Genomic DNA, 56660 nt, shown 5'->3' on the forward strand with positions numbered 1-56660 from the left:
CCGATTTCCCCTCTAACTTTTCACCTTTGACACAAAACTATTGACATACCCTTGCAGAATTTATTCCAACTCTCCTCGTGATAGTGACCGTCTAATGGATTGTTTGTCTCAACGTAGATTTGCTTTTGTACACTAAATCCAAATTGTTCACCACTAAATTTCACCCACAACTGATCAATAGTGCGGAGGTCTTCACAGGGAAACTTCTGCATGTCTTCTTCATTCAGGTGTCCTTTTTCTTGTTGCTCCGCAACTTCCAGCATTACATTAAATGTTTCTTGATCGGCTTCCTGCCAGCGTCCGTTTGAGAGATAGTTTTGTAGCGATCGATATCGATCATGAAGCACAGTCCGCACTACTCGCAAGGCGTTACTGGAGCGGTCGAGCGAGTCAGTGTAAGTGATGAAGCTGTTGAGATCGGGCGATACTTGCAATTCTTCAACAGTGGGTAATCGATAGTCATACACGACACGTTTAGATTGCAGATGCACCTGTGTTGATAACCATGCACAAAACCAACGCGCATCTTGCCAACTGATATCCATTACGGGTTGATTTTCTTGTCCTACTGGAGTTTGCACGATCGCTGCTTGAGAATGAAACTGTCCGGTGGTTTGTGCTGTGAGAAATAGTTGATATTCACTCCAGGTAATGTAGTGTTCGGTGATCGTAGTCTTTGGGTCGATCGAGATCAAATCTTCGTGAAATCGTTGCTCCAATTGTACTTTTGCTTTAAGTTCGTCTGTCAAGTTTGCCGCTGTGAGTGCTTGAGACAATTGGTTTCGCAGTTTCGCATCGACTTTGCTGTTTTCTTCGATTGTCATTCGTCGTGCCAAAGTTAAGGCATATTCAGTGCGACTCTCTAAAGCAAGCTCAACGAATTTTGTCGCACCCTGCAACGCTGCATAAAAGCAAATTACTTCTTTCCAATCGGGGTTGTGAAACTGCTCGATCAATACTGCTTCCTGATTTTGTTCGCTTAGTTCGACGGCAGCTAGATACTCCTGAAAAGTTTTGTGCGTGAACTGATAGAGATTGCTTTCGCCACCCGCCAACAGCCCCGCAATGTCTTGAATTTCTTGCAAAAACTTCTTAGTCGTGAGCGTCCCATCCGGCCCTAGCTCAGACAACTTGACTTGAATCCACTGCGCGGCTTGAGTTGGGGTAAACTGCGTCACATTCTGCTGGGTCAGATTTACCGCCAAAATTTGCAGCACCGCTTGATTGTCTTCAGCAGATTTGAGGGTTAGCTGAGTTTCCCGTCGGTTGGGACGAATCTCTAACAGCGTTTTGAAAATCTCTTGATAAAGCGTGACTCGACGAGTTGGAAGCGCGATCGACACCTGATGCGTAATCGCAATGATCGTCACCAAAAGCGGATTGTTAGCCAACTCATTGAGCGCTGGGTTTTGGGCGAGTTGATTGATCAGCGCGATCGCACTTTCTTGAGCATCTGAATCGGTTTGCGCCTCGACCTGATCGCGATCTAGTCGTTTCGAGTCTACTTGCGTTTGACTTCGCTCCAGTGCAGGTTGCCAATAGTCTTCCTCACGAGCGCGATACCACTTGTGAATAAAATCCGACTTTTGTTCTCGATTAAAGTCACGGATGCCAACTTGCTGCATATTCTCAAACAATGTGCTGTCATAGCCATGCGATCGAGATGTGAGAATCAACGGTGTCGGGTAGTTTTGCATTTGCCAATTTGCCCATCGGCTCACCTTCTCGCGCTGTCCATCGGGCACCTCATCCAAGCCATCCAGCATGATCAGACACTTCCCCTGCTGCAATTGCTCTTTGAACCATTGACTCGACGCTTTCAACTCCTCACACAGCGGCAACCGTCGAACTTGATCGGTGATCAAATCAGGTAATGTGGGCGATCGCTCATCCTGAATCTGAGTGTAAATTGACCGCAGCAACAACAACACCGGAATCAGCCTTTGGGCACGATGTTCTCGATACGATTCATTTGCATAGTTGAGAGTTAGAAATCGCGTCAGTGTGGTTTTGCCATATCCTGGATCAGCGACGATCGCCAATCGACAAACCTGACTTTCTAGACGATCCACGTTTGGCAACAGATCCCAAATGCTTTTGATGCGGTCAACCTGAAACGCTCTTGTTGGATCAGAATCTAATCGAACGGGCACAAAAACTTTCTCTAACGGCAAAGGCTTTAAGTAGCCCTTCACCCCTTCAATCTTTAACTTGTCGCAGTAGGCTTTGAGCGCTTCAAGATACTTTTTCTCAAATCCAGACGCTTGACTAAAAACGCTTTCGCCTTTCTTGACGGCTGCATTGCCCATCTGATCCAACCCTTCTTCAGCCCGCTTGTGGACAGGTTGCATCAGCTTCACCACATACCCCGCCCCTAACGCAAAAGCCGCCGAAATCATCGCCTTGGGCAGATCGCTCTCTCTAAAAAACGACCACAGCGCATTCGCGCCACCCCCCGCTACGATCGCCTTGAGAATAATATCTGCAACCTGCTCTGATCGATTGGGGGACTTTGACTCAGACGACGTTTTTGCTGAGGGCGATTCTTCAGACACGGCGTTTTCTACCGAAGGCGATCTCCTTGAGATACCCGCAAGGGGTCGCTTCTCATACTAACCTGTGTCTTTTTATATTGTGGCGAAAGAAGGATTTAAGGGATCACACGCTAATTTGATGTTCAGTCTCTCCCATTCGATTGTGAGCGTATCCAACTCAATTGGCAGCCCGTCCGATTCGATTGTCAGCCGCGCTTATTCGATTGGCAGTCCGTCTTATTCGATTGGCAGTCCGTCCTATTCGATTGGCAGTCCGTCTTATTCGATTGGCAGTCCGTCCTATTCGATTGGCAGACGCTCACTTTGAATTCACCCGATCGCACAAGCTTTGTCAAGAGAGCTTATTGACTCCGCAATGCATCTCGAAAAGCCATCACCCCATCGTGTTGATCAGGAATCATTGCACATCGTACCAACAGATCCAAATCTAACTCTGGAAGAAACTCACTTTGAGAAATCTGCTCATACTGATCCGCTCGCAAGCGGTAAATCACAAGGTTACCTTTGCGCCATACCCAGACTTCAGGCACTTCTAGCCCACGATAAATCTCTAGTTTATTCAGCAACCCACTGGTGACGATCACCTCGATCGCAATATCAGGAACTTCCTTTATAGAACCAATGCAGTAACATTCATCAGGTTCTAGCCCTCGTTCTTTTGCTTGTTTACGATAGGTTGTAGACCCTAGACCATAGACTCGAAGATTGACCTCTAATACATAAAGCTCTAGCAATCGAGCAAGCGTTTTTTTGACCCCTTCATGTTCATCAGACGGCATAAATAGTTCAAGATTTCCCTGCAAATAAAACATGTGTAAGCCAGAATGACTCTCATCAAGGAGCGATCGCAGCGTTTCGTACTGCTCCCATGTCACATTAGACAGGAGGAATCGTTGCTCTTTAACTGCTTGCGCCTGCTCTAGTTCTAGATTCACTTTGGCCTCCGACCTAACATCATAATTAAGACAATAGAACTTCTTCAGCAACGGGTAACTCTAGCGGAGCAACGGGTAACTCTAGAGGAATGTTTTCTGCTTGCTCAGGTTCACTCACTAACTTGGCACCCAATTGCAATGGTTCTTCTTGTGGTTTGGGTAAAGCATCAAATTGTTGTACAGGGGCAGGAGGTTGCGTTGGTGTAGAAGGTTTAAGTCGATCGACCGCCTGTTTGACAAACATCTGTAAGAATGAAATTCTCTGATTTTGCTGAAAGACCGTTTCTAGGATTTGTTGGAGTCGGTCGCGCTTCACAGGTTCCCCCGCCGCTTCGCCCTCAAAGTATTCAATCAGCGTCAAGCCAGCCAGCCGAGTCAGATAAGCCGCACTCACCCCTTGCATCAAGCCCCCCGCCACATAAGTCACCATATTGGTTTTGAGAATGGCGGCGATCGCCTGCGTCGAAACTTCCACCAGTCCCAATTTCATCATCAGGCCCGCCATTGTACTCGCCACGGTTTTTGCCTGAGAGAGGGAGAATTTTTGTTGATATAAACTGCCTAAATCCATCACCATTTGCACATTGATTGCCGCTGTCGCCAGCAGATCCAATGCGGGAAAAGGATTCGCAAACGTGGTCGTCGCTACTATCCATTGGGACTGATCAATCACAGGTAAAGCCCGATCGCGCCGTACCTGATTCAAGGCTTTTTTGGCTTCAGTTCTCAACTCTTTTGCATTGCCAAGCGAACTCGCTAATACAAGCTGTTGACCTTCGTGTAATAGAATCTCGTTAAGCCGATCGACCAGAGGTGCGATTTGAAATCCGCGCTGCTCAAGCCATTCATTAATCGTGCCATCTGATTCGTGTCGTCGGACTTTGACAGGTTGTGGGCAAGTTGCGATCGCGACTACATCTAAATCACTCAACATTCCCTGCGATCGCTGTCTGAGCTGATGCAAAATTGCCTGCTGTTCTTCGGGCAAATACTGATCTTGTTTATTAAAAACTAGAATGATGCGCTTGTGAGCGGCTGCCAGTTTTTGCATTGCCTGAAACTCAGTTGCTGTTAAATCGCCATTGGTGATGAATAAGATCAGGTCAGTCGATCGGGCCCGCTTCCAGGCAGTCTGTTCGGCAATGATGCCCTCTGCGGAAAACAGTTCCGGTGTGTCTTCGAGCGTCAGTTGCGAAAGGTTAGCCGCCCAGTGCGCTTTTAATAGCTGGGTCAGCGTGGTTTTGCCCACCGACTTACCGCCCATTACCGCCAACCGAATCTGATCGCGATGCAAATCAGCCGCAATTTGATGAATCTGCGATCGCAACTCTGACAATTGTTGGGCGCTACCGTCGATCGTCAAATCCTGCACTTCAGAGGCTAGTTGATTGATCACCCCTTCGGCTTCTGATAGGGCCGTTTTTACCGTTGTCAAATTCATGGGAACTGCTGCTTTAGAAACAGTCGTCAAACTAGACTGAAACTTGAGAAACAACCAGGCAATTCCACTGCCCAACACGATCGCAGGTGTCCAGTCGCCCACGCTACTCAGGATTTCTAGCAACCAGGTCAACAGAGCCAAACCGACACCACCTAAAATCAGCGATCGCTGCAACTGAACCGTCATATCAGACACACTTTCAGACTACTGACTTCCAGGATAGAACAAACTTTCGCCCCTGAACCAAACCTGGCACGCAGGCCCTTCAGGAGGATGAGGGAAAACGTCGATGATCTGTTCCCCCTTTGGGGGTAATCCGCTGCGCGAGGAGGGATGAAAGAATTGCTTCTCTGGGTTCAGGGTAATTATAGATAGCAAAAAGATAGCAAAAAGCCCTGGAACTTTGTAGAACCAAGGCTTTTCGTTTTATTTGGTGGCGGGGCATGGATTTGAACCATGGACCTTCGGGTTATGAGCCCGACGAGCTACCAGACTGCTCTACCCCGCGTTATTTCCAACTCATCTAATGTAGCAGCTATTGTTGTGATTTGACAAACTTATTTTCTAAATTGGATGAATCCCCATTAGCAAGGCAGTATGAAGGAGGCTCAAATGCCAGCCTGAAGCCGTCATCTCAAACAGCTTGCTCGATCTCTACCCCTGATAACCCGACCTTTGATAACCCGCATGGATATTCTGATTGTTGAAGATGAAGCCGAAATCGCCCAACTGATTCAGCTTTATCTCGAAAAAGAAGGCTTCTCTTGTCGCACCTGCCGCGATGGACTGACGGCCCTTCAGATCTTTCAAGACCAAAAGCCCGATCTGATTATTCTCGATTTGATGATTCCTGCGTTAGACGGTCTAGAAGTTTGCGCTCGAATTCGGCAAAAACCGGGCAGCAAAGATCCCTATATCCTAATGTTGACCGCACGAGGCGAAGAACTCGATCGCATCATTGGGCTTTCGACTGGGGCAGACGACTATATGGTCAAACCCTTTAGTCCCAAAGAGTTGGTGGCCCGCGTCCGGGCGCTTCTCAGAAGAACGCTGCGTCAGGGCGGACAAACCCAAAACTATCGCACCGCCAGCTTTATGGTTGACTTGGATCAGCGATCGGCCACCCGCCACCTCAACGACCAATCAGAACCCCTCGATCTGACCACCCTCGAATTTGATCTGCTGTCCACGTTTATGAGCTACCCCGGCCGCGTGTGGAATCGGACGCAACTAATCGACAAGCTGTGGGGCGACAATTTTTTTGGAGATGAGCGCGTTGTCGATACCCACGTTGCCCGCCTACGAAAAAAAATCGAACCCGATCCCGCCAATCCCACCTTTGTCAAAACCGTGATCGGGGTCGGCTACAAATTCGAGGATTTAGCTCTCAACGGCTCTCCCTAAAAGACCTTCATCCCTCATCCCTCATCCCTCCCGTATGGCAAAACTCGGACTACGAGCCAGACTGTTTCTTTCACATACGATCGTCATGGTTGTGGGACTGTTCACCCTACTGGCGATCGGCAAGTTTTACTCGCCCTGGCTGTTTGTGCTGCATCTAGAAAAGTTGCAAGAACGGGGGTTGGATGTTCGCTATTTTCGGCGGCAGCTTGTCGATGGGTTTGATTCGGCGTGGAGTCGGGGGGCGTTTTGGTCAGTGATTGTCGGCGGGACGACAGCCGGAGGATTGAGCTATCTCGTTTCAAAACGTATTGTCAAACCGCTGATCCAAATGGAACATATCACCCGTCGATTTGCATCCGGCAATCTAGAAGAACGAGTGCCCCCCCATGAAATTCCAGAGTTAAATCGGCTGGCAGAAAGCTTTAACTACATGGCAGAAGAGTTGAAGGGAGTCGAACAACGCCGTCGTGATTTGGTGGGTGACCTGACCCACGAGTTGAGAACGCCGCTCACCGTTCTGGAAGGCTACCTTGAAGGGCTGGCAGACGGCACGATCGACGCTTCCCCGGACATCTATCAACGCCTCGCCAAAGAAACCACTCGTCTCAATCGGCTCGTCAACGACCTACAAGAACTGTCTAAAGCTGAGGCAGGCTACCTCCCTATCCACGCAAAACCGCTGTATTTGCGTCCTTTGATGGCGGCACTCGTCCTGAGATTTTCTGACCAACTGTTAGAAGGGGGCACGATCTTACGATTGGACTGTCCGACCAATTTACCGATGGCGATCGCCGACCCCGAACGAGTCGAACAAATTCTCATCAACCTGATTGGCAATGCGTTGCGCTATACGCCCGATGGCAGGGTTACTCTGCGGGCCTGGAGTCAGTCAGACAAAATTTGGATTGCGGTCGTCGATACCGGGCAAGGCATTTCAGCCGAAGATTTGCCCCATGTGTTTGAGCGATTTTGGCGATCGGATCGATCCCGCGATCGCTCATCTGGCGGCACTGGGATTGGGTTAGCCATCTCTCGCCGCTTAGTTGAATTGCAAAAAGGCACTATCACTGCCGACAGCGAATTAGGTAAAGGGAGTACGTTTCGATTTTCGCTGCCGATCGCGCGTGAAATGTAGATTCTTGGACGTTAGACCGATTCTTTGTGCCGCTTCACAGAGCCGTGAATTCGATGGGAGTTTTTCGCTTCGGTCTTCAGCGCTTCTGCCCCCCAACCCCCCAATCTGGGGTAGGGCTGATTCATTCTGATTAAGGGAAAATCAAGGAAACCCAAAACCCTGATTCTTTCATTTGGATGGTTCTTAGCAACTAATGAGGGAATCGGCTGTTCGCTTTTCTCTCCCTAGAATAAATCAACCCTACCCAATCTGGGGGACTATTAGATACTATTCTTCGTTCAAAGTCCCTCACTCGTGGGAGATTTAGGGGGCTGCCCGGATTTGTAACGGCAGCGAAGGATTTCATCGAATTCACGTCAGAGAGAGTTGGTATTAGACGCAGATGCGGAACTGAGGGAGAGGAGTGTTTGAAATCGGGAGTCTTGGCGCAGACTGTCCAGGTTACGATCGCCCCTAGCAATCTCTCGATAGCGAGGCGCTAAACTAATGGCTCGTCTTAGATGCTCTAGTGCCCAATCCGAATTATTTTGCAAGGCGTAACAGCAAGCCTCTTGATAAAACGCGATCGGGTCGTTGGGGACGATTCCTAATGCTTTGTCGTAGCTGATGATCGCCTCAGTGTAGTGACCTGCGTGTTGGAGCGCCAGCCCCAGAGAAAGCCATCCTTGCTGATTGTAAGGTTCTAGCATCAAGGCGCGAATGTAGCTGCCGATCGCTTCTTCATATCGTCTCACGCTGTCCAACAGGTTGCCGCGATATTGCCAGATTTTGGCGTGGTTGGATTGGAGCACCAAGGCCCGATCGAGACTTTTGAGGGCTACTTCAATTTGATCGAGTTGCCAGAACGCCAATCCGCGCATGACCCAGGCTTTAACGTTTTGAGGATGGGCGACAACGGCTCGATCAAAGCACTCAGTCGCGGTTTGCAATAGCCCCAGTCTTCTCAGCACAATGCCCAGGTTACACAGCAGATAAGGGTCGTCAGGCTGAAGCTTAAGTGCTCGTTCAAAGCTCGATCGCGATTCTTCTAACCGACCCAGCGATCCTAAAACAACGCCTCGCATTCCCCACGTATGAGGATGATCAAGTTTGGCGCTGATGGCGGTCTCAAGGCTTTCCAGGGCATCAGAGAAGCGTTCTAATTTCCACAAACTGTAGGCGCGAATATTCCAGAGTTTGATCGCTTGCGGGTTGAGATGCAGTGCCCAATCGATGCTCTCGATCGCCTGCCGATGCGCGCCAAGTTGACCCAAAATTCGACCTCGATGTCCCCATGCTTTGGGAAACTCTGGCTGAAGGGCGATCGCTTGCTCTAAACTGGCAAGTGCCTCCTGGGGACGGTTGAGCAAAGCTAGAATTTTGCCGCGCTGATACCAAAATTTTGGGCGGTCGGGGGCGAGTTCGATCGCTTTGTTAAAGTGAGTGAGAGCAGATTCGTAGCGTCCCAGTTTGACTAGCGCACGTCCGCAGTTGTATCGGGCTTTGGGGTCGTCAGATTTGAGCGTAAAAGTTTGTTCGTAGCTGGCGATCGCAGCTTCATAGCGCCCCAACTTGCCCAACACATACCCTCGGTAGTTCCAGGTGTGCGATTTATCTGAATGGGTTACCAACGCTTTGTCAAGGCAGTCGATCGCGGCTTCATGCCAGCCCAACTCGCTCAAAACAATGCCTTTGGAATACCATCCTCCCGACTCCGTTGAGTCAATGTCTAACGGAACTGTGTCTGAGACACTGGCGCGATTTTTACAGCTTAAATTGACCAAAGTACACCTCCAAATGCTCGGCACCCAACCATCACTAAGGGATGATTCAACACCGAAGTCTCTATTTACGTTGAAGGTGATGCAACCTGATTGAAAAGCTTACTCTATGACTCTGACAAGACCCATTCCCAGAGGGTCAACCGTCTGACTTGACTTTGCTCTGTTTGACTCAGTGGTATTTCTGACAAAACTGCTCGCCGCAGGTAATTTTGATCAGCACTGGTGATGTATCCGGTGGATAAGATGCGATCGATGACCTGTGTAAGGGTAGGGGAGGAGGCAGATTGATCGTCAACCGTCATCATACGAAAATCGTTAGGAGGGCAATCCGAACCGCTTCTGTGATGGATATCAACCAGAGTAGCGAGGTGTCAGGTCAGTCATAAAGCGGTGAGCTGGCAACCCTGACCTATTTGAGGGTGGCTACGTGGAGATAGAACTTTTTTAACTCGACTTAAGTGATTTTGCGTATATCGCTCGGCGATCGTCAACTTCGTTCACAAAGTTTTTACTTAGTTGAAAAATTTCTGCTGTTCTGCCTCACACTCACTTTATGAAAATTCCGAAAAAGTGTGCTTTGAGACGGCTTCAAGTTTCTTTGGGCAAGTCCTAACCAAGTCCTAACATTAGGTATAGAGCGGGTTTAAGAAATGCAAGGTATGGTACTGAAGGGAAAAACTGTCACCAAACCCTCTAATGCCCCTTCATCACAGTTCAGGACGCTGGCAACTTGGTTTAGGGCTATCGCTGACGACGACACTTCTTTGGGGTGTTTTGCCCATCGCGCTCACGATCGCCCTTCAGTCGTTGGATGCTTACACGCTTACGTGGTTTCGCTTTGTCGTTTCCTTTAGCTTGTTGGCGATTTATCTAACGGCGGTTCGTCGGTTGCCAAATCTACGAAGTCTACCCGTTCAGGTGTGGAAATTATTGGCGATCGCGACTGGATTCCTCGCGCTCAATTATCTGCTATTTTTGCAGGGCTTAATCCGAACTTCACCAGCGACGGGAGGCGTTTTTAATCAGCTTTCTTCAACGTTGATGGGGCTGGGCGCTCTGGTCATTTTTAAGGAGCGATACACCCTATGGCAATGGCTGGGATTGACGGTTCTTTGTGCAGGAATGGCACTGTTTTTTCAGGAGCAGTTGCGGGTTTTGGTGAGTCAAGTCGATCGCTACATCCTGGGCGGTGGGCTGCTAGTAATCGCTTCAATCTTGTGGGCTATCTATGCGCTGGCCCAAAAACAGCTATTACAGCGACTTCCCTCTTCAGCCATCATGCTGGTGATTTATGGAGGTTCGGCATTGTTGTTTACACCGATCGCAGTTCCTCAAAAAATTCTGACCCTCACCGCATTCCAGTGGGCGATTCTTTTGTTTTGCAGTCTCAACACGTTAGTTGCTTACGGGGCATTCGCAGAAGCATTAGAGCATCTGGATGCGTCACGAGTCAGCGCTGTGATCTCCTTAACGCCGATTGTTACGATCGTCTCGGTCTTCACCTTATCGCTGCTGTTTCCAGGGCTAAAGTTTCCTCATCAACTTAGCGTTCTTGCTGTCATTGGTGCCATATTTGTGGTTGTGGGATCAATGACGATCGCAGTTTCAAAAACGCAGCGTTCCTCATCTGATTAACGTGAATTTAAGAAACCGCTTTACTTCGATTACAAGTAGGGATTTTATCGAATTTAGATCAACCCAAGAACTTTCAACTGAAAATCTTACTTCAAGCCTCGCAAAGTAAGAGCTTGGGGCAGAAATGCCAACATCGAGAAAACCTGAAGTAACTCCACAACTGACTAATTGACCACAGATACAGGCGTACCCAAACCTACTTGATAGTACAAATCTTCCACATCGCGGGCGTACATCCGAATGCAGCCATGAGACGCAGCCTTGCCCACGGATTTTGTGTCAGGCGTTCCGTGAAAGCCAATCCAGTTGGTGCCATCTGTCCAAAAGCCAATCCAATAATTTCCTAAAGGATTGTTTGGGTCACCCGTTGGCACCACTTTGCCATTCATCGGATTAATCCAAGTCGGACTCTGCATCATCTGCTTGACTTGAAACTGACCCGTCGGAGTCTCCCAACCCTCACGCCCAATCGCGATCGGATAAGTTTTGAGCCGCTTTTTGCCCGAATAAACGCCCACCTCACGCCGATTTAGAGAAATTACCAGACGAATGGGTTCGTTTGCCGTCTCAGCGGGTGCTTCAGACTTTTGAGGGCTGGGAGTCGAGATAGGTTGTGAAGGCGGCGGTACACTTTCAGAATTGACTCTTGGCTGACATGAAACCGCAGTTTGCAAAAGGCAACTCAGTGCGAGTAATCGAAGCGACTCCCTGCAAGTAACTCGAAGAGATCGCTGCCACAAAAATTTTCCCATCTTCTTCCCAAAGAGATCAGAATTAGCTTTTCAAAAAATTCTACTCCACCCTGAGAATGCAGAATGATGAATCTGATGATTATCTTTTGTTCACCATTCTGCAAAATCGACGGCTGTTAACACGACCGGAAGCGATCGCTTAACTTCCTACCAAAGGGCCCGAACGCCACCTGACGCGCCTCCATTTGTGGTACTTGGAGTGGTTGAGGTGCCCGTGTTAGGCGTGGTGTCAGTCGAACCGTCCGTGCTGGGGGTTGTCGTCGTATCCGTTGTCCCGCCAGGAGTGATGGTGCTATCGGGCGTTGTGGTGGTGCCTGCTCCAGGAGTTGTTGTATCCGTAGGGCCTGCTCCAGGAGTTGTCGTGTCTGTGGTGCCTGTACCAGGAGTCGTTGTATCCGTAGTGCCTGTACCAGGAGTTGTTGTGTCTGTGGTGCCTGTACCAGGAGTCGTTGTATCCGTAGTGCCAGGAGTCGTTGTATCCGTCCCACTTGTGCCGCCTGGAGTCGCACTACCTGGGGTTGCACTACCTGGGGTTGCACTACCTGGGGTTGCACTACCCGGAGTTGCGCTGCCTGGGGTCGCTTGAGATTGGAGGAGTTGAGACTGACCGACTTGACTTTGAGCGGCCCCGTTATTGGAAGGTTGGCGCAAAGCAAACGACGGCAAACTCAGTAGAGCGCTGACACCAGCAACTCCGATAATGCCAGCAAGAATCTGAGTATTTTTTGAATTCATAGCTATCTCCTCAACAGTAGTGATGGTAGGCAGGTAAAGCGGTTCTCAAATCTATCAGCTTGCAGATTTGTCTAGAATACCTTGGGGTGAATCAACCTCAAAACCGCTCTAGACAAGAGGGTAAATGATTGAAAGGGCTTAATAGATCGTTACAGTAGCGTCTCTGTTTGCCGCCCTTGGAGACTAACGCCGTTTGTTTTGAAAGAGCATCTACCAAAAGTTAGGGATCATCCAATCAGCCAACGTGTAAGTTGACAGGGGTGAACCTGAAAGTCTGTTGGCCTTTGCGCTTCGGAAATCGGGACTAGAGGAGGCGGGTTTACCGACGCACGATCGCGCTTCAGTCCGTTAGCCTAAGTAAAGTGATATTACAGAACGCTGGATCGATCCTCAATTCTGTATTCATCCAAAATTTTTCCAAGTCTGCTGCCCCAATTTGCGATCGCGTGTGAAAAAACTGATCTTCGCGGCGGGACTTTCGTTCCTGGCTTTTATCATGGTGTTTGCAACAACTTCAATGCACAAGTCTTCTGACAAAATCAATCAACTGTATGTGTTTGGCGACAGCCTCTCTGACGTGGGGGTAGTGTTTCGGGCGACAGGGGGGCAATATCCGCCCAATCCTCCCTATTTTGAAGGGCGCTACTCAAATGGTCAGGTCTGGGTCGAGCACCTCGCCGCTCAATTGGCGCTGACTCCCGATCGCAATACCAATTTTGCCTGCGGTGGAGCAACCACGGGAACCAGCAGTCTCAACGGCATTCCAGGACTGGGAGGACAAATTCAAAACTTTGTCAAAGCCAACCAAAAATTAGATCCAACCGGGCTGTATGTGGTTTGGGCAGGCGCAAACGACTATCTCTATGGGGCAACCAACCCAACGATCGTGCTAGAAAATCTGTCTCAAGCGATTACAGCGATCGCCAACAAGGGGGCAAAGAAAATTCTGGTAGCCAATTTACCGGACTTGGGGCAGCTTCCAGCGACACGCAACAATGCGAATGCTGGGGCCTTGAGTGCTCTTACTAAAACCCACAATTCAGGGTTGTCTGACAGGCTAAATCAGTTGAGTCAAAAATTGCAGCCTGATACAACGCTGATTCAAATGGATGCTTACGCGCTGTACCGGGAGGCGATCGAGAATCCAGCTAAGTTTGGTTTTACAAATGTCACGAGTGCTTGTTTAGACGGTTCTTGTCTTCAGCCCGATCGGTTTCTCTTTTGGGATGGCATTCACCCGACTACCGCGGCCCATCGTGTCTTGGCAGAAAGAGCCACTTCTGCGCTAAAAACCAAACTCTCATTCAATCTTCCTTCTGGGAAGATCTAGTAAACCAAGAGATTACGTCGATAATAATTTTGTTCAAGATCCTTGGGCTTACGATCGTTCCATTTCAAAGGATTTGTGAACAAAAACAATCCCACAATAATAGGGGGCGTATCTCTTGTACACGTCCCCCTAAAACCAGCTATGCGTTTTGAAATCTATAAAGTCATAACCAGCCCAGGAATAAATCTGCCACTTTCAGAAAAAATTACCCTGGCGTGCAGCGTTCTCAATACTACTTGGCGGTGTAGCTGACAAAGTGCAACACATCACGCAGGACGCTGTAGCCAGCCAAGTCCCACAGCAGATATGCGAGAAAACCAATCATTGCAAACCGACCGTTCCAGATTTCTGCTTGAGGATTAAAGCCAAACAGGAAAGCGTTGCGATCGACACCGTTGTACTCAGTTGCGATAGGGGGCAAATCAGTGGTGGCGCGGGTTTCTTTGCTTTGCATTTTTTTAGTCCTTTAACAACAACTCGTTATATTTCTTATAGTATGGGTCAAGCTTGGTTTTGCTCTCCCTCTATGGGGTCAATATAGGAGTCGTTCTAAAGGAAGACTGTTGAATGGATCGTCTGAGTGGGGCAATTGTTTTCTACAAGTGGGGACGATCGTGCTGCCCCATCCCGTCTATCTTGCTTGCAAAACGCCATCTTCTAGGTAGGCTACGCTGTCAGCTACATCAATGATGCGGGGATCGTGGGTGACGATTAGAACAGTCCGGCTTTTTTCTTTAGCCAGGTTGCGAAGTAAGTCAATCACCGCATGACCGTTGTGAGAATCGAGGGCGGCAGTTGGTTCGTCGGCCATGATTAGTTGAGGATTTCCCGCTAGGGCGCGGGCGATCGCGACTCGTTGTTTTTGCCCTCCTGAGAGATCTTGAGGGTGTTGCTTGGCTTTATCGACGAGACCAACCTGTTCGAGCAGATCCAGCGCTTGCTTACGGGCTGTGGCTCCCCGGATTCCCTTGAGCTTGAGGGCGACTTCTATGTTTTCTAAAGCAGTCAAAGCGGGAAACAAGTTGAAGCCTTGAAAAATAAAACCAATATTTTCGAGGCGAAATTGGGCCAGCTTGGCGCTAGACAGACGAGTGATTTCTTCTCCCAACAGGCGTACACTGCCTTGAGTCGGTGTGAGAATGCCAGCCAAAATTGAAAGAAGCGTCGTTTTACCAGACCCAGATGGCCCCATCAAAAGTTGGACATCGCCAAATTTTACATCCAGATCCACACCCTTGAGTGCCTGAAACTGCTCCCTCCCCGATCGGTAGACCATTTCTACGCCCCGTGCCGCGATCGCCGTACAGGCTTCTGAAGAAATTGCGTCACAGCTTCCGGGCGAAACCGTCGTCACCTCAATCTTGCCTTTGCGGGGTGTGAGGGTAGAGGTTGCCTGACTCCCGGCACGTTGCAGTAGATCAATTTGGGTAGCAGTCATTCTTTAAAAAGTTTGATAGGTGATCGGTTAGACGGCGGTGTGTGGGGAGTCGTTGGGAAGCGTTGGTCTCAGAGTAAGTTCATCGTAGGTTGACTCAAATCCAGATGAGGATCAAAATCAACCTTATGATCTAGTCTACAGATTGCGCCCAGATTTCCTTCGGGGTAACAATTGAACTTCAAGATTGAACCCAGTAACTTTGATAAATATTACGGATCATTACAATCCATTATCACGCCTTGAAGACGATCGCTGGGTCAACACGGGTCACTTTTTGAACTGCAAACAGGGCCGACCCGACACACATGACGATCGTGAGGACAAAAACGCCCCCGGCAGTCGCTGGAGTGATGAGAATCATAATGCCTTTTGCGGCTTGCGTCCAAGCGCCCAGTCCGAGACAGAGTGCCATACTGGGCAGATACCCCAAAACCGCCATCCACAGCGCTTGTTCGAGAATGACGCTGTAGATTACCCAATTTGACGCGCCCATTGCTTTGAGTGTTCCAAACTCGCGCAGGTGGTCGGAGACGGAGGAGTAGAGGATCTGACCAACAATCACCATGCCGACAATAAAGCCAACCGTCGCCCCTAGTCCGAGAATAAATCCGACACCCGTGCGTTCTGTCCAATATTCGCGAGTTTGGCTGGCGATTTCGGCCTGGGTGTAGACGCGCGTGTTGGGTAAGGTGGCTTCGAGGCGTTGTCTTAGCTGAGATAAGTTTTCGCCCGATTTGGCTCGAATCAGGACATAAGAGATGGGGTCAGCCACGTTGAGGTTTCTGGGGGTGGGTGGCGTGACAGGCGTGGCATTGAGAGGCGCATTCTCAAAAGCGTTGGTGCAGGCGAGACTGCCTTCGGGATCGCGAGTGCAGTTGACTGAAGTGTTGAGTCCCGCAGTGGAGTAAGCGTTGGCGTTTTCTAATGAAGTGAAGATAAACACGCTGGACGCATTTGACTGCGTATTTGATGACATGCCCACCAATCGCGCCGGAAGCGGCCCTATCTTACCTTGATCTCCTAGCTTCTGAAGTCCGGCATTTCGCAAACTGCCCTGATCGACCATAACGGTGTAGGGCTGGTTGAGATCCTTCAGATTGCCCTGGGAGACGTTCCATCCCGCAAACAGACGACTATTAGGATTAAAGCCAAAAATTCTAATGGGGGTGATTTGCCCTGCACTGTTGCGCCAGATGCTAGAGCGAATCATCAGCGCCTCTGCCCGATCGACCCCCGGAACTTTTTGCGCCCGTACCACTTGCTCGGCCACGATCGCAGAAGTTAGTTCCAGATGCACCATTTCTTTGGAGGCGACCCACAGATCAGCGCTGGAGTGATCAATCAAGAGAGCGGTTGAGCGGGTAAAGCCTTTGAGAACACCAAGTTGAATCGTCACCAGACTCACCGCGAACATAATGCCCGCCTGGGCAACCATGAATCGAGGAATGTCTTCAAAGAGATTTTTGCGAGCGATCGAAGCCATAAGGAGAGGGATGAGGGAGGAGGGAGGAGGGATGAAGGGCAAGGGGGTTTCCTTCTTCCTGCATCTCTCTCTAGTTTATTCAGGACGAAGGATGTATTTTCTGCGTTCCTGATCACAAGACGCAAGATCTCAGCCTTTTTCATCTCTCCTCGCGAACGCGGGGCAAAGCCCTCCCTCCTCCTTCATCCCTAACTTGCCGTTACCAGGGCTGCACTCGTGAGGTTTTCGGGGAGAGACTGACGCAGGCGATCGCCATATAGATCCAGCGCGTTACCAGAGAAGAGCAGGGCGAGGTGATCGCGATCATACTCAGCAGTTTCAGCCACTGACTTGACGCAATCTTTGAGAACGCCATCCCAGTGACCGTAGTCGCCAGAGAAGCAGGCCAGGTGTTTGCCGACTTCACCCATCGCGGCAGGAAGATAGGCGGGCGCGGGATCGTCAGACTCAAAGGAGGTAAAGATCTGTCCGCGTGAGAAGTATTCCAGCGGGTCGCGGTGGCGCAAATCGTAGTGTTCGTAGAGGCTGGAGTCGGTGATCTTGGTGGGATCGTGCTGCTTGTTCCACATCAGGTCAAACAGGTTTTTGGCCTGACTGATGATGTTGCTGTTGTTGTGAACCCCGCGCTCCTGAATCATCAGTTTGGTGAATTCCATCAGCGAAGGGCGATAGGGTTGGGTGGGGTCAAAGTCCCGAATCCGCTTTTCCCAATGCTCGTGGAAGGAGTGAGCCAGATCCGGGAGCCAGCCACAGCCGCCTTCAAGGAAGCCTACTCTCAAAGTCGGAAAGCGCTCAAAGGCTCCGTCAAAAACCATTCTGGCTAACGCTAACTGCTGCTGGTTACGCTGCACAAAAACGTGGCTCAACACAAACGTATCGGTGTGGTCAGAAATGCCGCCGACCATGTAGGAACCCGGCCCGCCATGAATACTCAGCGCGATATCGAGGTCAACCGCCGCTTGCAGAATCGGGGCAAAATCAGGGTGACTCATCGTTTTACAAGTGCGGATCTCTGGGAAAGCATCGGGCGCTTTGGGATGCGGGATCGCCAGATTAGGGGGCACCATCACGCCGACCATGCCCAACTCATTGACGCAACGGTGCATTTCTTTGACCGATTCGGCTACGTCTTGAATGGGAAGAACGCCGATCGGCTTCAGTCGTCCACCATATCCGCGACAGTCTTCAGCCATGTAGTTGTTGTAGGCGCGACAGAGGGCGATCGCCATATCCTTATCGAGATAGCTGCCAAAGCTGAGATTCCACGTTCCAAAGATCACATGAATGTCAACGCCTTCTTCGTCCATGTGTTGGATGCGCGTTTGATTAAACATTGCGCCAAGGGTCGTTTCGGGATGGAGATTGCGAAAGCCGCCTTTCCCTAATCCTTGAGGTTGGGGAAACAGCCGAACGAGATCGTTTTCTCCGGTCGCAGGATTAAAGTCTACGACGCGCATTCTTTGGTCGCCCAGATTATCAACAATTAAGCCAACACGATCGCGATATTCTGGCTCAATATAATCCCGAATCACGAGGGGATTTTCTAGCTTGTGGGCATCAGCATCAATGACCAGTAAACCTTCGTACATTAGAGTCTCCGTGGCGTGAATATTTTAGCGGATAGCTGTTAGCTTTTAGGCTGAAACTTTGTGGCGAAAATGTTGCCAGAGTTGACGAATTCCGAACCAATGCTCGAATGACCAGGAAAGAGAAGCCAAAATCGTAATGCCGGGATATTTGACAAAAGCGGGTTCATTTTTCTCAAAAAAAGCGTGTCCACCGAGGGCAAATATCTGAGTCAACACGAGACAGAAAACGGTAACTCGCCAGTCGTAAAACAGATAGATCACAGCGGCGATCGCCAGAACATTGGTCAGATGATGGAGCGCCTGATTGATCGGATTTTGATGAGATTGAATGAAGTGCGCTTTTGCATCTTGGAAGTAGCTCAAGGTGCCTCCTCCCCGTTGTCTTATGGGTTCTTGGAACGATATCACAGAGTTTTTGGAGAGGACAGAGAGCGATCGAAATTCTTCGGAATTGGGTGCGATCACTTGGATTTGTGAGGTATCAGTTTTGATTTCTCAATATTTCCTCAATTTAATACTCAAAACTTTACCTGAGAGACGCACAATTCTCCAAACGTTTCAATTATCTAGTGGGGACTGATCCAGAAACGAAATGAGGAATGTTGGATGCTCAAAATCAATTGATGCCATCCCTCATCCCTCATCCCTCATCCCTCATCCCTCATCCCTTTAAACGAAGTTCTCCCTCATCCCTTTAATTGGCCTTTAATTGGGTGGATCAAATCGATTGACATAGTAGGCGATCGCAATCATCGGCAAACTGGCTCCAAAACAAACCAGCCACTGATCTAAAGACATCGGAGCCGTCTTGAAAATTTGATTGATAAAGGTAGAGTTGCTAAAGATAATTTGCAGAATAATCGCTAGACCAATCCCAACCGCAAGCGCTGGGGCACCACTAACTTTTTCTTTAGCACCGCTCCATTTAGCCAGCAGAGAAGGGATTAGTTGACTAATACTTAAGAGGTAAAAGATGCGCCCCATGACTAATGCTTGAATCGCCATTGTCCGAGCAAGTTCGATACTGCCCCAGGGAGCCTGACGTACCCATTCAAAGATGCCAAAGATCAGCGTCCAATTGTAGAGCGACACGGCGAGAATGCGCTTAATCCGATTGGTGGTGAGAAAGGGTTCGTTAACGGGGCGGGGTGCCTGTTTCATCACGCCAGCCGACTTTGGCTCAAAGGAGAGTGGCACCGTCATCGTGATTGAGTTGAGCATATTAAGCCAGAGAATTTGTAGCGACAAAATAGGCAATTCGCGACCCAACAATGTGCTGATCAAAATGGTCATCGACTCGCCCCCATTGACCGGAAGAATGAAGCAAATAGCTTTGATCAAGTTTTTGTAGACCGATCGCCCTTCCTCGACGGCCGCCGCGATCGACGCAAAGTTATCGTCTGTAAGCAGCATATCCGCCGCTTCTTTAGAGACTTCGGTGCCGCTGCCCATCGCGATTCCAATGTCGGCTTGTTTGAGAGCGGGTGCATCGTTGACTCCATCTCCCGTCATTGCCACCACTTCGCCTCTAGACTGCAACGCCTCTACCAATCGCAGCTTTTGTTCTGGAGCGACTCGCGCAAAGACGACCCCTTCTTCGACGGCGTTGGCCAACTCTGACGGATTCATCTCAGCTAGAGCAGCCCCGGTAAACGCCTTAACTTTGCGATCTTTGCGAAAGCCCATACGACGGGCGATCGCGGTTGCCGTCCCGATATGATCCCCGGTGATCATCTTCACCTGAATTCCGGCAGACTGGCAGGCGTGAACGGCGGCGATCGCTTCTGGTCGAGGCGGATCGATCATGCCTTGCAGTCCCAAAAAGACCAGCCCGGTTTCGAGGTCAGAATGGTCAACGGTGGTTTGGCGATCGCTCACTTGTTTCTTGGCGAAGGCCAGCACCCGCAATCCTTGTTTTGCCATCGCGTCTACTTGCTGCTCGATCAGGGTGCGATCGAGGGCAACGGTCTGTCCTTCTGCATTGAGCGCCACTTGACAGCGCGACAGCATCGACTCAACAGAGCCTTTGACATAGAGCAAATTTTCGCCTTTACCCTGATGTAGCGTAGCCATGTATTGAAACTGAGACTCAAAAGGAATGGAATCGAGACGAGGGAGCGATCGCAGCAAATTTGCTTGATCCAATCCCGCTTTGCTCCCCGATGTCAAGAGCGCCCCCTCAGTTGGATCGCCCACCACCATCCAGCGAGCCGCCTCATGTTCTAGGTGAGAATCATTACACACGACCCCTGCGACCAAACATTCCTGCAAGACGGGTGGAATTTGAGGCAGCGATCGTTCTTCTAGCAAAATTTCGCCATCAGGACTATAACCGCCGCCTGTGACTGTATAAGACTCGCCGCCCACATAGATTTCCTGCACTGTCATCTGATTTTCGGTCAGCGTCCCCGTTTTGTCAGAACAGATCACCGTCGCGCCGCCCAACGTTTCGACCGCAGGCAATTTGCGAATAATGGCGTGTCGTTTTGCCATGCGAGAAACCCCCACCGCCAGCGTCACCGTGATCACCGCAGGCAACCCTTCAGGAATCGCCCCAACGACTAAAGCAACGGCGGCCTCGATCGCATCACTAAAACTGCGCTGCCCCAGACCAACCGCAAAAGTAAGGGTCGCCATCCCCAACACAAAAAACAACCAGTTTTGGCTAAATTGATTGAACTTGCGCGTCAATGGCGTGGTTAGATCGACTCGCTGTTCTAGGAGTTGGGAAATTTTGCCCGTTTCAGTCTCATTGCCGATCGCCGTGACCAATCCAGTGCCCTGCCCAAACGTGACAAATCCGCCAGCGTAAGCCATGTTGCCGCGTTCTGCGAGGGGCGTTTCGGGTTCTAAAATCGGCGGTTCTCCAGTGTTTTCGGCTTCTTTTTCGATCGCCACTGATTCCCCGGTCAGGGCTGATTCATCGATTTGCAAATCCCGCACTTTGATCAGTCGTAAATCGGCTGGCACCTTATCGCCCGATGTCAACAGCACCAGATCTCCGGGCACCAATTCTTTTGAAGAAATTCTGAGCTTTTTGCCCTCGCGAATTACAGTCGCTTCGGTACTCATGGACTCGGCAAGCGCGGCGATCGCTCCTTCGGCCTTGGCTTCTTGCAAAAAACTAATAGTGGCGTTGGTTGTCGTAACTCCCCAAATGACGCTGGCATTTAACCATTCACCAATCAGGGCTTTGATAATCCCTGCACCGACCAAAATAATAATTAAAGGCTGATTAAATTGCAGAATAAACTTCAACCAACCTGGCTTTGATTTTTTGCCTGTTAACTCATTTGCACCATGCTTTTTTTGCCGATCTAAAACTTCTTGAATGGTTAATCCTGTTTGTAAATTGCTACCCAAGGTTTGAGTCACCTGAGATGCAGAAAGGTGGTGCCATAGAGGAGATGACACAGAAGAAACTGTTTGAGAGGTCATATCATTTTTGTGAGAAGGAACAACTGCAATGACAGTCAGCTTGTTACAGTGATGGGCTTTGAGAGATTGTTTGATCCTCCCAAGTAGGAGAGGGTTTCAAGGTTCTTTATTCCTCTGGGCAAGTGAGAAGTGCCCCTGCAAGGAGAACTGAAATTGTCAAACAACTCTTGAACTTTGATCACGGGTAATGGGGCGATCGACAAAACAAAGCGTTTGGCGATCGGCTGAATCATCGCTCATAAATTTAAATTAATTCAACTTAGTTAAGAATTTAAGCTTTGTGTAGAAATACTCACAGCAATTCGTCAGGCTACTTGTGTGTGTAGCCTCAATTTCAGCTTAAAATAGAACTCACAAATGTGTATGATCTGACTACACAATAGTGATAAAACAATGGCATAAATTGAGCGAAGTCTATTTCATTAATTAGCGCAGCTAACTGCTGAATTGATATCAATAATCAGGAATCTATCGTATGAATCAGCAAAAGTTAATTGACCGATTTAATCGCCTCTCATCTCGACAGCGACAGGTTTTGATCAAGGTTTTGGCTGGGGAAAGCAATCGGGCGATCGCTCAGTCATTACACATTGTAGAAGCGACCGTTAGAAAGCATATTGAGAAAATTTGCGAGGTTTTTGAATTAGCTAACCAAAGCGGAGAAAGATTTTCAAAACGTCCTGATTTGATTGCGCTGTTTGCTCGCTATAAACCTGAATTAGTAATGCAAGTTTCAGACACAGCAACTTCTTCAGAAGAAGAGCCACACACTCAATCAGAGGTTCGATCGAACAATTTGCTACAGTTTCCCTCACTAATTAATTCATCTGAATCGGTCACAAAATCAGTTAAAGAAGGCAAATTTGAAACGATCTACGATCGCGATGTTTTTATTCTGATTGATCAAAGTGGCTCAATGGTGCGAAAAGACGCAGATACCGGAAATCAAACACGCTACAGCTATTTACAAGAGATTATCGAAGGCCACGTATTTGCCATTCTTTCGGCTCAAAACAAACCCTGTCGCAGAACAGCCCAAAAGATTTGCGATCGTATCTCAGTCTACTTTTTTAATCGTAATCAAGCCCCCGCCACTCCAACGATCGTCACTGATGCTGGACAGATTCAAACCCTGTTTACCCAAAATCCCCCTCGAAATAATACTGTCATTAGTCCCACACTTCAAACCTGCTTAGACACCTGGGTAGCAGAAGGAAAAAGAAACGATCGAGGTGCTTTTTTTCTCATTTATACTGATGGTTTATTTAATGACGAAACTCAGTTTATTGACTGTATTGCTAAAGCTTGTACTCAGATCGAACACCATAAAATGATCAAAATTTTTGTATTAGGGGTTGGCAAAGATTTAGATATCGAACACTTTTTAGAACTAGATTTTAATACTTACGATCGAATGCCCTTTGACATTTTTGTCTTTGATTTAGTCAACGAGTTAGACGATATTACAGAACTTCTCAAGCGCCAACTCATTGAGCATCCGCACACCGCACTCCCCAACTGGGTCAAACAGCGCTATCCCAACTTTGCCGAACGATTTACCCCACTACACCATCAACAAAACTGTCGGTAGGCAATAGCAAAACCTTGACCTTTTGACCTTGCGATCGCAAAAATTCCTACTGCAATCGTCAATTAAATCAACTCCCCAACCCATCACAAATCAGCACTACCGCAAGCGATCGTCCCAGTAAGTAAGCCGCTTGGAGATGAATGCTGGACAACCAAATGGGAGAACCTTTCATATGGCGGGAAGAGGGAGAAAACTGGACAACTGAACATCAATCGTCTATTGCCCATACTTTTGCCCTGTTTTGGCATCACGCACCAAAAACTTTGCCTGAAGGTTCCCCAAAATTAAGGAGTTGAGGTGCCAATCCACAAAGCAAAAAAACTGAATTCAATTTACGTCACCTTAGCGGATTGAGTGCGATCGCTCCGGTCTCCCAACACTCATCTCATCTCTCACCTCTGCTTCCTTTCTTTCGGCACCCTGCGGAAACAAATAGCGGATTGTTGCAAACCCAGAAGCGACGACGAACCCAACAACGAGAACCGCGACAGGAAAAGGGAACATGGCAGGTTGTAAAAACGTCCAGTGTTATTACTGTATGAGTCTCATTTGACAGCGTTGTGACTGACTCATCTCAAAGCGTTGACAGAAACGGGAAGAACTTAAGACTCTCGATATAGGATTTTGGCCTTTGAACGATGACTATTTGAGTTGTAAGAATTTGGTTGTAACGAAGTTCTCCCTCCTCGCTCTCCAACAACGATTTAGCGCGTAAGTTCGTTCTTCAGCTAGAGGTTCACGCACTGAAGATGGTCTTCTATTTTAAGCAACAGACCTCAGATTCAGAAACCGCCTCAGAAATGATAGGTAAATTTTTCGCGATCGCCCTTGCTATCTTCTGTATGCTCCCTTTACAAAGCTGCTCTCCAGCACAAGCGCAAGCGGGGTTAGACTCTCGTGTGTCGCGCCTGGAAACTGATTTTTTTGGGCTACAAAGTCGCTTGAGTCAGATTGAGTCTCGCATTCCTCGATCGAGCGTTGCTCCCTCACTTCCTTCAAACCCAGTGCCACAAAGCCGTCCACGGGTTGCTTCTGCTGATCCCCAGTTTGACCGACTCGCCACACTTGTCATCGAACTTAAAGAGCGCGTTACTCAGTTAGAAAAACGACTTGCCAAAATCGATCGACAGTAATAAATTGCTCTCTAAGCATGAGTCATGAAAGGCTCCTTTTGCGATCGCCCCTCTCCGAATGAACCCTACTGGCATGAAAAAACCGTTACAAACTCTCATCATCCTGGCGTTGAGCGTAATTGCGATCGTTCTGGGAGCCTACTCTGGTCATACCGAAGTGGTCGAAGGAATCAAAATTCGCCTTTCTACCCCCCCTGCTCTCAGCCAGCCCTCACAATCCTTTGACGGTTCTACACTCTCTAGTGCCTGTGCCCTCAAACCCATCGCCAAAAAGAACAAATTGACAAAAGTGCCCCCGGCGATTCGAGAACAAATTCCCCTGAGTCGATTTAGACAAGACTCTAGCGCGATCGTTCCCACTAAAGACGACTTGCCCAAAACTCAGCCGATCTACACACCCAGAGAAGTGGTCGCACTGGCACACCCCACCAACTTTGGGCGGCGTTTTTTGCAAGACCTCGCTGGCAACCCCGTTAACCAGGAGCCGATCGTCGTTCTCCACGAAACCGTTGGCTCTGGTCAGGGCACAATCAGCTTCTTTCAAACGCCCCATCCCAACGATAACGATCAGGTCAGCTATCACACCTTAATTAGAGAGGATGGAACCGTGACTTATCTGGTGCCGCCCGATCGTCGCGCCTTTGGAGCCGGAAATTCTGTATTTGAAAGCGCAATCGGCATTGAGGCAGTCAGAACTAATCCTGACTTTCCGCCCTCTGTGAATAACTTTGCCTATCACATTTCTCTCGTCACCCCTCCCGACGGGCGCGACAATGCGACTCGACACAGTGGCTACACAAGAGCACAATATCAATCTCTAGCGTGGCTCGTCGCCAAAACAGGAGTGCCACAATCCCGAATTACGACTCATCGATTGGTGGATCGATCACGCCAACGGATAGATCCCCGCAGCTTTGACAGTGAGTATTTTCTGCGGCTCCTGAGCACCTATCCCAAAACCAACGACATCTCAACCCAATGCTCGACCCCCGCTGTCGAAGTCGAGTAGCCACAAAAAAGGGGCACACCTTTGCACCCCTGGCGACAAATAGAATCAAAACAGCTTAGACACCCAAATCAACCGTGATCGCACTCGATGTCAGGTTATTGGTGGGATCTGACTCAGGAATACCATTTGTGTTAACCACCATAATGATGTAGAACTGTTGTGTTCCCGTCAGGTTCTGCCAAACTCCATCCCCTTTGGGTGGTAATGCTAAATTGATTTGAGCAGGAGATAGGTCAGTTCTAGCAGGAATTGCGTTCGGAATCTCATTGAGATCTCGATCGCCGTCGCCAAAAACGTTGTCCTTTGAGAGATAGAACTTAGTAAGTATCGTCTCACTGTCAAGAATTGCCTTATTGCCAGCGTTGCCGATCGCATAGGTCGCTGATAGAGTGCTGCTACTTGATGAGGTAATTGGAATCGAGGTCGATGGGGTTACGCTCAAGCTGATGGCTCTAGGATCAGCCGTGATTGTTCTTGTTACATTAACTTCGAACTTGTCCTTGGCGATCGCGACATTAAAGTTATCGGTTTCGCTGGTCTCCGTGAAGGCATTGTCTGGGTCAACGATCACGCCGATGTAATAGTTTTTGTCTACTGTCCAGAAAGTGTCTTCGATATTAGGCAGGGTCACTTGGCTGGTTCGGACTGTGGAGGGGCTGCCTGCTGCGATCGTCTGTTGTACGAGGTCTGTTCCGATCAGGCGATCGCTGGCATCAATCACGCTATCTCTGGAGATGACAAAGTTCACCTTGACCCCGCTCACAGAGACAGTTCCACCATTTCTGATGCTGTAGCTGACATTGACCTTTGTTGCGGGATTTGGCGTAGCCGTTGAGGGTTCGTCTAGCGGAATCTGAACCGGAGCCGTAAAGCTTTCACCCAAGAGATTGACAATTTGAGGTGTCCCCAACAGAGTCAAGCTGTAAGCAGTGGAGGTATTTGCAGTCGTATTAACTTTGACAAAGTAGGTGCCGACTCCTAAATCCATTCCTGCTGTGTAAGCAACTAAAGTCGATGGAGTGCCCGCCGCTCCCTGTCTAAATAGTTGCAGTGTTACGCTGCCCGTCGGAGTCATCGTAAAATTCGACTGGGTAGCAATATTGAACTTAAAGAAGTCAGGAGCTGTCGCCGTCACAGCATCTCGATAGACTCCTGGTGTAGCAGGACTGACATTCGTCCCGGTGTTGAGAGTGCCAACATCAAAAGCAGTGGCTTCGGAAGGGCCGCTAATGCTCTGGGGCTTGTTGGTGAGATTGCGCTTGAGAATTCCATCCATTTTCCAATCTAGTGGAACTTTAGAGGGAGCGATCGCAAAGTCAGCAAGGGCTTTTCCTTCGGTCAGTTTTGTACCTGTGGTGTCTATCAGCCACACGCCGACCGTTCCATCTGAGTTGCGCCACAGCATGTCGTCTTTGCCGTCACCGTTAAAGTCAGTAATCGCTTCAATCTTCCAGCTAACCTCATTAGTCAACAAGAAACCAAAACTGGTGAGTTTTTGACCCATGCCCAGATTGCCGTCCAGGTTCCAAATGCCGTTGGTGCCAGACCCTGACGTGACCCCGTTGCGAGTAAAGGAGTCGCGCCAGAATATATCAGTAATTCCGTCGCCATTAAAGTCCCCTGTTTGAGGAGTCCAGGAGGTCAAAGCTGGAGAACTAAACAAGGAGTCAAACGATTGGCGGTCTTTGCCTGTCATGAGCCAAACAACGTTGTCGCCTGTGGAGGTGTTGCGCCAGAGCAGGTCTGCACCTCCGTCTCCAGTCAAGTCAACTGCTGTGGGCACCCATTCGCGAGGAACGCCAGAAAAGTAGCTAAAACTCGTCGGTGTGTCCAAGTTTCTGCCTTTCATGATCCAGATGGCTAACTCTCCAGTTGGGGCGTTTCGCCAGAGGATGTCGTCGTTGCCATTGCCGTCAAAGTCAGCGATTTCAGGTGCCCAAGTTGACCGTGCGGGAAATGCAGGCGTGAGGTTAGCATCGGCAATCTTAATGCCATCCATCAGCCAGACAGCGGTCACTCCGGTGGACTGGTTGTGCCAGAAGATGTCTGACTTGCCGTTTCCATCAAAATCACCGACATAGGATTTCCAGGGTGCATCCAAAAAGAGAGACTGGTTGTTGAATTTGGGCGTTCCAACCTCTAGCACGCTTTTGCCCTGCATTAGCCAGATTTCGAGCGACCCATCCGTTGTGTTTTGCCAAAAGACATCATCTTCTCCATCTCCATTAAAGTCACCAACCGTCGGTCGCCAGTTGCTCGTTTTTTGTGGAGTAAAGCCAACCTCACTGTAATCTTTACCATTCATCAACCACACCCCATTTGTGCCGTCGGCTGCGCGCCATAGGATGCTGCTGGAGTTGAGGCTGGTGTTGGCACCCACTTTAAGTGAGTAGTCAGCAGAGGTCGCCGTCGAATCGGTGGAGTCTAGATCAACTTTGACGTAGTAAGTTCCGGGCTGGACGTTGTTGAGAATGATGGACTCTGAGAGACGTTGGGGATTGCTGGTGCCTGATGGGGTAATTTCACTCGCTTCGTTGGGTGCAGAAAAAGCTCTCAGGCGTGCATTTCCAGTTAATCCGGTTAGCGAAAGACTGATGCTGCTGCTGCCTGTAAGGGTGAATTTAAAGTAGTCGGTCAGGTCTCCCCCCGTAGCGCTACTAAGTGAACCTAATTCTTCTTTGGTGGAAAGGGCGGGCGAGAGAATTTCTTTAGCGGTCTCGAACGAGTTATTACCAAGGATGGGAGGCATAGCGTTACTCTGTTATGAGCTGACAATTTTCGATTGATTCTGGGAGTAGTGTTCCCTACTTACTGAAGTTTTGACTAAAGCTTGTCTGGGAAGCTGGAATCCTTGCTGAACTAAGATTTCAGCTTATGCTAGAAAATGCCAGCATGAAACCGTCAAACTCTTCGCTAGAGAGGATTTGATGACTTTTTAGAAAGCATTAGCCAAAAATTCAGTATTTAAAGATTAGAAGTGAAGTCAAAGCAGCATTTTACACGAATCCGCAACGATTCCTTGTGAGATTCACTGCAACTAAAAGTGATGGTTTTGAATAAAATTTTATACATTGTTCAACGAAGTATCGTCCGCATTACCACCAGAGTCGTCTTTTAGAACGGTCAAGCCACGGTTGTGCCTTACATCGAGAAGAAAAGTTTGCGATCGCTCTTCAAATCCCTCAAACTCGCCGCCCCTGCTGCATTTCACAGTCAAACTCAGTCCTGTGAATCTGAAAATACGCAGGTTGCCTCTAAATATCAAATCCATGCGGCTCAATGTAGCAATTCAGACCTCTGACAAACCTCAGTTCTATAAACAGAACAGCAGTTAAAATTCGATTCCAGGCTGGGCCTTGATGCCTTGTTCTCGAAATGGATGTTTGATTAATGTCATTTCTGTAACTAGGTCGGCGCGATCGATCAGGGCCGCAGGGGCACCTCGACCCGTCAGAATGACGTGAGACGCTTCTGGCTTTTCTGCCAATCCTGAGAGCACCGTTTCTACGCCTAGATAGCCCAACTTGAGCGCGATGTTAATTTCGTCAAGCAGTACCAGCCGATAGTCAGGGTTGTGGATGAAGGATAAAGCCGTCTCCCAGGCTTCGGTTGCTTTGAGAATATCGCGATCGCGATCCTGCGTCTCCCAGGTGAACCCTTCTCCCAAGGCGTGAAACTGAAGCTGGTCGCCCCAATGGGCAAAGGCCGCTTTTTCGGCAGGCTCCCAGGCTCCTTTAATAAACTGAACGATTGCCACCTTGTAACCGTGACCGAGCGATCGCAGCACCATTCCTAAAGCCGCCGTGGTCTTGCCTTTGCCATTGCCTGTATTGACAATGACCAACCCTTTTTCGGCAGCCATATCAGACAGTCGCTGATCCTGCACTTCTTTGCGTCGCTGCATTTTTTGGCGGTGCTTTTCGGAATCCGCGATCGGGGAATTGATGTCGGGCTGAGAGTCAATCATGGACGAGACGCTTTCTAGAAACATTCTAAGTATTGCTCCTAGCCTATCAGGAGACAGTCCGCTCTTGGGTCGCCCTTGAGAAAATCTCAGTATTTCAGATGAGTGACATTCTGGGAAGGAGTGATAGGATGAAATCGTCTGTGTTTACACAAGGTTGCGTAAAAAGCATTGAAACTTTTCTCGTTTACTGGATACCCCTGGAGACCTCTCTGGTATCTGGACATGAAGTTAAAGCGCAAGCGGCAGTGTGATCCAGCTCTCTCGCTGGTTGACCGCTGTGAAGCGCCCAGTATGAACTGACCGATCTGTAACTTAAGGTTCGCACTGCGTTTGTTGTAAAGTCCTATCGCTTTCAACGCCTTCGCGAACTGGATCGGTCAAGTTCTCTTTTAGGAGAATTTTCAAAACTTATTGCCGAAGTGGTTAGCGAGTTCTGGGGCTGTAAGAACTAAGCCGCATTTGACCACAAGAGGCATTGCTGCGTTGATCGCGGTTGCTTTGATTTGCGCTGAGTTTTAAGAAAAAAGCGCATATCCCAGTAGCCTGGCGATTTAACGTGGACTGTTATTCACTGTCTAGCCCTTTCTTTATGCGTTTGATTCTTTCTGGAGTAGAAAAATGTCCAAACTTCTCAGTCACAAAATTGCGCCCTCCCCCATGCCTGCCGAAATCAGCGTAGTAGATCTGATTGACGGCTACTTTACGGCATACAATTCGGCTCGCCTACGAGAAATTTGTCATCTGCTGACGCGCGAAGTCATGCAAGAAGGCGTAACGGTCGGCCTTAGCCTCTCAGGAGCGATGACCCCAGCCGGATTGGGGACTTCTGTGATTGCACCCTTGATGCGAAACGGATTCGTCGATTGGATCATCAGTACCGGAGCCAATCTTTACCACGATATGCACTATGGTTTGGGACTGGATCTCTATGCCAGCAATCCCTTTGTCGATGATGTGAAGCTGCGTCAAGAAGGTCGAATTCGCATTTATGACATCATTTTTGACTACGACGTGCTGTTGGGAACCGATGCGTTTATCCGCCAGATTCTGAAAGCCGAACCGTTTCAAAAACGCATGGGAACAGCAGAATTTCACCATCTGCTAGGCAAGTATGTCTATGAGGTCGAGCGGCAGTTAGGGGTCAAGCATTCCTCTCTGCTGGCGACGGCTTATGAGTGTGGCGTTCCGATTTACACGTCTTCACCGGGTGATAGCTCGATCGGCATGAACATTGCAGCGATGGCCCTCGAAGGTTCCAGACTGATGATCGACCCAATGCTGGATGTCAATGAAACAGCGGCGATCGCTTACTCAGCGCGTGAATCTGGCATCCCTGATGTCGAAGGCAAGAGTGCGGCTCTAATCATTGGTGGCGGCAGTCCCAAAAATTTCCTGCTGCAAACTCAACCTCAGCTACATGAAGTGTTGGGATTGGAAGAGCGGGGACACGATTACTTTATTCAGGTGACGGATGCTCGTCCTGATACGGGTGGGTTGTCTGGCGCAACGCCCAACGAAGCCGTAAGCTGGGGCAAAGTTGACCCCGATGAGTTGCCTAATACGATCGTTTGCTATACCGACAGTACGATCGCGTTGCCCATTCTCACCGCCTATGTGACCAATCAATGTGCGCCTCGTCCGCTCAAGCGACTGTACGATCGCCGCGATGAGATGCTGGCAAAACTCAAGGCAGACTACGAAGCTGCGAAGCTGCAACCTGATCACCCTGTCACAGAGCCGATTTCTGTAACTTCCTCAATGCGTGAACCTGTGGCAACTTATCCCTGTGGCACGCCGATTCGTCGTCACTAGCTAGAACAGTTGAGATCCTGACCTTTTAAAAAATCAGGGATCTGTAAGGGGCGGTTTGCTTCATAAGTGGAGCGATCGTCCCTTTTTTAATCTGATTCTTGCTGGTAACGCAGGGCAAGTTTCTTCCCTTTGTGTCGAAAATCTTCCTGATTAGATATCAACCGTAAGTTTACGGGTTGTTCTGGAGCGATCCCTCACGACCTTGCGTAAAACGCAACTTATTCCAGTAAAAACACAGATGAACTTCATGAAACACTTTGAGATGATTCTCACATAAGTCATTTCATTAGAGAGTATCAACTTTCACAGCTACCAAGCTCAGTGGTGTCGCGCTACTGGGCTTTTGTTTTTTAAATTTCTTGAAGCATTTAGGTAATTAACTTGGGTGATCGATTGCAAACTGGGTAACGCCATCCCTTACTAATGCGATCGACCTGCACCTCCGAGATTCTTTTACCTGTTGTCTTTGTGATGAAAAATCTAGTTAACTCATCGCTGGTTGACTGACAAAAGCCCTGAAACTCTGCGATTGTTAACGCTGGCGAATCGAATTTAGGGAGTTTTTATACACAGCAAATTTTATTCTGGTCGCTACAATCCCGTTTCCGAAAGAACTTGCGGAACCAATCACCAGACAGAAAGTTTTGTCAGTCAGCAACCCAACGTCAAAACCCCGATTAGATGCGCCGCCAATTTCTAGAAGGTAAAGCTCGTCGGCGTAAGCTTGCACTCAGAGATTTCATCAAATCCACAGCTCTTTTACCACCAGCGCAACTGTAGATAAGAGCGATCGGGTTGACTCAATTCAGTTTCATCGACCCACTCAACCAGCTTGTACGTCCCAAAAACGTGATCCCACCAATCGACTGCAAGCCCAAAATTGTGGTGCCACATTCCATACTTGTGATGGACATAGTGGACGGGCATCTTCATCCAAAAGCACTTTGATGGATTTTCGTGCTGGAGTTGATGAGCATAAGAGGAAAACGCTGCGTAGACCATGCCGCCAAGAAACCAGCCCATTCCTGCTGCAAATGAGTGAAAAAACATTAGACAGAGAATAATTACCGTGCTTTTTACATAGTCGCGAAACTCCCACAAAACGCCCTGACCCTCATTGCGCCGATGGTGATCTCGATGCCGCTCTCCAATTTTGGGCGAAACATGCATCAGGCGATGCATCCAATACTCCACCAGACTGGCCAAGACAAACGCGATCGCAAAACAAATCGCCCCCACTCCAAGTTGCACTAGCACAGAGCAAACCCCTCTTCTGACAACACTTTGATATTCTGCCATTCTCTTTTGTTATTGTCTCAAAAGAATGAGTGTTGGCGAAGATATGTCAGGATCAGGAATACAAATGGGTAAATAAAATGCTGAAGCGATTTCTAACGATCGGTCTGGTTGGGTTCATTTTAGGAATTGTGTTGCTGACTCCGCCGACGCTGGCCGCCAACCTTAAGAACGGGTCACAGGTTTTTGCAGCCAACTGTGCAGGCTGTCACGCTAACGGAGGCAACATCGTGCGACGCAACAAAACCCTGAAACTGAAGGCACTCCAGCAAAATGGCTATGCAACCGTAGCGGCGATCGGTCAACTCGTCCTCAACGGCAAAAACAACATGCCTGCCTACAAAACAAAGTTAACGAAGTCTCAGGTTGAAGACGTTTCTGCTTACGTGTTGGAGCAAGCGCGCAAAGGCTGGAAGTAAGAATCGAGAACCTAACAAATTTGTCCTTTCTCTCATCCCCGCATCCTTCATTCTGGGTGTATCTTTGGAGATTAAGCAGTGGAATTTAAGCGGGTTGAGAGGGATCGAGCATGTCTGATCAGGTGGTTCAATGGCTCAACGAAATCAAAGAGCTTAAGCAACGGTTGCAAGAAGCCCAGGACGCACAAAACGCTGCCAATGCAAGTGCAGACAACTGGCGCAAACGATACGAAACCGAAGCCCAACAGCGTCGAACGGAAGCCATGCTCACCCGTCAAACGATCGCTGCCCTCACCGCAGAAGTCAATCACCTCAAAAGCCTGCCCCAGCCCTCAGCCGATACTCCGATTTTGTCCTCCAGCATTGAGCGATCGATTGATGCCCTGCAAACCATTGAAGAACTCAAACTAAAGCTATTGGAAGTCTGGAGTGAGCGCGATCGGTTGGCCCAAGATTTGAAGATTGAGCAAGCGAATCATGTTCAGACCCGCAAAAATCTAACGACGGCGCTGGGAGACACGGTGGACATGTTGACGAAGCAGAGGATGAGGGATGAGGGATGAGGGATGTATTAAACTTTGAGTCTTTGGGTGAGGTGATTGTCTGTGAAGGTGAAGCCAGGATTGAATCCAAGTTTTTGAGTCAGCGCCTCAACCGCTCTACCAAACCGTTTCATCCCTCATCCCTTCTTCAGAACCCCATCACCTTCGCAACGGTCTCCAGGTTTGGCTCAACTCCTTGTCTGAAGTTGTTTTCGCTAAATTTGATGGCAGAATCGGGATCTTTTAAGCCATTGCCTGTAAGCACACAGACGATCGTTGCCCCTGTAGGAACTTGATCCTTAACTTTGAGCAGACCTGCAACCGACGCAGCGCTGGCGGGTTCACAAAAAATTCCTTCATCGCCTGCCAGCATTCGATAGGCGACCAAAATCTCTTCATCCGTGACAGCATTAAAGCTGCCCTGACTGGAGTCTTGGACGGCGATCGCTTTTCCCCAGTTGGCGGGGTTGCCGATGCGAATAGCAGTGGCCAGGGTTTCGGGTTGACTCACAGCATGACCTGTCACTAACGGGGCCGCCCCTGCCGCTTGAAAGCCCATCATCTGAGGTAGTTTGGTCGATCGTCCTTCTTGATGATATTGACAAAACCCCATCCAATACGCGCTAATATTGCCCGCGTTACCTACCGGAATGCACAACCAGTCAGGCGCGTCACCCAACACATCCACCACTTCAAAAGCTGCGGTTTTTTGCCCTTCTAGACGATAGGGGTTGACCGAGTTGACCAACGTCACCGGGTAGCATTCTGACATCTCTCGTACGATTTCTAGGGCGCGATCGAAGTTACCCTTAATTGCCAGAACTTCTGCCCCATAAAGTAGCGCCTGAGCCAGCTTACCCAATGCCACATAGCCATCAGGAATTAACACAAACGCCCGCATCCCACCTCGTCTTGCATAGGCAGCCGCTGCGGCTGACGTATTGCCCGTACTGGCACAAATTACGGCTTTGGCTCCCGCTTCCTTAGCTTTGGAGATTGCCATCGTCATGCCCCGATCTTTAAAGCTCCCCGTCGGATTTAACCCATCATATTTGACAAACACCTGTACCTGTCGGCCAATCTGCGCGGCGATCGTCGGCACCGGAATCAAAGGAGTATTGCCTTCATGAAGGGTCACAATAGGAGTCGTCTCAGAAACAGGCAAATAGCGACGGTAGCCCTCAATCAAGCCACGCCAGTTTTGAACTTTGGGCATTGCCTCACGAAGGGATTTATCGGAAGTAGACAGGCTTAGGGTCACAGGAGTCAATTCTTGAATGCAACAAGTGTAGATCCTAGTCTACCGTGAGGGCTTTCTTTGACGGTGATTTGTGTCGAAGCATGTCGAGCCAGGGGCTAGGAAACTAAAAGAATTTTCGATCCGTCCACAAAAGTGAGCCTCTTTATCTGATCTCGTGTAAAGTTTAGGTTAAGATAAACGACGGTGTGAGTAAGTACAAATTCCTAATCACTATGACATCCCGAAATTCAAACGCTCAATTCAGTGGTGTAGCGGTCTGTGAGCCTCAAAGCGATTGTTTGCGTTCTCTCGAAAAAATGAAAGCAATTTATCAGGCCGATCAGCAAGCAAAGTTTCTCAATCTTCATGCAGAAACCGAGTCATTGCTACAACAGCTTCAAAGCCTCAAACAGCAGCGCGCTCAGGTGATTGACTAAAGAACCGAGTTGGGGTGTGGGAGAGATAAAATTCTCTGAATCTGCTGTTAGTCACCACTTCGACTCAGGGAGCCTTTTTCATCTCCTACGCCCACCGCTTCAGATCCCACTCACCTCTACAATGATGGTGGGATTAACGCGAGTGTGACTTATGCGTGCTTTCTGGTCTGATCCGTATTTGTGGATTCATGCGGCTGGCTTGGCTGCGGTGCCACTTTGCTTGATGTTGTGCTTGCTGGGGTTGGCTGGTGATCCGATTTTGCCTGTGAGCGTGGAGTTGGGGCTGGTTGCTCTGGTTGGCATTGCTCCGATCGCTTGGATGCAGTGGAAAAAACCTTTTTACATCTTTAGTTTGGTGCCCGTCGCTATCAAGCCAGAAAAGCTTACAGAAGATCAGCGTCGCTTGCTTACCCTCTTTAAGGCGCGTGCGAACCCCATTTGGATTGGATTGGGAGCGCTGCTGCTAGTTATATTGTTGCGTCAGATTTATTTTGTCGCGCCGATCGCGGCTGACTTATCGCCATTTTTAGCATGGCGGGGCTTGGGGTTGTTAGTCGCGGCGATCGGATTTCTAGCGAGTAATTTGTTTTTGCAGGTGCCTTTGAGTGTGGCACAAGTCTTGCTGACCAGCGATGCTCAATTTGATGCGACTGCCCCCTTTGCGCTGGCCCATATTCCACAAAGTTTTTCGATCTTTGGGCTGCGAGTCAATCAAATCGTGCCGCCTCTGATTGCAGACAGCTTGACACAGCCCTCTACGGATATTCCCGTGCCTCAGCCTTCCCCGTTAACGGAGCCAACTGATACTGAAGCCAGTACTGACTAGTCGAAGTGTACAGAGTGCAATTTATCGAAACGTAGCCAAATTTAGCGTCTTGGTGGCTGTAAAGTGTTGTCCACATCACAGATGCAAAAATATCTTAAGTTATTCTAGAGATAGAAACCGGGCAACCAATGGATGCCTGAAATTGCGCTTCGTAAAAGCTTAGTATTGTTCAAGTCGCGACTCCTTAACTGTCAGGTGAACTATGGTAAATCCTTCTGCTTCTTCGCCGTCCGAAAGTGATGCTCAAGTGCGTCCGCTAATGGCCGAACTTCAAGTTTGGGATAGTCTAAAGCGAGCGATCGCAGACAGTTCTGGCTTCAAGAGTTGGCGAATTGAACGTGACACAGACAAGCAGATTCAGGATCTTAGCTTAGACACGCTGGTTCACAATTATTTACGCGAAACGTTAGAAACTCTGGCGTACTAACTCTGGCGTACTGAAGATTCAAATTCCATAAGCTAAAAAAAGCTGCCCAGGGGATTTTGCAGGCGATCGGCAAGTTCGCTCAACCGTTTGTAGGCATCGGTGAGTCGATCGCCATCCAGCATAACTTCTTGAGTTGGGTACTTTTGCAGGACTTCTAGAATAGAAAGCTTGCTGTCTCCAGTTGCAGAGAGAATCAGGGCAGACCGCAATGCCTGACGATCGGCTCCTCCTTTAGGTGTGCGAATGGCTTGACTCAGCGGATCGAGTAGCCTATTTCCAATTGGACTGTTAAGGATGCGATCTAGAAGTGTGGGATCAAGGGTGACGGTTTGGGTGAGCGATCGGCGCACCGCGGCGGGATCTTGTTTTGAAAGTCGCAAATGGGCTTGAAGGGCGGGAGAAACATCACCTTTATCAGCAAAGGCGGTGAGTTCGCTGACCGAAATTGACTCCCGCAAAACGCCATACTTCAAAATCACTTGCTCCGCTGCCAGCGCAGAACTCGACAAGGTGGCTGTGCTAATAGAGACTACCCAAAAATAATTCCATAACCTCTGAACTTTCATTACGGTAACTTTGCAAAGGTTTCCACTTCAGGACGATTTTATGAGTGAAAAGTTCTGCATCGGGTGAAAAAGTCATGGGTGAAAAAGTCAGACGATGCAAAAAAAGAGCCTCCTAAGAGACCCCTAACATCATCAGAAAAGATAACTTAGACGCAAATTGATGAGTTTCTTAGCTTTACTGGCTTCAGTAGAAACACGCCTCAATTCTCCAAAAACTTTGGATTGAAGCTCCTCAAAACTGAGCATCAAAAACCAAAACAAGTTAAGTTGAAAAAACTGAATCAAATTGACGCTAAGTTGAGACACAAAGAAACGGCTACTTGATAGAAACCTTGCCGCCTGCTTCTTCGAGTTGCTTCTTGATATCTTCAGCTTCTCCCTTGGCAGCCCCTTCTTTAACTGCTTTAGGAGCAGCCTCTACCAAGTCTTTTGCTTCCTTCAGACCCAGACCCGTGATTGTCCGCACGACCTTGAGAATTGCGATCTTCTTATCAGCAGGGACTTCTTCCAACACAACATCAAACTCGGTCTTTTCTTCGACTTCTTCAGCGGGAGCCGCAGCCGCGCCAGGAGCCATCATCATCATGCCGCCAGCCGGAGCCGCAGCACTCACGCCAAACGCTTCCTCGATTTGCTTAACCAGTTCAGAGGCTTCAAGCAGGGTCAGACCCTTCAATTTCTCAACGATTTCGTCGGTAACAGCAGACATAGTTGATCTCCTAAGTGAAAAAAGTTTTGGGTTGTCGAACTTTGAGCTTCGAGTTCAAAATTGACCAATCAATTCATCCCTCTTGGCGAAGCGGATTACCCCCCAAGGGGAAACAGATCATCGAAGTTCTCGCTCATCCTTTCTAAGCAGCTACGTCTTCTTCCGCTGCATTGTCTTTGTCTGCAATCTGCTGAATCGCACGCGCCAAACCAGAAGGTACTGCATTGATACCCACGGCTAGTTGAGTTGCCACACCGTTGATTGCGCCTGCAATTTGAGCGATGAGTTGCTCCTTGGAGGGGAGGTCAGCGATCGCTTTCAAATCCGCCTCATTCAGCACTCGACCATCCATCACGCCGCCGCGAATTTCGGTCTTCTTGCTGGCTTTCTGGAATTCCTGGTAAGCCTTGATTGCGCCACCCAGGTCATCTTTGACCATCACAAAAGCAGAGTCGCCTTTGAGAATTTCGCCGACTGATTGCCACCGCTCATCGTCTTGAGTCGCGATTCCCATAAAGGTGTTTTTGGTCACCTTACACACCGCGCCCTTGGGACGCAGACGGTTTCGCAAATCGCCAATTTCGGAAACGGTCAAGCCACTGTAGTTGATGATAAACATCAGTTGAGAGTCATTCAGCGTTTCTTTGAGTTCGGCAACGATTTGTCGCTTATTTTCTGGCGTTCTACCCATTCGTAATCACCTCCTTAAGTTGAGATTGGTATCTGATGGTTGTCTCTAAAAGCCAAGCCAAAAAGAAACCCCAGCGATTGACCGGGGTGACATGACATCTGACTCAGATGCTGAAGGACATCGTGAGAGTCAAAAATCAAACCTAGGCAGGACATTAAGCATAAAGCCCCTGCTGTCTCCGGCTTGGCTATTTAGTTCAGACAAAATTTTGGATGTGCTTCTCCTGAAACAAGATACAGGTTTGTGCTAATTCAAAGTTGCTCAGAACTCGATTAAGCAGCGTCTCCTATCTTAAGGTCACGCAGGGCACTAATGTCAACTTCGATCGATGGCCCCATCGTAGAAGAGACGTAAACACTGCGCCAATAGCGACCCTTTGCGCCAGAAGGCCGGTTGCGATCGACCGTTTCTTGAAGCGCTTTCAGATTCGCCAACAGATCCTCAGCCGAGAAAGTCGCTTTTCCAAACAAAACGTGAACGATTCCTGTCTTGTCTGCTCGAAACTCTAGCTTCCCTGCTTTGAATTCGGCGATCGCTGGCCCCAAATCAAACGTCACCGTTCCCCCTTTGGGAGAAGGCATCAACCCGCGTGGCCCCAACAGTCGTCCCAATTTTGCGACCTGCGGCATCATGTCCGGCGTGGCAATCAGCAAATCAAAGTCCATCATCCCTTTTTGGATGTCTTCGATCAGCTCCTCAGAACCCGCCAAGTCAGCACCCGCAACAGTGGCTTCGTTGACCTTTTCGCCACGTGCAATCACCGCCACTCTGACCGTTTGCCCCGTCCCTTTAGGTAAGGAAACCGTCGTTCTTAACTGCTGGTCGGTGTACTTGGGATCGATGCCGAGACGCAGGTGCGCTTCCGCCGATTCGGGGAACTTTGCGGTTGCAGTCTCTTTGAGAAGGTTGAGCGCCTCAAGTGGCTCGTAAGGCCGCTCCTCGACCTTCTTTTGTAACTCTTGTAGTCGTCGCGATACTTTTCTAGTCATGTCACTCTCCTGGGGTATTGGCGAGAATCTTCTCTCCCCCGTAATGTTTGCGTTGCTTATTCGCTGATTGTGATGCCCATGTTTTTAGCGGTGCCTTCGATGATTTTCATCGCCGCATCAATGTCATTGGCGTTCAGATCAGGCATTTTGGTTTTGGCAATGTCTTCTAACTGGGTGCGGGAGATCGACCCTACTTTTTTACGGTTTGGCTCACCCGAACCTGTCTCAATTCCAGCCGCTTTGGCAATTAGCTTGGAGGCAGGGGGGGTTTTGAGAATGAATGTAAAACTGCGGTCTTCGTAAACTGAAATTTCTACCGGAACCACCATCCCTGCTTGGTCAGCAGTTCTCGCGTTGTATTCCTTGCAGAACATCATAATGTTTACCCCATGTTGACCCAATGCAGGACCAATCGGAGGGGCTGGGTTTGCTTTTCCGGCGTTGATTGCCAACTTAATGACCGCCGTGATTTTTTTTGCCATCGATCGTAATCTCTTCGACTCCGAATTAAACTTTCTGAACCTGGTTCACTTCCAATTCCACAGGGGTTTCCCGCCCAAAGATTGAAAGCAGAGCCTTGAGTTTGTTGCGCTCGGCGCTGACTTCGATCACTTCGCCTTCAAAGTCCTTAAACGGCCCTGAGAGAACGACAATCTTGTCACCTGCTGCCATGTCAATTTTTCTGACTGGCTCCTGCTCCTGGGACTGCTTGAAGATGCGTTCAACTTCTGAGTGACCCAGGGGCATTGGTTTAACGTGACCGCGCCCCCGTCCATAACGGCGCTTTTGCTCTGCTCCCACAAAGTTGATCACGTTGGGCGTGTTTTTGATCACCTGCCACACTTCGTCATCCATTAGCATTCTCACCAAGACGTAGCCTGGAAAGACTTTTTCTGAGCCTTCTTTAGGTTTGCCGTCTTTTTGAGGTCTGAGGATGGGTGTTTCAGGGATCTGTACGTCCAAAATTCTGTTGGTGACATCTAGCGTCTGAATGCGCTGCTCCAGGTTCGCTTTGACGCGCTTTTCACACCCAGAGGCAACCTGCACCGCATACCAACGAGCTTTTTCCAGCGCCAGATTTTCTTCTGAGTCCTCGGCTGGGTTGCGTTGTGCTAATTCTTGCGATTCGTCTGAAGTAAAAGTCATCCGAACACCTTTATCTGTGCCCACTGAAAGAACTGATCGACCAGGTAGATGAGAGTTGCCGAGAGCGTCACCATTAAAATAACAGCCACTGACTCACTAATCAGCTGTTGACGACTGGGCCAGACTACTTTGTCCAGTTCCTCTTTCGTTTCTTGAACAAAGGAATTTGGGTTAAATCCGGCTTCTTTTGTCTCCGGCAGGGTTGCTTCGTCTTTTTTTGCCACAGTTCTCAAGCGCTCCCGTCTGTCTAATAACGAGTGTGTCCGAATCTACAGTCTAACGAATCTGTAAATTCTTGAAGTTCAAAGTCTGTCACTCAACAACAGAACCTGGCTGATCCAACCCCGCACAGATTCGGAAGCAAGGGTTATTTCAATATTTCATGGCCGACATCAAAAATGTCCATCAACTGTTTAACCAATTTGTCTAGCTCAGAGCAATCCAGCGCGCCCTGGAGGACTTGAACCCCCGACATCAGGTTTTGGAGACCTGCGTTCTACCAACTGAACTAAGAGCGCACGAGCCGAATGACCCTGACTTATTGCCTTATCTAGTCTAACAGTTAATGGACAGTTCGCTGTAGCTTTTAGCGATTAGCAGAAAGTGAGTTTATCAAGGGCTAACCGCCAGCCGCTTACAAAGGGCGATCGAAGCGTTGTTTGAGACGAGTTGCCTTACCCGTGCGCTCACGCAAGAAGTAGAGTTTGGCGCGACGGACTTTACCGCGACGTAGCACTTTGATGCTCTCAATTCGAGGAGAGTGGATTAGAAAAACCCGCTCAACCCCAACTCCTTGAAAGACGCGGCGGACGGTGATGTTTTGGCTAATGCCAGCACTGCCCTTGGCAATCACGACTCCTTCGTAGGGCTGGGTACGCTCTTTGTCGCCCTCTCTAATTTTCACGCCCACGCGAACCGTGTCACCGATATGAACGATGGGAAGATCTGACTTTAGCTGCTCCGCTTCGATCGAGCGGATTAGTTCTTGCGCTTTCATAGGACTTCAAAAAACTCACAATTGCTTACTTTAACTTAAAAGACGGCATTTAGTCTAGGAAAAACTTTCTAGAAAATTCAGCCTGTTTGATAGGATTCCTCTCTTTGTAACAATCCTGAATTCCTGCTTAAGTTTACCGCCCAATGCCCCCGGAGAGGATTGAATTCTCTAGAGTACGCAAGTTTACTGAAACTCGAAGACGTTTTTACTCATTACAAAATGACTATGGCTGATCTACCGTCTGTTTTATCTGGTTCCCTGCTCCAGTGGGCGGCTCCTCAATTGGCGCTGCATATCCCGGATGGGTTCCTGAATTTGCCCGTGATGGGGGTGACCTGGGTGATGGCGATCGCTCTGATTGTGGTCTCGCTCCAAAAAGCTCAGGCGGAGTACCAGGAACGAACGGTTCCGCTGATGGGAGTTTGTGCGGCCTTTATTTTTGCTGCACAGATGATTAATTTTCCGATTCCAGGAGGAACTTCGGGACACTTGCTGGGGGGGACTTTGGCAGGCGCTTTGTTGGGGCCGTGGGCAGGTTCGCTGGTGATGGCTTGTGTCTTTATGGTGCAGGGCTTCATCTTTCAAGACGGCGGCATTACGGTGATGGGAGCCAACATCTTCAACATGGGACTGATTGGCACGTTTTTGGGATATTACTTGTTTCGAGGAATTCGACGGGCGATCGGGCAGGACAAACTCGCAGGCATGGTGGCAGGGTCGGCGATCGCGTCCTGGGTCAGTGTGGTAGTGGCCTCGGTCTCAACGGCGCTTCAACTGGCGATTTCTGGCACTGTTCCGCTTCAGGTGGCGATGGTGGCGATGATCGGCTGGCACATCCTGATCGGCATCGGTGAAGCTCTGATTACGGTGGCAACGGTAAGCTTTGTGTGGCGGACTCGACCTGATTTGTTTTACCGTCCACCTCATAGAGCAACGTCGTCAATTCCACGATCGCTCTCGACTCGCTAATCCAAGAATTCTTCACCCCCCAACTCGAACAAACTATGAACACGAACGCAACCAGAACGCGCAACCGAGCCATGATCTTCGCGGGTTTAGGAATCGCCTTACTAATTGCCGTCTTTTTGTCTCCATTCGCCAGTCAAGATCCAGACGGGCTAGACCGGGTATCTGAAGATTTGAAATTTGGTGATAAAGAGGCCGCCGAAAAGCCTGCCGAAAAGCTGCCGTTTTACAAAGTGTTTGATGAATATGCGCTGAGAGGCGTTCCGGAACAGGTGGCTACGCCGATCGCGGGTTTGGTCGGCACATTGGCAACCTTTGGACTAGCCTGGGGCATCGGCAAACTGGTCGTTAAAGGCAATTCTGATCGCAGCGATTCACAAACGGATTCACGCATTGATTAGTTAAGAGGATTTGAAGATTAGTTGAGAGGATTTGAATGCTGCTATTGCACATTGGCGCAATTCATCTAGATGTGGACAGTCAGCGAAAAACGCCCTGGCACGCGCTCACGCCCAAAACTCGGATTCTCTGTGTGTTGCTGTTATTACTGGCGATCGTGCTGACTCCGAATGGGCGCTGGTGGACTTGGGCAATTTATGGGAGTGCGGTAGCGATCGCCCTATTGGTCAGTCAAATCACGTTTTCGGTTTTGCTCAAGCGAGTGGCGGTGGAATCAGCCTTTGTTAGTGTCGTTTTGCTGGGCACGTTGTTTCGCGAAGGCGGCACGATCCTCTGGCAGTGGGGATTTCTCAAAATTACGACCACGGGATTGATGATTTTGGGCAGTGTGGTGACAAAAGCGCTGTTATCGTTGCTGCTGTTAAATATTTTGACGCTGACGACTTCGGTGCCTGCGCTGCTTCAAGCCCTTACTGAGTTAAAAACTCCACCGCTTTTGGTTGCCATTCTCGAATCGATGTATCGCTATATCGCCGTGCTGATTGACGAATTTAACGCGATGCGACGGGCAGCCCTATCTCGCAATCTCATGAATAGTCGGCGCTGGCAAAGACTTGTAGTGGGCAACATGATTGGTTCTCTCTTTATCCGCACCTATGAACGAGGAGAGCGGGTGCATCAAGCAATGCTGTCTCGTGGATATGCCGGGTCGCCTCCCCTGAGAGAAATGCCCAAACCGGGACGGCGCGACATTTTGGCTCTAAATTTGACGGCAATGTTGGCTCTAGCAGGCCAGGCTATTTATTTGTTTCTCTAATCTTCCCTTTTCTCCGCTTTTAAGGAGTTGGTTTCATGAGTTGAATGAGCAAAACTAAGTTAAGTAAGTTGCTCTGTCGAGTCCAATAGTCTGAGCGGAGGTTTGAAAAGGGATTGATCGGAGACTAAAGTTTTGGAGATCCCCCCTAGCTCCCTTTAAGAACAAGGGAAAATTAGAGCGGGAGATTTAGAGCAGTTGAAGGCTGTCATATTAGAAAAGTATCTTTCCAAATATTCTCGCCCAAATATTCTCGAAAGTTGATGCCTCAACCCGGATCTACGGTGAGTCAAGAGCGAAAGGGATTAGGCAAAACTTCTATATTGTTTTAGGTAAGCGCGATCGCTCATGCACCACAATCCGATTGTTATCGAAAATCTCAGCTACACCTACCCAGATGGTACACAAGCACTCAGACACGTTAATATCTCCATCCGGGCGACTGAGCGGGTGGCATTAGTGGGGGCAAATGGCTCCGGAAAATCAACACTGCTGCTGCACTTTAATGGTCTGCTGGCTCCCCAAACGGGACAGGTGATTGTCGGTGAATTGGAGATGCGGCCCGAAAACTTTAAGCAGATTCGCAACTTTGTCGGATTGGTATTTCAGAATCCAGATGACCAGCTATTTATGCCAACGGTTTGGGAAGATGTCACCTTTGGCCCGTTAAATCAAGACATTCGCGGCGAAGCGTTGAACCATCGAGCCATCCATGCGCTGCGCTGTGTAGGACTTGATCCTGATCATTACGCTTCTCGCAATGCCAGTGGGTTGTCGGGTGGTGAAAAGAAACGAGTCGCGATGGCGGGCGTGTTGGCCATGCAGCCTCAAGTCTTGGTATTAGACGAACCCTCGGCCCAGCTTGACCCGCGATCGCGCCGTCAGTTAATCGATTTATTAGCGACCCTTCCCTTAACCCAACTGATCGCAACTCATGATTTAGATCTGGCGTTAGAACTGTGCGATCGTACGATCGTTCTCGGTCGAGGAGAAGTCGTTTACGACGGAGAAACTGAGCGAGTTTTGAGCGACCCCGACCTACTAGCCCAACATGCGCTAGAATCGCCTCTCAGCTACAGTCGCCCCTATTGTCAACTCGAACACGCCCCTGAGTCACAGTTATCACATCCTCCTCTATCACATCCTCCTCAAAAGCCTTTCCACCTTCACTAAAAAGCGCAAAGAAACTCAAAATCCAGCCTCGGCGTTGCTGATTGGAGGGATGAATCTGGGGGAAGTGTCCATCTTTTCGCCCCCTAAATCCCCCAAAAATGGGAGACTTTGAACCTTGGGTTTCCTGCCGCTTTGGGGCAATTCATCCTCTGATTCAGCAACGCCCCAGCCTCCAAACTAAAAACAAAGCAAGTCCAATTCTTGTTTCCCTCCCTCCTCCCTCTCGCGAAGCGGATTACCCCCAAAGGGGGAACAGATCATCGAAGTTCTCCCGCCTTCTCAAGCCCCGTCAATTGCCCAACCTAATCCCACTGCCCCATGTCATTTCTATCCTTCCTGAAACGATATCGTCTGCCAAGTTTTTTGTTTGCTTTGTGCCTGACCGTCATTCTTTTATCAGGTGAGACAGCTTTTTTGCAGTCAGCCAATGCCCTTCCGCCACAACCTGCGGTCAAATCTTCAGCCATCTCGACGACCGAACAGGTGAAAAAAACGGTTCTCGACAATGGCCTAACCGTCTTAACCAAAGCGGTGCCGACTGCGCCCGTCGTAACCGTTCAAGTCTGGTATCGAGTCGGGTCGCGCAACGAAGCGCCTAGGGTGAATGGGATTGCTCACCAGCTAGAACACTTGATGTTTAAGGGCACCCAAGATCGGCCGATTCAGTTTGGTCGATTGTTTAGCGCGTTGGGGAGCCAGTCAAATGCATTCACCAGCTACGATCAGACTGCTTATTTTGGTACGGTTGAACGCGACAAGCTGCGATCGCTCCTCACCCTTGAAGCCGATCGGATGCAGAGTGCTGTGATTGGCGCTGACCAGCTAACGAGCGAAAAGCGTGTTGTGATTTCAGAACTGCAAGGCTACGAAAATAGTCCCGGTTATCGACTCGATCGCGCCGTGATGAGAGCCGCTTTTCCGGATTCTCCCTATGGCTTAATGGTCGGGGGCACCAAGGCGGATGTGCAGTCTTTCACCGTCGAGCAGGTGCGTGATTATTACCGCAATTATTATAGTCCTGACAATGCTGTGCTGATTGTCGTGGGTGACATTCAAACAGATGCCACGCTGAACGCTGTTAAAGAACTGTTTGGTAAAGTTCCGTCATCCAACAAACAACGTCCGACGATTCCAAAAGCAAGCGCACCGAGTACAACAAAATTGGATGGTGTGAAGGCTGCGATCGTGCTTAAAGAACCCGGAAGCGCGTCTCTGTTGCAGGCGGTCTATCCCTTGCCCAATGTTACTCACCCCGATGTTCCAGCATTACACTTGTTTGATTTAGTGCTGACTCAGGGACGCAGTTCTCGACTCTATCAAGCCCTCATTGAATCTGGTTTAGCCAGTGACTTTGGAGGCTATCCTGCCAATATGATTTCGGGTGGATGGTATGGCTTATCGGCGACGGCCGCCCCCCAACAGGAACTTGCCAAAATTGATCAAACCATTCAAACGACGCTGGCCGATCTGCGAAATCAACCCATTACTTCCGCAGAACTGACACGGGCAAAAGTGCAATTGCGCTCCTCGGTATTGCTGCGAAATCGAGACATTACGGGTCAGGCAATGCAGTTAGGTGACGATCAGACCACTGCTGGAGATTATCAGTTTACCGATCGCTTCTTGGCTGGGGTCGATCGCGTCACGGTTGCTGATATCCAACGGGTCGCCAAAACCTATTTTGATCCGTCTCGACAAACGTTGGGCTTTTTTGAACCTACTCAATTGGATGCCAAAGCGGGCGGGTCGGTCAACGCAGGTCAAACCGCAGAACAGTTTAATCTCGGCCCACCTGTCGATCCGGCTGAAGTTGCCAAGTACTTGCCGCCTGTCGCGAGATCGAACGATCGTCCCACTCAATCGCTGCCCCAAAAAGTTGTTTTGTCCAATGGTCTAAAACTGCTGCTGTTCAAAGATTCCAGTACGCCGACCATTTCGCTGAGTGGACACATCAATGCCGGGGCGTTGTTTGACTCCACCGACAAAGCAGGTTTATCAAAACTGACGGCTGACAACTTGATCAACGGCACTCAGACGCGAGATGCTTTGACGCTGGCGAAGATTTTGGACGATCGCGGCATCAATTTATCGTTCGACACCAATCGAGAAGGCGTTTCGGTAGCGGCGACTGCGCTTTCAGAAAATTTACCTGTCCTCGTTCAAACGATCGCGGATGTGATGCAAAATGCTGCCTTTCCAGACCGCGAACTCGAACTGAGTCGGCAACGTGCCCTGACAGCGCTCAAAGTACAGATGGATAGCCCTGCCTATGTAGCGCGGCGAATCTTCCAGCAGGCGATTTACCCTTCTAATCACCCGTTTCACAGCTTCCCCACGAGCCAGAGTTTGCAGAGAATTCAGCGATCGGACGTGCTGACCTTCTACAAAACGCACTACCGTCCAGATAATACGACGCTGGCGATCGTGGGTGACTTTGACCCCGCTGAGGTGAAAGCCTTGATCGAAAAAGAACTCGGCACCTGGAAGGCTAGTGGCAAACCTCCGGCCGTAACCTTTCCGTCTGTCTCGCTGCCTGCCAACGTGCTACGTGAAGATCAGGTGATTCCCGGCAAAACGCAGTCCGTTACCTTTCTCGGCTACGCGGGAATTGATTGCAAAGATCCCAAATTCTACAGCGCTGCCGTGATGAATCAAATTCTTGGTGGCGACACCCTTTCTAGCCGATTAGGAACTGAAATTCGCGATCGTCAGGGACTCACCTACGGCATCTACAGCTACTTTCAAGCAGGCGTACATCAGGGCCCCTTCCTGGTTTCCATGCAAACTGCTCCCGAAGATGCTAACAAAGCGATCGCCAGCACCCTCAAGGTTTTGGAACAGATTCGCAATCAAGGTGTCAGTACGAGCGAAGTCTTAAATGCCCAGCGATCGCTCACCAGCAGTTACCCGGTTGAATTGGCCAATCCAAACAATCTGGCAGACGTGATCTTGATGAACGAAGTGTATGGACTCAACCCCACCGAACTGCGTCAATATCCTAATCAGATCGAAGGAGTCACCCAGGCACAGGTCAGCGAAACCATTCAAGAACTCCTGCATCCCTCTCAGATCGTTGTCGTTACTGCGGGAGGCAAGAGCGCTCCGTAATGCCCCTCTTTCCAACGCCCGTTGACCTAAATTAAGCTACCTTAGAGATTGATTAAGCTTCAATTTAAGTCCCGTCTACTCGCTGAACTACCTGCCCACCTCATGAACATTCTCAGTAATTTAATTCCTCAGTCCACGCCCAAAAAGCGCAAAGGTGTCGAGATCAAATCTCAGCGCGAAATCGAAATCATGCGGCAGGCATCGGCGATCGTAGCCACGGTGCTCAAAGAAATTTCAGAAATGGTTGAGCCAGGAATGACGACGGCCGACCTGGATGCCCACGCCGAAAAGCGCATTCGTGAAATGGGCGCAACTCCCAGCTTCAAAGGCTATCACGGCTTTCCCGCCTCGATTTGTTCCAGCATCAATCACGAAGTGGTTCACGGCATTCCTAACCGCAAGAAAGTGATTCGCGCTGGCGACGTGCTTAAAGTTGACACAGGTGCTTTTTTTGAAGGATTTCACGGCGATTCCTGTATCACGATCGCCGTTCAACAAGTGACTCCTGACGCTGCAAAACTAATCCACGTTGCCGAACAAGCCCTCTACACAGGCATTGAGCAAGTGAAAGCGGGAGCCTTTTTACTCGACTTAGCGGGTGCTATCCAGGATTATGTCGAAGCAAACGGGTTCAAAGTCGTCGAAGACTTCACAGGTCACGGGGTCGGGCGCAATCTGCACGAAGAACCCTCTGTCTTCAACTTTCGCACTCACCAGATGCCCAACGTAAAGCTAAGGGCAGGAATGACGCTCGCGATCGAACCCATCATCAACGCAGGCTCCAAAAATACGAGAATTCTCCCCGATCGGTGGACAGCCGTCACCGTAGACAACGCCCTCTCTGCCCAGTTTGAACACACCGTTCTCGTCACAGAAACCGGATACGAAATCTTGACCGATCGCACCAAAGTTTAAGCACTACTCTACGAGTGTTGTAATCCAACCAGATTCTTTTTGCGGCTGGGCCACTCGCCAGGTTTTGCCCTCCGATTGTCGCTGCAAATAAACCTCAAACGGATTGTCTTTTTGAGCAACTTTGCGGTCGCGCAGCTTTAGCGTGAAATCGTAGGTGCCCTCAATGCGATAGGCGGTCAGGTTTTGAATCGTTAGCGGCGATCGAGTCTTGATCTGAAGGCGATCGACCTCTACTTTGGGCGGGTCTAAGCGCAACTGCTGACTGATTTCCTGCTGAGTTTGAGAGACCTGCATGGCGATCGCCTTTCTCACCAAGCTAGTATTCGGCAGTCCACTCGCCCCACAAGCCGTTAGCAAGCCTGTTAAAACTATCGCCAAAATAACTCGGAGTGGACTGTTGCGGGTAAATCGAAGAGATCGACTCACGTTACTTTCCCTCTGTGCTGATCCATCTATGCTGATCCAGTTGTCTTCTCAGATTAGCAGCGATAGCATGAGTCCTGAAAGAATCAGAGGGCAGGATGTACAAAAAATCGTTTGGATTGAGCGAATCGCTTTATCAGTATGTGGTTGCCAATTCTCTGCGAGAGCCTGAAATTCTCACTCAGTTGCGCGACGAAACGGCAAACCATCCCCAGGCGAGAATGCAAATTTCTCCAGAACAGGGGCAGCTAATGGCGCTCTTGATCCAATTGATGGGAGCCAAAAAAGTTTTAGAAATCGGCGTGTTTACGGGCTACAGTTCAACCTGCATCGCTTTGGCACTCCCCGCAGACGGCAAGCTGATCGCCTGTGATGTTAGCGAAGACTATACGGCGATCGCACGTCGCTATTGGCAAGTCGCCGGAGTCGCTCAAAAAATCACGCTGCATCTGGCCCCCGCCCTCGAAACTTTGGATCAGCTACTTGCTCAAGGAGAGACAGACTTTGATTTTGCCTTCATTGACGCGGACAAGGGCAACTACGCTGACTACTACGATCGCGCCCTACAGCTAATTCGCCCCGGTGGACTAATTGCGATCGACAACGTTCTCTGGTCAGGGCGAGTTGCCGATCCGACCGATCAAGACAAGATTACCAAGACGATTCGGGCTTTCAATCAAAAAGTGGCCCAGGACGATCGCGTCACGATTAGTTTGTTGCCAATTGCCGACGGAGTAACGCTGGCTCTCAAAAAACCTGTCTAGCAGTCGCCAGAGTTAGAAGAGTAGAAAACACTGAAAGTCAGACCCAACAGACCTTTAAACTCATCCCTCCTCGCGAAGCAGATTACCCCCAAAGGGGGAACAGATCATCGAAGTTCTCCCTCATCCCTTTAAGAACGCCGTCGCCCTTGCAGCTTTTGCCGCTTTGTAGCCATCCAAAAACTGCTCAAACTCAGGCGAAAACGAATCTATCTGTGTCGATGAAACAACGTCTCGTTGCTGTTCCCAACCTTTGTCTAGAGCGGTACGAGTGATGGCATCCATTCCCAAAAAAGCAAGCGATCTACCCGCAGCGCAAGCCTGTCGCATTCCTGCCAGCAGGGTAGCCACCCCCTGATCGTCGATCGCCTCCACCCACAGCAAATCCACCACCACCGAATTGGACTGAGCGATCGCCCGTGCCAGCGTTGTCCGAAAGGTAGCTCCCCCAATCCCCGTCAACCGACCACAGGGTTGCAGCACGACTGTATCGATTGCGTCCTCTGGTTGGGCGTTTAGCGTCAAAGTCCTTTGATCTCTGGCAGTAGTGTTCATTCAAGTCTTTGATCGGTTGACAAGAGGGGTTCTCAGACAGTAAGGGCGCGATCGCTTCGACGCATAACCTCGCAATTTTCTCTAGCGTGGGCTAGCTCCTTCCGAAAGATTAAGGAGAAAATGACTGAATGGGTGTGTCTTAAATCACTGCGTCTAATTGTGAGCCGATTAAAAAACTCACCCCAATGTACCGTGAGATCAGACAGTATTTTTTGAAGAAGTCATGAAGAGAAAGGAGCTTGCTTTCATCAAAAAAATAAACTGGCTCATTCACCAAAGCTCAAAGCCATCGTTGTAAAAGTTACAGATCAGCGAACCTTTGTAGAAACGGCGATCGCGCCTGCCAAATTCTGTTGACTCACAAAAAAGCGACCCCATGACTTGAGTAACGTTTGCTAATGTGATTAGAATAGCCAGAATACCTAAAAGTCCAAATTTTCTAACCCCTCGTAAAATCAACTTTCACAGGCTGCTAACTATCCACCTTCAGAATTTCATCAGGTTACTCCCGTGACACCTCAGACAGAACAGTCCGTTCTTTCACAATCCTCTGCATCTACAGAACCCAGCCTGACTCCGCTCAATCGCCAGATGATCGTTATTCTGGACTTTGGCTCCCAATATTCAGAACTCATTGCCCGGCGAATTCGCGAAACTCAGGTTTACTCTGAGGTGCTGTCGTACCGTACCACCGCCGAACAACTGCGCCAACTCAACCCCAAGGGCATCATTCTGTCAGGCGGCCCTAGCTCGGTGTATGACCCCGGCGCTCCCCACTCCGATCCAGAAATCTGGCAGCTAGGAATTCCTGTCCTCGGTGTCTGCTATGGAATGCAGCTAATGGTGCAGCAGCTAGGCGGCGAAGTCGAACGCTCCGATCGCGGCGAATATGGCAAAGCCAGCCTGACGATCGACGACCCGACTGATCTGCTGACCAACGTTGAAGACAACACCACCATGTGGATGAGTCATGGCGATTCGGTATCGAGCCTGCCTGATGGCTTTGAGCTATTGGCCCATACCGCTAACACGCCCTGTGCAGCGATCGCGCATCATGACCACAAACTTTATGGTGTGCAGTTCCATCCCGAAGTGGTGCATTCTCAAGGCGGACAGGCGCTGATTCGCAATTTTGTCTACCACATCTGTGAGTGCGAACCCACCTGGACAACCGCCGCTTTTGTCGAAGAAGCGATTCGTGAAATCCGGGCAAAGGTGGGCGACAAGCGAGTGCTGCTGGCCCTTTCGGGAGGCGTTGATTCTTCGACGCTGGCATTTTTGCTGCATCGAGCGATCGGCGATCAGCTTACCTGCATGTTCATCGATCAGGGGTTTATGCGAAAGCTAGAACCCGAGCGGTTGGTGAAGTTGTTTAAGGAGCAGTTTCATATCAATGTTCAGTATGTCAATGCTCGCGATCGCTTTTTAGAAGCTGTCAAAGGAGTCACTGATCCCGAAGAAAAACGCAAGCGCATTGGTCACGAATTTATCGGCGTGTTTGAGTCAGAATCCAAGCGGCTTGGCCCATTCGATTATCTAGCTCAAGGCACCCTTTATCCAGACGTGATCGAGTCGGCAGACACAAATGTTGACCCCCAAACGGGTGAGCGAGTCGCTGTCAAGATCAAGAGCCATCACAACGTCGGCGGATTGCCCAAAGACCTACGATTCAAACTGGTGGAGCCGCTTCGCAAACTGTTTAAAGATGAAGTTCGCAAAGTGGGACGATCGATCGGTCTTCCCGAAGAAATCGTCAGTCGTCAACCGTTTCCTGGGCCAGGGTTAGCGATCCGCATTTTGGGCGAAGTCACCGACGATCGATTGGACATTCTCCGAGACGCAGATCTGATTGTCCGGCAAGAGATTAACCGGGCGGGAATGTATCACGAGCTATGGCAAGCCTTTGCCGTTTTGTTGCCGATTCGCAGTGTGGGCGTGATGGGCGATCAGCGAACCTATGCTTACCCGATCGTGTTGCGGTTTGTCGCCAGCGAAGACGGCATGACTGCGGACTGGGCGAGAGTTCCCTACGATCTGCTAGAAACCATCTCCAATCGCATCGTCAATGAGGTGCGCGGGGTAAATCGAGTTGTCTATGACATTACATCGAAACCACCGGGGACGATCGAGTGGGAGTAGTTTTGCTTTATAAAAAGGGATGAGGGAGAACTTCGATGATCTGTTCCCCCTTTGGGAGTAATCTGCTTTGAGAGGAGGGATGAGGGATGATTTAAGCGTCTTTCGTCCCTTTATCTTGTGGAAAACTTGCGGAATTCTGTGGAAAACCACGTTTTGTTGTGGAAAACTTGGGGAGTTGGCGGGTTCGTTTAGTCAAATGGGTGTGGTCAATTGGGCAGAACCTTACGGCTGAAAGTCCGCTAAACTAGGAACTCTTGTGCGTTCTGGTCTGCCAGACTAGACGACTCCAAGATTCTTCGGCAAACGACCCATTCGCGAGAAAATTCTGTGGAAACCAACGCAAAGCGGCTTTCTCAAGCTTCTCAGGGGCACCCTGCTCAACCTAAAAGTCTGTCGGCAGATTGGTCGATCGACCAGCTTCCTGGACTTAGCGCCGACGATCAGACTCGCTTGGCAGCTTGCGGCATTCATACCACGCTCGAATTGTTAAAAAAGGGCAAAACTCTCGAACAGCGAACCCTCCTTTCCAGCCAGCTACAAATTCACATCAAACACATCAACAAATGGGTCGCGTTGGCAGACTTAGCCAGAATTCCTAACGTGGGCTGTCAATATTGTGGTCTTTTGCTCCATTCGGGGGTCGCCTCTCCGGATCATCTGCTGCAAATGTCACCCGATCGCCTACATCGACAAATGTTGAGGCTACAAGTCACCAACCTTCAGCGGCGCGATCTGTGTCCGACCTTTGCCGACGTTGAGCAGTGGAGCCAGCAGGCCCGTTTACTGAGTCATCAGGGAAAATGAGCGGTATGAAGGCGATCGATTGATAGCCCTTTTCGCCTAACGATTTGTCTCAGTTGGGTATCTCAAAGCCCCCACTAGGGAACCTTGAGTTAATCTGGATACCAAAACATCCCTTTGATCCCCTCTGGGTCAGACATAAACCCCAAATTTCGGTAGAAGTTCACCACATGCGGGTCAGCAAACAAAGTAATGTTGCTAATATCTTCGCTCCGTAGCTTCTTGATCATAAATTTCATCAGCGCTTTGCCCATCCCCTTCCCCTGGAAGTCAGGATGAACCACAACGTCCCAGATGGTAGCGTTGAAAGCGTGGTCGGAGGTGGCGCGGGAAAACCCAATCAATCGCCGTTGAACGCCCCGTTGCTCCCACATGGAGACAACCAAGAAGCTGTGCTGAATCGCTTTTTTCACCTTTCGCAAGGGACGGCGAGACCAGCCCACCGCATCACACAGTTCTTCTAGCTCGTACAGGTCGATTTCCCGTTCGGTGCTGAAAAATATGCGATTGGCGCGATCGTCGGCACCATCAGCAACGTATCTTTCTAATGGGGCTGCCTTGGCGGCAGAGGGGGCATCAGAACCACTGAATAAGCTTTTCCAAAAACCCATGCAAACGTGGTGGAGGTAGTAAAGGTGAAATCAGTATAGCGAGTATCTCTCTCAGATTCTCTCGCATCTTCATTCTCTCAGGCATTCGCCCAGGTAGCAAATGGACTCAGCGCCCAATTTATTAACTAGTTATCAACTAAGAAGATATTATCAATATCAAATTTGTAGTCGAAAAACTTAAGTAGCTTCTGCGATCGACGACCCTAATCGTCTCATTCATAACTTCATTTTACGAGAAAGTCCCCTCTTCACGCATATGGCCCTGGGTTTAAAACCAACGACGTTAGAACTGTTAAAGCGCTTCAACCGGGCGTTTCCTCAGTTTTATGAGCAATTTGTCAGTAGCGAAATTCAGCTTCAAAATCTCAGGCTGGCCTACCAGCTTTACAAAACTCGACAGGCAGTGATTGAGTTAAAGGCGGAAGGAAGCAAGAGTGCGCTGCATTTTGCTTACCGAAATCAGTCTTTTTTGTTAAGCGATATTTTTGGCGTTCTGGCGGCCTATGGTCTGACGATTCATAGTCTCAGCTTATATGGGCAAATTTACCCACCGATGCTGGTGTTTATCAAGCTGATTGTGTCTCGCAGCGGCAAGGCGCTAACAGACAAGACCGCAGAAAATGTCTGTCGGGCGGTTCGAGAGGCGCTGGCGGGACGGTTTGAAGTTGAGGAAATGTTGGCGGTTGAATTCAATCTAGATGCGGGCTTAGAGCAGGTTGAGACTGAATTTTACGTTGATCCCGTTTTCCATCTGCCCGCCTTGTTGATCGAAGCGGATAACCAGCCAGGTTTATTCTACAAAGTAATGTACGCCATCTGGCAAGAAGATCTGCTGGTGGTGAATGCCAATTTGCTGGTGTGGCGCGGGCGAACGCGACTGATTCTCTATCTATTAGGCCCCAACGAGAGTCTGATCCCAGAGTATCTGGGGCAAAAAATTGCTGAAGGCGTGAAACAGAGACTTCTGGGACGCAGATTTTAGGGAATTTCTGTGATTTTGGCTGGCGATTCCAATCAGCGCTTACAAAAACGAAGTCTACCTTCGACCATCAGGAAAGCGGTTTAACCTGCGGCAGATTTTGTTCCGATCGTCGCGATTCGTCAGGTTCATCTTTTTGAGAGTGCCTTCTTCATCCCTCAGCCAAGTTTTAAAGCTCAAAACTTTTTGAGATCGCCTTCACGGTAGGATGGAAACATGTCTACCATTTCTGTTTTGGGAGTGCTGCATCGCTATGACTTGACGGCTCCCACCGATTCGCGTGAAGTTTTGGTTTTTGTCCACGGCTGGCTTTTGAGTCGTCATTATTGGCAACCGCTGACTCAGAAACTGGCGATCGACTATCAATGTCTCACCTACGATTTGCGCGGTTTTGGAGAATCTCAGCCGGGTCGATCGCTCGATTGGGAGCATTCGACAGCGCTCTATAGCCTTCAAGCCTACGCGAGGGATTTGGGACTGTTACTAGAAGCGCTCAATCTTTCTAACGTTTGGCTAGTGGGTCATTCGCTGGGTGGCAGTATCGCGCTATGGGCGGCGGATCAGATGAGCGATCGAGTCAGCGGTGTGATCTGTGTGAATGCGGGAGGCGGCATCTACCTCAAAGAAGAGTTTGAGCGGTTTCGCAACGCTGGGAAGCAAATTGTCAAGATGCGGCCGCGCTGGCTGAGTCGGATGCCCTTGATCGATCGGTTGTTTGTGCGGGCGAGTGTGGTCAAGGCTATCGATCGCCATTGGGCAAAACAGCGCTTGATCGATTTTGTGGTGGCTGACTCGGAGGCGGCTTTGGGGACGCTGTTAGATTCTACGACGGAGGCAGAAGTGCATTCTCTTCCTCAAGTGGTGGCTCGACTTCGGCAGCCTGTCTACTTCATTGCGGGGTCAAAAGATCCGATCATGGAGCCAAAATATGTCCGGCATCTAGCCAGCTTTCATGCTCTCTTTGGGGACTGCGGAGAAAACGTGTTTGAGATTGCTGACTGCGGACATTTGGCGATGGTGGAGCAGACAGAAGCCGTTGCCCTACAAATTAGGGCGATCGTTCAAGGGAGCCAAGTTCACGAGATCTAGTAGACCGCAGGTTCGATGAGGTTTCTTGCTGCGTTGTTCAGCGCTTCTGCCCCCCAAACCCCCCAATTTTGGGGGACTTTAAGACAAGGTTTTGCTTTAAAGTTCCTCACGGGTAGGGGATTTGGGGAGCGTTTTTAGACTCGTAATCTTTGTAGAGGACAAGCGAGATTATTGAGTAACGATCGCTTCTCGCTCTCGTTTTTGCATGGTTAGATAGACTTCGGCAAGCCCGATCGCGCTGACTCCACTCATCAGACTCATCAGAGCGCCGACTTCATGAAAGAAATGTAGGTTAGCTGCAATGATCATCGTCATCAGAATGTAGCTAGAGGCGACAGATGCATGGCTCCATCCTGCTTGCTGCAATCTTTGGTAAATGTGAGTTCGGTGAGGCTTAAAGATATTTTCGCGTCGTTGTAAGCGGCGAACTAGCGTGTAGATCGCATCCGCTACTAGAGGCAACGTAATCGCCAACGCTGACCAGGATTGAACGGCAT

At 49.4% G+C, this 56660-nt stretch carries 55 protein-coding genes, 2 tRNA genes and 1 other annotated feature (1 of these 58 running past the window's edge); of the genes, 25 read left to right on the forward strand and 32 right to left on the reverse strand.

What is annotated here, in order from left to right; translation table 11 throughout:
* Window positions 1–20 precede the first annotated feature (20 nt).
* From ACKFKH_RS14585 to ACKFKH_RS14600, 4 genes are all read right to left on the reverse strand, one after another.
* Window positions 21–2555, reverse strand: coding sequence for a GUN4 domain-containing protein (locus ACKFKH_RS14585; protein ID WP_446859042.1), 2535 nt, complete (start codon window positions 2553–2555; stop codon window positions 21–23).
* A gap of 341 nt (window positions 2556–2896) precedes the next feature.
* A complete protein-coding gene (locus ACKFKH_RS14590) occupies window positions 2897–3490 on the reverse strand; it encodes a Uma2 family endonuclease (RefSeq protein WP_446859043.1) in 594 nt (197 codons plus the stop codon).
* 25 nt (window positions 3491–3515) lie between these two features.
* Window positions 3516–5117, reverse strand: coding sequence for a slr1306 family protein (locus ACKFKH_RS14595; RefSeq protein ID WP_446859044.1), 1602 nt, complete (start codon window positions 5115–5117; stop codon window positions 3516–3518).
* A 245-nt stretch (window positions 5118–5362) separates the two neighbouring features.
* Window positions 5363–5439 (reverse strand) — tRNA-Met (locus ACKFKH_RS14600).
* Window positions 5440–5618: 179 nt separating this feature from the next.
* Here ACKFKH_RS14600 and ACKFKH_RS14605 point away from each other — a divergent pair.
* Both ACKFKH_RS14605 and ACKFKH_RS14610 read left to right on the forward strand, forming a co-directional pair.
* Entirely contained in the window at window positions 5619–6335 is a 717-nt protein-coding gene (locus tag ACKFKH_RS14605) for a response regulator (RefSeq protein WP_446859045.1), read from the forward strand.
* Between the two features lie 34 nt (window positions 6336–6369).
* Window positions 6370–7470, forward strand: coding sequence for a sensor histidine kinase (locus ACKFKH_RS14610; protein WP_446859046.1), 1101 nt, complete (start codon window positions 6370–6372; stop codon window positions 7468–7470).
* Between the two features lie 356 nt (window positions 7471–7826).
* Here ACKFKH_RS14610 and ACKFKH_RS14615 read toward each other — a convergent pair whose 3' ends face one another.
* Together ACKFKH_RS14615 and ACKFKH_RS14620 are read right to left on the reverse strand one after the other, a co-directional pair.
* Window positions 7827–9233 carry a tetratricopeptide repeat protein gene (locus ACKFKH_RS14615; protein WP_446859047.1) on the reverse strand — a complete coding sequence of 469 codons (1407 nt, stop codon included), beginning with the start codon at window positions 9231–9233 and terminating at the stop codon, window positions 7827–7829.
* Window positions 9234–9337: 104 nt separating this feature from the next.
* Window positions 9338–9538: a hypothetical protein gene (locus ACKFKH_RS14620; RefSeq protein ID WP_446859048.1), complete on the reverse strand. Its 201-nt coding sequence runs from the start codon at window positions 9536–9538 to the stop codon at window positions 9338–9340.
* Between the two features lie 391 nt (window positions 9539–9929).
* Between ACKFKH_RS14620 and ACKFKH_RS14625 the strand changes: the two genes are divergently transcribed.
* Window positions 9930–10868, forward strand: a complete 939-nt coding sequence (locus ACKFKH_RS14625; protein WP_446859049.1) for a DMT family transporter — start codon at window positions 9930–9932, stop codon at window positions 10866–10868.
* A 164-nt stretch (window positions 10869–11032) separates the two neighbouring features.
* Here ACKFKH_RS14625 and ACKFKH_RS14630 read toward each other — a convergent pair whose 3' ends face one another.
* Window positions 11033–11542: a L,D-transpeptidase gene (locus ACKFKH_RS14630; protein ID WP_446859050.1), complete on the reverse strand. Its 510-nt coding sequence runs from the start codon at window positions 11540–11542 to the stop codon at window positions 11033–11035.
* A gap of 225 nt (window positions 11543–11767) precedes the next feature.
* Complete coding sequence (locus ACKFKH_RS14635) at window positions 11768–12355, reverse strand: hypothetical protein (RefSeq protein WP_446859051.1); 588 nt, start codon at window positions 12353–12355, stop codon at window positions 11768–11770.
* Between the two features lie 517 nt (window positions 12356–12872).
* On the opposite strand from ACKFKH_RS14635, the gene ACKFKH_RS14640 reads away from it, so the two are divergent.
* A complete protein-coding gene (locus ACKFKH_RS14640) occupies window positions 12873–13685 on the forward strand; it encodes an SGNH/GDSL hydrolase family protein (RefSeq protein WP_446859052.1) in 813 nt (270 codons plus the stop codon).
* A 232-nt stretch (window positions 13686–13917) separates the two neighbouring features.
* On the opposite strand, the gene ACKFKH_RS14645 is transcribed toward ACKFKH_RS14640, so the two are convergent.
* From ACKFKH_RS14645 to ACKFKH_RS14670, 6 genes are all read right to left on the reverse strand, one after another.
* Complete coding sequence (locus ACKFKH_RS14645) at window positions 13918–14139, reverse strand: chlorophyll a/b-binding protein (RefSeq protein WP_446859053.1); 222 nt, start codon at window positions 14137–14139, stop codon at window positions 13918–13920.
* Between the two features lie 177 nt (window positions 14140–14316).
* A complete protein-coding gene (locus tag ACKFKH_RS14650; RefSeq protein ID WP_446859054.1) occupies window positions 14317–15123 on the reverse strand; it encodes an ABC transporter ATP-binding protein in 807 nt (268 codons plus the stop codon).
* Window positions 15124–15355: 232 nt separating this feature from the next.
* Window positions 15356–16606: an FtsX-like permease family protein gene (locus tag ACKFKH_RS14655; protein WP_446859055.1), complete on the reverse strand. Its 1251-nt coding sequence runs from the start codon at window positions 16604–16606 to the stop codon at window positions 15356–15358.
* A gap of 188 nt (window positions 16607–16794) precedes the next feature.
* Complete coding sequence (locus ACKFKH_RS14660) at window positions 16795–18195, reverse strand: amidohydrolase family protein (RefSeq protein ID WP_446859056.1); 1401 nt, start codon at window positions 18193–18195, stop codon at window positions 16795–16797.
* A 45-nt stretch (window positions 18196–18240) separates the two neighbouring features.
* Window positions 18241–18558 carry an Mpo1-like protein gene (locus ACKFKH_RS14665; RefSeq protein ID WP_446859057.1) on the reverse strand — a complete coding sequence of 106 codons (318 nt, stop codon included), beginning with the start codon at window positions 18556–18558 and terminating at the stop codon, window positions 18241–18243.
* Window positions 18559–18900: 342 nt separating this feature from the next.
* Entirely contained in the window at window positions 18901–21633 is a 2733-nt protein-coding gene (locus ACKFKH_RS14670; RefSeq protein WP_446859058.1) for an HAD-IC family P-type ATPase, read from the reverse strand.
* Between the two features lie 475 nt (window positions 21634–22108).
* On the opposite strand from ACKFKH_RS14670, the gene ACKFKH_RS14675 reads away from it, so the two are divergent.
* A complete protein-coding gene (locus ACKFKH_RS14675; RefSeq protein WP_446859059.1) occupies window positions 22109–23224 on the forward strand; it encodes a LuxR C-terminal-related transcriptional regulator in 1116 nt (371 codons plus the stop codon).
* Between the two features lie 342 nt (window positions 23225–23566).
* On the opposite strand, the gene ACKFKH_RS14680 is transcribed toward ACKFKH_RS14675, so the two are convergent.
* Window positions 23567–23728, reverse strand: a complete 162-nt coding sequence (locus tag ACKFKH_RS14680) for a hypothetical protein (protein ID WP_446859060.1) — start codon at window positions 23726–23728, stop codon at window positions 23567–23569.
* A gap of 245 nt (window positions 23729–23973) precedes the next feature.
* Between ACKFKH_RS14680 and ACKFKH_RS14685 the strand changes: the two genes are divergently transcribed.
* Window positions 23974–24357: a hypothetical protein gene (locus tag ACKFKH_RS14685; RefSeq protein WP_446859061.1), complete on the forward strand. Its 384-nt coding sequence runs from the start codon at window positions 23974–23976 to the stop codon at window positions 24355–24357.
* 73 nt (window positions 24358–24430) lie between these two features.
* Window positions 24431–25366, forward strand: a complete 936-nt coding sequence (locus ACKFKH_RS14690; RefSeq protein ID WP_446859062.1) for a peptidoglycan recognition protein family protein — start codon at window positions 24431–24433, stop codon at window positions 25364–25366.
* A gap of 55 nt (window positions 25367–25421) precedes the next feature.
* On the opposite strand, the gene ACKFKH_RS14695 is transcribed toward ACKFKH_RS14690, so the two are convergent.
* Window positions 25422–28115, reverse strand: a complete 2694-nt coding sequence (locus tag ACKFKH_RS14695) for an FG-GAP-like repeat-containing protein (protein ID WP_446859063.1) — start codon at window positions 28113–28115, stop codon at window positions 25422–25424.
* 387 nt (window positions 28116–28502) lie between these two features.
* Between ACKFKH_RS14695 and ACKFKH_RS14700 the strand changes: the two genes are divergently transcribed.
* Complete coding sequence (locus ACKFKH_RS14700; RefSeq protein WP_446859064.1) at window positions 28503–28667, forward strand: hypothetical protein; 165 nt, start codon at window positions 28503–28505, stop codon at window positions 28665–28667.
* Window positions 28668–28697: 30 nt separating this feature from the next.
* On the opposite strand, the gene cobO is transcribed toward ACKFKH_RS14700, so the two are convergent.
* On the reverse strand, window positions 28698–29357 hold the full coding sequence (cobO, locus tag ACKFKH_RS14705; protein ID WP_446859065.1) for a cob(I)yrinic acid a,c-diamide adenosyltransferase: 660 nt from the start codon (window positions 29355–29357) through the stop codon (window positions 28698–28700).
* A 594-nt stretch (window positions 29358–29951) separates the two neighbouring features.
* Between cobO and ACKFKH_RS14710 the strand changes: the two genes are divergently transcribed.
* Complete coding sequence (locus ACKFKH_RS14710) at window positions 29952–31145, forward strand: homospermidine biosynthesis protein (protein WP_446859066.1); 1194 nt, start codon at window positions 29952–29954, stop codon at window positions 31143–31145.
* 759 nt (window positions 31146–31904) lie between these two features.
* Here ACKFKH_RS14710 and ACKFKH_RS14715 read toward each other — a convergent pair.
* Window positions 31905–32402, reverse strand: coding sequence for a sterol desaturase family protein (locus ACKFKH_RS14715; RefSeq protein ID WP_446859067.1), 498 nt, complete (start codon window positions 32400–32402; stop codon window positions 31905–31907).
* A gap of 119 nt (window positions 32403–32521) precedes the next feature.
* Between ACKFKH_RS14715 and petJ the strand changes: the two genes are divergently transcribed.
* Together petJ and ACKFKH_RS14725 are read left to right on the forward strand one after the other, a co-directional pair.
* Window positions 32522–32860, forward strand: a complete 339-nt coding sequence (gene petJ, locus ACKFKH_RS14720) for a cytochrome c6 PetJ (RefSeq protein ID WP_446859068.1) — start codon at window positions 32522–32524, stop codon at window positions 32858–32860.
* Window positions 32861–32970: 110 nt separating this feature from the next.
* Window positions 32971–33423 carry a hypothetical protein gene (locus ACKFKH_RS14725; protein ID WP_446859069.1) on the forward strand — a complete coding sequence of 151 codons (453 nt, stop codon included), beginning with the start codon at window positions 32971–32973 and terminating at the stop codon, window positions 33421–33423.
* 127 nt (window positions 33424–33550) lie between these two features.
* On the opposite strand, the gene thrC is transcribed toward ACKFKH_RS14725, so the two are convergent.
* A complete protein-coding gene (thrC, locus tag ACKFKH_RS14730) occupies window positions 33551–34618 on the reverse strand; it encodes a threonine synthase (protein WP_446859070.1) in 1068 nt (355 codons plus the stop codon).
* A gap of 257 nt (window positions 34619–34875) precedes the next feature.
* Between thrC and ACKFKH_RS14735 the strand changes: the two genes are divergently transcribed.
* The 3 genes from ACKFKH_RS14735 (at window position 34876) to ACKFKH_RS14745 (ending at window position 36332) form a co-directional block, all read left to right on the forward strand.
* Complete coding sequence (locus tag ACKFKH_RS14735) at window positions 34876–35079, forward strand: hypothetical protein (protein ID WP_446859071.1); 204 nt, start codon at window positions 34876–34878, stop codon at window positions 35077–35079.
* 151 nt (window positions 35080–35230) lie between these two features.
* A complete protein-coding gene (locus ACKFKH_RS14740) occupies window positions 35231–35905 on the forward strand; it encodes a low-complexity tail membrane protein (protein ID WP_446859072.1) in 675 nt (224 codons plus the stop codon).
* 202 nt (window positions 35906–36107) lie between these two features.
* Complete coding sequence (locus ACKFKH_RS14745; protein WP_446859073.1) at window positions 36108–36332, forward strand: hypothetical protein; 225 nt, start codon at window positions 36108–36110, stop codon at window positions 36330–36332.
* 32 nt (window positions 36333–36364) lie between these two features.
* Here the strand turns inward: ACKFKH_RS14745 and ACKFKH_RS14750 are convergent, their stop codons facing one another.
* The 9 genes from ACKFKH_RS14750 to rplS form a co-directional block, all read right to left on the reverse strand.
* Window positions 36365–36898: an alpha/beta hydrolase gene (locus ACKFKH_RS14750; protein WP_446859074.1), complete on the reverse strand. Its 534-nt coding sequence runs from the start codon at window positions 36896–36898 to the stop codon at window positions 36365–36367.
* A gap of 316 nt (window positions 36899–37214) precedes the next feature.
* Complete coding sequence (gene rplL, locus ACKFKH_RS14755) at window positions 37215–37607, reverse strand: 50S ribosomal protein L7/L12 (protein WP_446859075.1); 393 nt, start codon at window positions 37605–37607, stop codon at window positions 37215–37217.
* A gap of 142 nt (window positions 37608–37749) precedes the next feature.
* Window positions 37750–38298 carry a 50S ribosomal protein L10 gene (rplJ, locus tag ACKFKH_RS14760; protein ID WP_446859076.1) on the reverse strand — a complete coding sequence of 183 codons (549 nt, stop codon included), beginning with the start codon at window positions 38296–38298 and terminating at the stop codon, window positions 37750–37752.
* Between the two features lie 53 nt (window positions 38299–38351).
* Window positions 38352–38498: a sequence feature (ribosomal protein L10 leader region), on the reverse strand.
* A 72-nt stretch (window positions 38499–38570) separates the two neighbouring features.
* Window positions 38571–39287 carry a 50S ribosomal protein L1 gene (rplA, locus tag ACKFKH_RS14765; protein WP_446859077.1) on the reverse strand — a complete coding sequence of 239 codons (717 nt, stop codon included), beginning with the start codon at window positions 39285–39287 and terminating at the stop codon, window positions 38571–38573.
* 56 nt (window positions 39288–39343) lie between these two features.
* A complete protein-coding gene (gene rplK / locus ACKFKH_RS14770) occupies window positions 39344–39769 on the reverse strand; it encodes a 50S ribosomal protein L11 (protein ID WP_446859078.1) in 426 nt (141 codons plus the stop codon).
* 25 nt (window positions 39770–39794) lie between these two features.
* Window positions 39795–40433 (reverse strand): transcription termination/antitermination protein NusG, encoded by a 639-nt coding sequence (gene nusG / locus ACKFKH_RS14775; RefSeq protein ID WP_446859079.1) that lies wholly within the window; start codon window positions 40431–40433, stop codon window positions 39795–39797.
* Window positions 40430–40657 carry a preprotein translocase subunit SecE gene (secE, locus tag ACKFKH_RS14780; protein ID WP_446859080.1) on the reverse strand — a complete coding sequence of 76 codons (228 nt, stop codon included), beginning with the start codon at window positions 40655–40657 and terminating at the stop codon, window positions 40430–40432. Before secE ends, nusG begins: the two co-directional genes overlap by 4 nt.
* A gap of 221 nt (window positions 40658–40878) precedes the next feature.
* Window positions 40879–40951 (reverse strand) — tRNA-Trp (locus ACKFKH_RS14785).
* A gap of 116 nt (window positions 40952–41067) precedes the next feature.
* Entirely contained in the window at window positions 41068–41430 is a 363-nt protein-coding gene (gene rplS / locus ACKFKH_RS14790) for a 50S ribosomal protein L19 (RefSeq protein ID WP_446859081.1), read from the reverse strand.
* A gap of 225 nt (window positions 41431–41655) precedes the next feature.
* On the opposite strand from rplS, the gene ACKFKH_RS14795 reads away from it, so the two are divergent.
* From ACKFKH_RS14795 to map, 6 genes are all read left to right on the forward strand, one after another.
* The gene (locus ACKFKH_RS14795) at window positions 41656–42399 is read left to right on the forward strand and encodes an energy-coupling factor ABC transporter permease (RefSeq protein ID WP_446859082.1); all 744 of its coding nucleotides are present in this window, start codon (window positions 41656–41658) and stop codon (window positions 42397–42399) included.
* A 35-nt stretch (window positions 42400–42434) separates the two neighbouring features.
* Window positions 42435–42797, forward strand: a complete 363-nt coding sequence (locus ACKFKH_RS14800) for a PDGLE domain-containing protein (RefSeq protein WP_446859083.1) — start codon at window positions 42435–42437, stop codon at window positions 42795–42797.
* 35 nt (window positions 42798–42832) lie between these two features.
* Complete coding sequence (gene cbiQ, locus ACKFKH_RS14805) at window positions 42833–43612, forward strand: cobalt ECF transporter T component CbiQ (RefSeq protein WP_446859084.1); 780 nt, start codon at window positions 42833–42835, stop codon at window positions 43610–43612.
* A gap of 345 nt (window positions 43613–43957) precedes the next feature.
* Window positions 43958–44782 carry an energy-coupling factor ABC transporter ATP-binding protein gene (locus tag ACKFKH_RS14810; RefSeq protein ID WP_446859085.1) on the forward strand — a complete coding sequence of 275 codons (825 nt, stop codon included), beginning with the start codon at window positions 43958–43960 and terminating at the stop codon, window positions 44780–44782.
* Window positions 44783–45100: 318 nt separating this feature from the next.
* The gene (locus tag ACKFKH_RS14815; RefSeq protein ID WP_446859086.1) at window positions 45101–47890 is read left to right on the forward strand and encodes a M16 family metallopeptidase; all 2790 of its coding nucleotides are present in this window, start codon (window positions 45101–45103) and stop codon (window positions 47888–47890) included.
* Between the two features lie 102 nt (window positions 47891–47992).
* A complete protein-coding gene (map, locus tag ACKFKH_RS14820) occupies window positions 47993–48805 on the forward strand; it encodes a type I methionyl aminopeptidase (protein WP_446859087.1) in 813 nt (270 codons plus the stop codon).
* 3 nt (window positions 48806–48808) lie between these two features.
* Here the strand turns inward: map and ACKFKH_RS14825 are convergent, their stop codons facing one another.
* Window positions 48809–49231: a hypothetical protein gene (locus tag ACKFKH_RS14825; protein WP_446859088.1), complete on the reverse strand. Its 423-nt coding sequence runs from the start codon at window positions 49229–49231 to the stop codon at window positions 48809–48811.
* Between the two features lie 95 nt (window positions 49232–49326).
* Here ACKFKH_RS14825 and ACKFKH_RS14830 point away from each other — a divergent pair, with 95 nt between their 5' ends.
* Window positions 49327–49992: an O-methyltransferase gene (locus ACKFKH_RS14830; RefSeq protein WP_446859089.1), complete on the forward strand. Its 666-nt coding sequence runs from the start codon at window positions 49327–49329 to the stop codon at window positions 49990–49992.
* 120 nt (window positions 49993–50112) lie between these two features.
* Here the strand turns inward: ACKFKH_RS14830 and ACKFKH_RS14835 are convergent, their stop codons facing one another.
* Window positions 50113–50544 carry an STAS domain-containing protein gene (locus ACKFKH_RS14835; protein WP_446859090.1) on the reverse strand — a complete coding sequence of 144 codons (432 nt, stop codon included), beginning with the start codon at window positions 50542–50544 and terminating at the stop codon, window positions 50113–50115.
* A 510-nt stretch (window positions 50545–51054) separates the two neighbouring features.
* Between ACKFKH_RS14835 and guaA the strand changes: the two genes are divergently transcribed.
* Window positions 51055–52683 carry a glutamine-hydrolyzing GMP synthase gene (guaA, locus tag ACKFKH_RS14840; protein ID WP_446859091.1) on the forward strand — a complete coding sequence of 543 codons (1629 nt, stop codon included), beginning with the start codon at window positions 51055–51057 and terminating at the stop codon, window positions 52681–52683.
* 327 nt (window positions 52684–53010) lie between these two features.
* On the forward strand, window positions 53011–53487 hold the full coding sequence (locus ACKFKH_RS14845; RefSeq protein WP_446859092.1) for a DUF4332 domain-containing protein: 477 nt from the start codon (window positions 53011–53013) through the stop codon (window positions 53485–53487).
* Between the two features lie 89 nt (window positions 53488–53576).
* Here the strand turns inward: ACKFKH_RS14845 and ACKFKH_RS14850 are convergent, their stop codons facing one another.
* A complete protein-coding gene (locus tag ACKFKH_RS14850) occupies window positions 53577–54095 on the reverse strand; it encodes a GNAT family N-acetyltransferase (protein WP_446859093.1) in 519 nt (172 codons plus the stop codon).
* Between the two features lie 256 nt (window positions 54096–54351).
* Here ACKFKH_RS14850 and ACKFKH_RS14855 point away from each other — a divergent pair, with 256 nt between their 5' ends.
* The gene (locus ACKFKH_RS14855) at window positions 54352–55077 is read left to right on the forward strand and encodes a hypothetical protein (protein ID WP_446859094.1); all 726 of its coding nucleotides are present in this window, start codon (window positions 54352–54354) and stop codon (window positions 55075–55077) included.
* A 213-nt stretch (window positions 55078–55290) separates the two neighbouring features.
* Complete coding sequence (locus ACKFKH_RS14860; RefSeq protein ID WP_446859095.1) at window positions 55291–56163, forward strand: alpha/beta fold hydrolase; 873 nt, start codon at window positions 55291–55293, stop codon at window positions 56161–56163.
* A gap of 168 nt (window positions 56164–56331) precedes the next feature.
* On the opposite strand, the gene ACKFKH_RS14865 is transcribed toward ACKFKH_RS14860, so the two are convergent.
* Window positions 56332–56660, reverse strand: the end of a protein-coding gene (locus ACKFKH_RS14865; RefSeq protein ID WP_446859096.1) for an MraY family glycosyltransferase. It continues 688 nt past the right edge of the window; only the last 329 of its 1017 coding nucleotides appear in the window; the start codon falls outside the window, past its right edge — the gene reads right to left on this strand; the stop codon is at window positions 56332–56334.

The organism is Phormidesmis sp. 146-20 (assembly GCF_052939475.1).

What these genes read in the sequence shown, in the direction of transcription:
- ACKFKH_RS14595 (WP_446859044.1), bottom strand. Translation starts at nt 5,117, where the DNA reads ATGACGGTTCAGTTGCAGCGATCGCTGATTTTAGGTGGTGTCGGTTTG.
- ACKFKH_RS14605 (WP_446859045.1), top strand. Translation starts at nt 5,619, where the DNA reads ATGGATATTCTGATTGTTGAAGATGAAGCCGAAATCGCCCAACTGATT.
- ACKFKH_RS14610 (WP_446859046.1), top strand. Translation starts at nt 6,370, where the DNA reads ATGGCAAAACTCGGACTACGAGCCAGACTGTTTCTTTCACATACGATC.
- ACKFKH_RS14620 (WP_446859048.1), bottom strand. Translation starts at nt 9,538, where the DNA reads ATGATGACGGTTGACGATCAATCTGCCTCCTCCCCTACCCTTACACAG.
- ACKFKH_RS14625 (WP_446859049.1), top strand. Translation starts at nt 9,930, where the DNA reads ATGCCCCTTCATCACAGTTCAGGACGCTGGCAACTTGGTTTAGGGCTA.
- ACKFKH_RS14635 (WP_446859051.1), bottom strand. Translation starts at nt 12,355, where the DNA reads ATGAATTCAAAAAATACTCAGATTCTTGCTGGCATTATCGGAGTTGCT.
- ACKFKH_RS14640 (WP_446859052.1), top strand. Translation starts at nt 12,873, where the DNA reads ATGCACAAGTCTTCTGACAAAATCAATCAACTGTATGTGTTTGGCGAC.
- ACKFKH_RS14645 (WP_446859053.1), bottom strand. Translation starts at nt 14,139, where the DNA reads ATGCAAAGCAAAGAAACCCGCGCCACCACTGATTTGCCCCCTATCGCA.
- ACKFKH_RS14650 (WP_446859054.1), bottom strand. Translation starts at nt 15,123, where the DNA reads ATGACTGCTACCCAAATTGATCTACTGCAACGTGCCGGGAGTCAGGCA.
- ACKFKH_RS14655 (WP_446859055.1), bottom strand. Translation starts at nt 16,606, where the DNA reads ATGGCTTCGATCGCTCGCAAAAATCTCTTTGAAGACATTCCTCGATTC.
- ACKFKH_RS14660 (WP_446859056.1), bottom strand. Translation starts at nt 18,195, where the DNA reads ATGTACGAAGGTTTACTGGTCATTGATGCTGATGCCCACAAGCTAGAA.
- ACKFKH_RS14670 (WP_446859058.1), bottom strand. Translation starts at nt 21,633, where the DNA reads ATGACCTCTCAAACAGTTTCTTCTGTGTCATCTCCTCTATGGCACCAC.
- ACKFKH_RS14675 (WP_446859059.1), top strand. Translation starts at nt 22,109, where the DNA reads ATGAATCAGCAAAAGTTAATTGACCGATTTAATCGCCTCTCATCTCGA.
- ACKFKH_RS14680 (WP_446859060.1), bottom strand. Translation starts at nt 23,728, where the DNA reads ATGTTCCCTTTTCCTGTCGCGGTTCTCGTTGTTGGGTTCGTCGTCGCT.
- ACKFKH_RS14685 (WP_446859061.1), top strand. Translation starts at nt 23,974, where the DNA reads ATGGTCTTCTATTTTAAGCAACAGACCTCAGATTCAGAAACCGCCTCA.
- ACKFKH_RS14690 (WP_446859062.1), top strand. Translation starts at nt 24,431, where the DNA reads ATGAAAAAACCGTTACAAACTCTCATCATCCTGGCGTTGAGCGTAATT.
- ACKFKH_RS14695 (WP_446859063.1), bottom strand. Translation starts at nt 28,115, where the DNA reads ATGCCTCCCATCCTTGGTAATAACTCGTTCGAGACCGCTAAAGAAATT.
- cobO (WP_446859065.1), bottom strand. Translation starts at nt 29,357, where the DNA reads ATGTTTCTAGAAAGCGTCTCGTCCATGATTGACTCTCAGCCCGACATC.
- ACKFKH_RS14710 (WP_446859066.1), top strand. Translation starts at nt 29,952, where the DNA reads ATGTCCAAACTTCTCAGTCACAAAATTGCGCCCTCCCCCATGCCTGCC.
- petJ (WP_446859068.1), top strand. Translation starts at nt 32,522, where the DNA reads ATGCTGAAGCGATTTCTAACGATCGGTCTGGTTGGGTTCATTTTAGGA.
- ACKFKH_RS14725 (WP_446859069.1), top strand. Translation starts at nt 32,971, where the DNA reads ATGTCTGATCAGGTGGTTCAATGGCTCAACGAAATCAAAGAGCTTAAG.
- thrC (WP_446859070.1), bottom strand. Translation starts at nt 34,618, where the DNA reads ATGCCCAAAGTTCAAAACTGGCGTGGCTTGATTGAGGGCTACCGTCGC.
- ACKFKH_RS14735 (WP_446859071.1), top strand. Translation starts at nt 34,876, where the DNA reads ATGACATCCCGAAATTCAAACGCTCAATTCAGTGGTGTAGCGGTCTGT.
- ACKFKH_RS14740 (WP_446859072.1), top strand. Translation starts at nt 35,231, where the DNA reads ATGCGTGCTTTCTGGTCTGATCCGTATTTGTGGATTCATGCGGCTGGC.
- ACKFKH_RS14745 (WP_446859073.1), top strand. Translation starts at nt 36,108, where the DNA reads ATGGTAAATCCTTCTGCTTCTTCGCCGTCCGAAAGTGATGCTCAAGTG.
- ACKFKH_RS14750 (WP_446859074.1), bottom strand. Translation starts at nt 36,898, where the DNA reads ATGAAAGTTCAGAGGTTATGGAATTATTTTTGGGTAGTCTCTATTAGC.
- rplL (WP_446859075.1), bottom strand. Translation starts at nt 37,607, where the DNA reads ATGTCTGCTGTTACCGACGAAATCGTTGAGAAATTGAAGGGTCTGACC.
- rplJ (WP_446859076.1), bottom strand. Translation starts at nt 38,298, where the DNA reads ATGGGTAGAACGCCAGAAAATAAGCGACAAATCGTTGCCGAACTCAAA.
- rplA (WP_446859077.1), bottom strand. Translation starts at nt 39,287, where the DNA reads ATGACTAGAAAAGTATCGCGACGACTACAAGAGTTACAAAAGAAGGTC.
- rplK (WP_446859078.1), bottom strand. Translation starts at nt 39,769, where the DNA reads ATGGCAAAAAAAATCACGGCGGTCATTAAGTTGGCAATCAACGCCGGA.
- nusG (WP_446859079.1), bottom strand. Translation starts at nt 40,433, where the DNA reads ATGACTTTTACTTCAGACGAATCGCAAGAATTAGCACAACGCAACCCA.
- rplS (WP_446859081.1), bottom strand. Translation starts at nt 41,430, where the DNA reads ATGAAAGCGCAAGAACTAATCCGCTCGATCGAAGCGGAGCAGCTAAAG.
- ACKFKH_RS14795 (WP_446859082.1), top strand. Translation starts at nt 41,656, where the DNA reads ATGGCTGATCTACCGTCTGTTTTATCTGGTTCCCTGCTCCAGTGGGCG.
- ACKFKH_RS14800 (WP_446859083.1), top strand. Translation starts at nt 42,435, where the DNA reads ATGAACACGAACGCAACCAGAACGCGCAACCGAGCCATGATCTTCGCG.
- cbiQ (WP_446859084.1), top strand. Translation starts at nt 42,833, where the DNA reads ATGCTGCTATTGCACATTGGCGCAATTCATCTAGATGTGGACAGTCAG.
- ACKFKH_RS14810 (WP_446859085.1), top strand. Translation starts at nt 43,958, where the DNA reads ATGCACCACAATCCGATTGTTATCGAAAATCTCAGCTACACCTACCCA.
- ACKFKH_RS14815 (WP_446859086.1), top strand. Translation starts at nt 45,101, where the DNA reads ATGTCATTTCTATCCTTCCTGAAACGATATCGTCTGCCAAGTTTTTTG.
- map (WP_446859087.1), top strand. Translation starts at nt 47,993, where the DNA reads ATGAACATTCTCAGTAATTTAATTCCTCAGTCCACGCCCAAAAAGCGC.
- ACKFKH_RS14830 (WP_446859089.1), top strand. Translation starts at nt 49,327, where the DNA reads ATGTACAAAAAATCGTTTGGATTGAGCGAATCGCTTTATCAGTATGTG.
- ACKFKH_RS14835 (WP_446859090.1), bottom strand. Translation starts at nt 50,544, where the DNA reads ATGAACACTACTGCCAGAGATCAAAGGACTTTGACGCTAAACGCCCAA.
- ACKFKH_RS14850 (WP_446859093.1), bottom strand. Translation starts at nt 54,095, where the DNA reads ATGGGTTTTTGGAAAAGCTTATTCAGTGGTTCTGATGCCCCCTCTGCC.
- ACKFKH_RS14855 (WP_446859094.1), top strand. Translation starts at nt 54,352, where the DNA reads ATGGCCCTGGGTTTAAAACCAACGACGTTAGAACTGTTAAAGCGCTTC.
- ACKFKH_RS14860 (WP_446859095.1), top strand. Translation starts at nt 55,291, where the DNA reads ATGTCTACCATTTCTGTTTTGGGAGTGCTGCATCGCTATGACTTGACG.